This window comes from Nocardioides sp. NPDC101246, from assembly GCF_044767415.1.
Classification (GTDB): Bacteria; Actinomycetota; Actinomycetes; order Propionibacteriales; family Nocardioidaceae; genus Nocardioides.
Genome location: NZ_JBIWNX010000014.1, coordinates 1 through 56445, shown reverse-complemented (window position 1 = coordinate 56445; position 56445 = coordinate 1). Strand labels below are relative to the sequence as shown.

General features: G+C 69.1%; 54 protein-coding genes (1 of these 54 only partly in view). 25 read left to right on the top strand and 29 right to left on the bottom strand.

Features of this window, described 5'->3' with window-relative positions; translation table 11 throughout:
- Positions 1-1166, top strand: the 3' portion of a protein-coding gene (locus tag ACIRON_RS23580) for an alpha/beta hydrolase (protein WP_402996017.1). 472 nt of this gene lie to the left of the window's left edge; only the last 1166 of its 1638 coding nucleotides appear in the window; its start codon lies beyond the left edge, outside the window; it ends in the stop codon at positions 1164-1166.
- A gap of 38 nt (positions 1167-1204) precedes the next feature.
- On the opposite strand, the gene ACIRON_RS23575 is transcribed toward ACIRON_RS23580, so the two are convergent.
- From ACIRON_RS23575 to ACIRON_RS23560, 4 genes are all read right to left on the bottom strand, one after another.
- On the bottom strand, positions 1205-1918 hold the full coding sequence (locus tag ACIRON_RS23575; protein ID WP_402996015.1) for a S1C family serine protease: 714 nt from the start codon (positions 1916-1918) through the stop codon (positions 1205-1207).
- A gap of 358 nt (positions 1919-2276) precedes the next feature.
- Complete coding sequence (locus ACIRON_RS23570) at positions 2277-3236, bottom strand: VWA domain-containing protein (RefSeq protein ID WP_402996013.1); 960 nt, start codon at positions 3234-3236, stop codon at positions 2277-2279.
- Between the two features lie 17 nt (positions 3237-3253).
- Positions 3254-4207, bottom strand: coding sequence for a DUF58 domain-containing protein (locus ACIRON_RS23565; RefSeq protein WP_402996011.1), 954 nt, complete (start codon positions 4205-4207; stop codon positions 3254-3256).
- Positions 4204-5271 carry an AAA family ATPase gene (locus ACIRON_RS23560; RefSeq protein ID WP_402996009.1) on the bottom strand — a complete coding sequence of 356 codons (1068 nt, stop codon included), beginning with the start codon at positions 5269-5271 and terminating at the stop codon, positions 4204-4206. The genes ACIRON_RS23565 and ACIRON_RS23560 overlap by 4 nt, the downstream gene beginning before the upstream one ends.
- A gap of 169 nt (positions 5272-5440) precedes the next feature.
- Here ACIRON_RS23560 and ACIRON_RS23555 point away from each other — a divergent pair, with 169 nt between their 5' ends.
- The 3 genes from ACIRON_RS23555 to ACIRON_RS23545 are packed head-to-tail and all read left to right on the top strand — an operon-like array spanning position 5441 to position 7682.
- On the top strand, positions 5441-6157 hold the full coding sequence (locus ACIRON_RS23555; protein ID WP_402996007.1) for a response regulator transcription factor: 717 nt from the start codon (positions 5441-5443) through the stop codon (positions 6155-6157).
- The gene (locus tag ACIRON_RS23550) at positions 6154-7404 is read left to right on the top strand and encodes a sensor histidine kinase (RefSeq protein ID WP_402996005.1); all 1251 of its coding nucleotides are present in this window, start codon (positions 6154-6156) and stop codon (positions 7402-7404) included. Before ACIRON_RS23555 ends, ACIRON_RS23550 begins: the two co-directional genes overlap by 4 nt.
- A 59-nt stretch (positions 7405-7463) precedes the next feature.
- The gene (locus ACIRON_RS23545) at positions 7464-7682 is read left to right on the top strand and encodes a hypothetical protein (protein WP_402996003.1); all 219 of its coding nucleotides are present in this window, start codon (positions 7464-7466) and stop codon (positions 7680-7682) included.
- A 25-nt stretch (positions 7683-7707) separates the two neighbouring features.
- On the opposite strand, the gene ACIRON_RS23540 is transcribed toward ACIRON_RS23545, so the two are convergent.
- Both ACIRON_RS23540 and ACIRON_RS23535 read right to left on the bottom strand, forming a co-directional pair.
- Positions 7708-8871, bottom strand: a complete 1164-nt coding sequence (locus ACIRON_RS23540) for an acyl-CoA dehydrogenase family protein (protein WP_402996001.1) — start codon at positions 8869-8871, stop codon at positions 7708-7710.
- A gap of 14 nt (positions 8872-8885) precedes the next feature.
- Positions 8886-9737: a 3-hydroxybutyryl-CoA dehydrogenase gene (locus ACIRON_RS23535; RefSeq protein WP_402995999.1), complete on the bottom strand. Its 852-nt coding sequence runs from the start codon at positions 9735-9737 to the stop codon at positions 8886-8888.
- Positions 9738-9808: 71 nt separating this feature from the next.
- Between ACIRON_RS23535 and ACIRON_RS23530 the strand changes: the two genes are divergently transcribed.
- A complete protein-coding gene (locus tag ACIRON_RS23530) occupies positions 9809-10486 on the top strand; it encodes a TetR family transcriptional regulator (protein ID WP_402995997.1) in 678 nt (225 codons plus the stop codon).
- A 31-nt stretch (positions 10487-10517) separates the two neighbouring features.
- Here ACIRON_RS23530 and egtD read toward each other — a convergent pair whose 3' ends face one another.
- The 7 genes from egtD to ACIRON_RS23495 all read right to left on the bottom strand — a co-directional run bounded on the left by egtD (position 10518) and on the right by ACIRON_RS23495 (position 17901).
- Entirely contained in the window at positions 10518-11525 is a 1008-nt protein-coding gene (gene egtD / locus ACIRON_RS23525) for an L-histidine N(alpha)-methyltransferase (RefSeq protein ID WP_402995995.1), read from the bottom strand.
- On the bottom strand, positions 11522-11992 hold the full coding sequence (locus ACIRON_RS23520; protein ID WP_402995993.1) for a hypothetical protein: 471 nt from the start codon (positions 11990-11992) through the stop codon (positions 11522-11524). Before ACIRON_RS23520 ends, egtD begins: the two co-directional genes overlap by 4 nt.
- Positions 11989-13245 (bottom strand): ergothioneine biosynthesis protein EgtB, encoded by a 1257-nt coding sequence (gene egtB / locus ACIRON_RS23515; RefSeq protein ID WP_402995991.1) that lies wholly within the window; start codon positions 13243-13245, stop codon positions 11989-11991. The genes ACIRON_RS23520 and egtB overlap by 4 nt, the downstream gene beginning before the upstream one ends.
- A 148-nt stretch (positions 13246-13393) precedes the next feature.
- Positions 13394-13975: an adenylate kinase gene (locus tag ACIRON_RS23510; protein ID WP_402995989.1), complete on the bottom strand. Its 582-nt coding sequence runs from the start codon at positions 13973-13975 to the stop codon at positions 13394-13396.
- 299 nt (positions 13976-14274) lie between these two features.
- Positions 14275-16026, bottom strand: coding sequence for an acetyl/propionyl/methylcrotonyl-CoA carboxylase subunit alpha (locus tag ACIRON_RS23505; RefSeq protein ID WP_402996259.1), 1752 nt, complete (start codon positions 16024-16026; stop codon positions 14275-14277).
- A gap of 31 nt (positions 16027-16057) precedes the next feature.
- A complete protein-coding gene (locus ACIRON_RS23500; protein ID WP_402995987.1) occupies positions 16058-16270 on the bottom strand; it encodes an acyl-CoA carboxylase subunit epsilon in 213 nt (70 codons plus the stop codon).
- Positions 16267-17901, bottom strand: coding sequence for an acyl-CoA carboxylase subunit beta (locus ACIRON_RS23495; RefSeq protein WP_402995985.1), 1635 nt, complete (start codon positions 17899-17901; stop codon positions 16267-16269). Before ACIRON_RS23495 ends, ACIRON_RS23500 begins: the two co-directional genes overlap by 4 nt.
- Before the next feature lie 86 nt (positions 17902-17987).
- Here ACIRON_RS23495 and ACIRON_RS23490 point away from each other — a divergent pair, with 86 nt between their 5' ends.
- Positions 17988-18659: a TetR/AcrR family transcriptional regulator gene (locus tag ACIRON_RS23490; protein ID WP_091053222.1), complete on the top strand. Its 672-nt coding sequence runs from the start codon at positions 17988-17990 to the stop codon at positions 18657-18659.
- Here the strand turns inward: ACIRON_RS23490 and ACIRON_RS23485 are convergent.
- The 5 genes from ACIRON_RS23485 to ACIRON_RS23465 all read right to left on the bottom strand — a co-directional run bounded on the left by ACIRON_RS23485 (position 18653) and on the right by ACIRON_RS23465 (position 26003).
- Positions 18653-21805, bottom strand: coding sequence for an MMPL family transporter (locus tag ACIRON_RS23485; RefSeq protein ID WP_402995982.1), 3153 nt, complete (start codon positions 21803-21805; stop codon positions 18653-18655). The two genes, ACIRON_RS23490 and ACIRON_RS23485, sit on opposite strands and share 7 nt — an antisense overlap.
- 432 nt (positions 21806-22237) lie before the next feature.
- A complete protein-coding gene (locus ACIRON_RS23480) occupies positions 22238-22888 on the bottom strand; it encodes an HAD-IA family hydrolase (protein ID WP_402995980.1) in 651 nt (216 codons plus the stop codon).
- Between the two features lie 298 nt (positions 22889-23186).
- Positions 23187-24698, bottom strand: coding sequence for an aldehyde dehydrogenase (NADP(+)) (locus ACIRON_RS23475; RefSeq protein WP_402995978.1), 1512 nt, complete (start codon positions 24696-24698; stop codon positions 23187-23189).
- Between the two features lie 16 nt (positions 24699-24714).
- A complete protein-coding gene (locus tag ACIRON_RS23470; RefSeq protein WP_402995976.1) occupies positions 24715-25248 on the bottom strand; it encodes a nuclear transport factor 2 family protein in 534 nt (177 codons plus the stop codon).
- Entirely contained in the window at positions 25245-26003 is a 759-nt protein-coding gene (locus ACIRON_RS23465) for a ribonuclease activity regulator RraA (protein WP_402995974.1), read from the bottom strand. Before ACIRON_RS23465 ends, ACIRON_RS23470 begins: the two co-directional genes overlap by 4 nt.
- 176 nt (positions 26004-26179) lie before the next feature.
- Here ACIRON_RS23465 and ACIRON_RS23460 point away from each other — a divergent pair, with 176 nt between their 5' ends.
- Genes ACIRON_RS23460 through ACIRON_RS23450 form a run of 3 tightly spaced genes read left to right on the top strand, consistent with a single transcriptional unit; the run spans position 26180 to position 28592 of the window.
- Positions 26180-27004 carry a fumarylacetoacetate hydrolase family protein gene (locus tag ACIRON_RS23460; RefSeq protein ID WP_402995972.1) on the top strand — a complete coding sequence of 275 codons (825 nt, stop codon included), beginning with the start codon at positions 26180-26182 and terminating at the stop codon, positions 27002-27004.
- A 12-nt stretch (positions 27005-27016) separates the two neighbouring features.
- Positions 27017-27823 carry an IclR family transcriptional regulator gene (locus tag ACIRON_RS23455; protein WP_402995971.1) on the top strand — a complete coding sequence of 269 codons (807 nt, stop codon included), beginning with the start codon at positions 27017-27019 and terminating at the stop codon, positions 27821-27823.
- The gene (locus tag ACIRON_RS23450; protein ID WP_402995969.1) at positions 27816-28592 is read left to right on the top strand and encodes an IclR family transcriptional regulator; all 777 of its coding nucleotides are present in this window, start codon (positions 27816-27818) and stop codon (positions 28590-28592) included. Before ACIRON_RS23455 ends, ACIRON_RS23450 begins: the two co-directional genes overlap by 8 nt.
- A 77-nt stretch (positions 28593-28669) precedes the next feature.
- Here ACIRON_RS23450 and ACIRON_RS23445 read toward each other — a convergent pair whose 3' ends face one another.
- The 6 genes from ACIRON_RS23445 to ACIRON_RS23420 form a co-directional block, all read right to left on the bottom strand.
- Positions 28670-29887, bottom strand: coding sequence for a mandelate racemase/muconate lactonizing enzyme family protein (locus ACIRON_RS23445; RefSeq protein ID WP_402995967.1), 1218 nt, complete (start codon positions 29885-29887; stop codon positions 28670-28672).
- A gap of 51 nt (positions 29888-29938) precedes the next feature.
- Positions 29939-31291, bottom strand: a complete 1353-nt coding sequence (locus ACIRON_RS23440) for an MFS transporter (RefSeq protein ID WP_402995965.1) — start codon at positions 31289-31291, stop codon at positions 29939-29941.
- 377 nt (positions 31292-31668) lie between these two features.
- Positions 31669-32868 (bottom strand): ABC transporter permease, encoded by a 1200-nt coding sequence (locus ACIRON_RS23435; protein ID WP_402995963.1) that lies wholly within the window; start codon positions 32866-32868, stop codon positions 31669-31671.
- The gene (locus ACIRON_RS23430) at positions 32865-33554 is read right to left on the bottom strand and encodes an ABC transporter ATP-binding protein (RefSeq protein ID WP_402996257.1); all 690 of its coding nucleotides are present in this window, start codon (positions 33552-33554) and stop codon (positions 32865-32867) included. The genes ACIRON_RS23435 and ACIRON_RS23430 overlap by 4 nt, the downstream gene beginning before the upstream one ends.
- A gap of 4 nt (positions 33555-33558) precedes the next feature.
- The gene (locus ACIRON_RS23425; protein ID WP_402995961.1) at positions 33559-34731 is read right to left on the bottom strand and encodes an efflux RND transporter periplasmic adaptor subunit; all 1173 of its coding nucleotides are present in this window, start codon (positions 34729-34731) and stop codon (positions 33559-33561) included.
- Positions 34728-35294 carry a hypothetical protein gene (locus ACIRON_RS23420; RefSeq protein ID WP_402995959.1) on the bottom strand — a complete coding sequence of 189 codons (567 nt, stop codon included), beginning with the start codon at positions 35292-35294 and terminating at the stop codon, positions 34728-34730. Before ACIRON_RS23420 ends, ACIRON_RS23425 begins: the two co-directional genes overlap by 4 nt.
- A 184-nt stretch (positions 35295-35478) precedes the next feature.
- Between ACIRON_RS23420 and ACIRON_RS23415 the strand changes: the two genes are divergently transcribed.
- Together ACIRON_RS23415 and ACIRON_RS23410 are read left to right on the top strand one after the other, a co-directional pair.
- Positions 35479-36135, top strand: a complete 657-nt coding sequence (locus ACIRON_RS23415) for a response regulator transcription factor (RefSeq protein WP_402995957.1) — start codon at positions 35479-35481, stop codon at positions 36133-36135.
- A complete protein-coding gene (locus ACIRON_RS23410) occupies positions 36132-37367 on the top strand; it encodes a sensor histidine kinase (protein ID WP_402995955.1) in 1236 nt (411 codons plus the stop codon). Before ACIRON_RS23415 ends, ACIRON_RS23410 begins: the two co-directional genes overlap by 4 nt.
- A gap of 13 nt (positions 37368-37380) precedes the next feature.
- Here the strand turns inward: ACIRON_RS23410 and ACIRON_RS23405 are convergent, their stop codons facing one another.
- Complete coding sequence (locus tag ACIRON_RS23405) at positions 37381-38316, bottom strand: LysR family transcriptional regulator (RefSeq protein ID WP_402995953.1); 936 nt, start codon at positions 38314-38316, stop codon at positions 37381-37383.
- An 85-nt stretch (positions 38317-38401) separates the two neighbouring features.
- Between ACIRON_RS23405 and ACIRON_RS23400 the strand changes: the two genes are divergently transcribed.
- The 5 genes from ACIRON_RS23400 to ACIRON_RS23380 all read left to right on the top strand — a co-directional run bounded on the left by ACIRON_RS23400 (position 38402) and on the right by ACIRON_RS23380 (position 44323).
- A complete protein-coding gene (locus tag ACIRON_RS23400) occupies positions 38402-39346 on the top strand; it encodes a LysR family transcriptional regulator (protein ID WP_402995952.1) in 945 nt (314 codons plus the stop codon).
- A 236-nt stretch (positions 39347-39582) separates the two neighbouring features.
- Positions 39583-40698, top strand: a complete 1116-nt coding sequence (locus ACIRON_RS23395) for a sugar ABC transporter substrate-binding protein (RefSeq protein ID WP_402995950.1) — start codon at positions 39583-39585, stop codon at positions 40696-40698.
- A gap of 3 nt (positions 40699-40701) precedes the next feature.
- Positions 40702-42291, top strand: coding sequence for a sugar ABC transporter ATP-binding protein (locus ACIRON_RS23390; RefSeq protein ID WP_402995948.1), 1590 nt, complete (start codon positions 40702-40704; stop codon positions 42289-42291).
- The gene (locus ACIRON_RS23385) at positions 42288-43337 is read left to right on the top strand and encodes an ABC transporter permease (RefSeq protein WP_402995946.1); all 1050 of its coding nucleotides are present in this window, start codon (positions 42288-42290) and stop codon (positions 43335-43337) included. The genes ACIRON_RS23390 and ACIRON_RS23385 overlap by 4 nt, the downstream gene beginning before the upstream one ends.
- 2 nt (positions 43338-43339) lie before the next feature.
- Positions 43340-44323 (top strand): fumarylacetoacetate hydrolase family protein, encoded by a 984-nt coding sequence (locus ACIRON_RS23380; RefSeq protein WP_402995944.1) that lies wholly within the window; start codon positions 43340-43342, stop codon positions 44321-44323.
- 130 nt (positions 44324-44453) lie between these two features.
- Here the strand turns inward: ACIRON_RS23380 and ACIRON_RS23375 are convergent, their stop codons facing one another.
- From ACIRON_RS23375 to ACIRON_RS23360, 4 genes are all read right to left on the bottom strand, one after another.
- Positions 44454-46082 carry a CotH kinase family protein gene (locus tag ACIRON_RS23375; protein WP_402995942.1) on the bottom strand — a complete coding sequence of 543 codons (1629 nt, stop codon included), beginning with the start codon at positions 46080-46082 and terminating at the stop codon, positions 44454-44456.
- Positions 46082-46759 carry a DUF4956 domain-containing protein gene (locus ACIRON_RS23370; RefSeq protein ID WP_402995940.1) on the bottom strand — a complete coding sequence of 226 codons (678 nt, stop codon included), beginning with the start codon at positions 46757-46759 and terminating at the stop codon, positions 46082-46084. Before ACIRON_RS23370 ends, ACIRON_RS23375 begins: the two co-directional genes overlap by 1 nt.
- Before the next feature lie 32 nt (positions 46760-46791).
- Positions 46792-47685 (bottom strand): polyphosphate polymerase domain-containing protein, encoded by an 894-nt coding sequence (locus ACIRON_RS23365; protein ID WP_402995938.1) that lies wholly within the window; start codon positions 47683-47685, stop codon positions 46792-46794.
- 190 nt (positions 47686-47875) lie between these two features.
- A complete protein-coding gene (locus ACIRON_RS23360) occupies positions 47876-48412 on the bottom strand; it encodes a cupin domain-containing protein (protein WP_402995936.1) in 537 nt (178 codons plus the stop codon).
- A 282-nt stretch (positions 48413-48694) separates the two neighbouring features.
- Between ACIRON_RS23360 and ACIRON_RS23355 the strand changes: the two genes are divergently transcribed.
- From ACIRON_RS23355 to ACIRON_RS23315, 9 genes are read left to right on the top strand one after another with little or no spacing between them, the layout of a single operon-like run.
- A complete protein-coding gene (locus ACIRON_RS23355; RefSeq protein ID WP_402995934.1) occupies positions 48695-48988 on the top strand; it encodes a putative quinol monooxygenase in 294 nt (97 codons plus the stop codon).
- Positions 48989-49041: 53 nt separating this feature from the next.
- The gene (locus ACIRON_RS23350; protein WP_402995932.1) at positions 49042-49989 is read left to right on the top strand and encodes a VOC family protein; all 948 of its coding nucleotides are present in this window, start codon (positions 49042-49044) and stop codon (positions 49987-49989) included.
- Position 49990: 1 nt separating this feature from the next.
- Complete coding sequence (locus tag ACIRON_RS23345; protein WP_402995930.1) at positions 49991-50782, top strand: SDR family NAD(P)-dependent oxidoreductase; 792 nt, start codon at positions 49991-49993, stop codon at positions 50780-50782.
- Positions 50779-51495 carry an SDR family NAD(P)-dependent oxidoreductase gene (locus ACIRON_RS23340; RefSeq protein WP_402995928.1) on the top strand — a complete coding sequence of 239 codons (717 nt, stop codon included), beginning with the start codon at positions 50779-50781 and terminating at the stop codon, positions 51493-51495. The genes ACIRON_RS23345 and ACIRON_RS23340 overlap by 4 nt, the downstream gene beginning before the upstream one ends.
- A 15-nt stretch (positions 51496-51510) precedes the next feature.
- Positions 51511-52254, top strand: a complete 744-nt coding sequence (locus tag ACIRON_RS23335; protein WP_402995926.1) for an SDR family NAD(P)-dependent oxidoreductase — start codon at positions 51511-51513, stop codon at positions 52252-52254.
- A gap of 55 nt (positions 52255-52309) precedes the next feature.
- Complete coding sequence (locus ACIRON_RS23330) at positions 52310-53290, top strand: ornithine cyclodeaminase family protein (protein WP_402995924.1); 981 nt, start codon at positions 52310-52312, stop codon at positions 53288-53290.
- An 11-nt stretch (positions 53291-53301) separates the two neighbouring features.
- A complete protein-coding gene (locus ACIRON_RS23325; RefSeq protein ID WP_402995922.1) occupies positions 53302-54798 on the top strand; it encodes an NAD-dependent succinate-semialdehyde dehydrogenase in 1497 nt (498 codons plus the stop codon).
- Between the two features lie 33 nt (positions 54799-54831).
- Entirely contained in the window at positions 54832-55851 is a 1020-nt protein-coding gene (locus ACIRON_RS23320; RefSeq protein ID WP_402995920.1) for a dihydrodipicolinate synthase family protein, read from the top strand.
- A gap of 24 nt (positions 55852-55875) precedes the next feature.
- Positions 55876-56271, top strand: a complete 396-nt coding sequence (locus tag ACIRON_RS23315; RefSeq protein ID WP_402995918.1) for a nuclear transport factor 2 family protein — start codon at positions 55876-55878, stop codon at positions 56269-56271.
- Positions 56272-56445 lie beyond the last annotated feature (174 nt).

Here is a 56445-nt window from a genome sequence, read left to right as displayed (position 1 = left end):
GCGGCCTGATCGCCGCGATCCTGATCTACGAGCTGGCCATCGGGGTGGGTGGCAACCGGCTGCTGGGCGCGCTCGACTCGAGCTTCGCCACGATCAACGAGGAGTTCAGCACCGACGTACCCCCGCCCGAGACGCGCGAGCTCACGGCCGGCCCGGCGTCGGCCCAGGAGTGGGAGGACCTGGGCCGCCAGGGACGGGTCTTCATCGCGAGCGCGCCGACCGCCGAAGACATCGGCGAGTTCACCCAGGAGCCCGCCCTGCAGCCGGTGCGCGCCTACATCGGAGCCGGCCACGAAGGCGTCCACATCCGCGAGGAGGCGCAGGCCGCCGTCGCCGAGCTCGACGCGCTCGGTGGCTTCGACCGCGCGGTGATCAACGTGGCGACCGGCACCGGAAGGGGCTGGATCAACGAGAACCAGGCCCAGGCGCTGGAGTTCATGTGGGGTGGCGACACGGCGACGGTCAGCCTGCAGTACTCCTACCTCCCGAGCTGGATGTCCTTCGTCCTGGACCGGCAGCGTGCGCAGGACGCCGGTCTGGCGCTCTTCGACGCGGTCTACGGGCGCTGGCTGGAGATCCCCGAGGCCGACCGTCCGCTGCTGGTGGTGAGCGGGGAGAGCCTGGGCAGCTTCGGTGGCGAGGCCGCCTTCAGCGGGGCCCAGGACCTCGCGACCCGCACCGACGGTGCCCTGTTCGTCGGCCCGACCGCCGACAACCGGCTCTGGAGCCGGTTCACCGAGGAACGTGAGCCGGGCACCCCTGAGGTGCTGCCGGTCCTGGACGGCGGCGAGATCGTACGCTTCGCCGACGAGCCCGACGAGTGGGACCTGCCCGGGGCCTGGGACGGCACCCGGATCGGGTATCTCCAGCATGCCAACGACCCGATCACCTGGTGGTCGCCGTCGTTGGCGGTGGAGCGCCCCGACTGGCTGGAGGAGGAACGCGGCAGTGGCGTCTCCCCGAACGTACGCTGGATCCCCGGGGTGACGATGCTGCAGCTGGGTGTCGACCAGTTCTCCGCCAACTCGGTGCCCCAGGGGCAGGGCCACCAGTTCGGCACCGCTCCGGTGTACGCCTGGGCGGAGATCCTGCCGCCGCCGGGATGGAGCGATCAGCGCACCGACGAGCTGGCCGTGGTGATCGGCAACCGGGTGTGGCTGAGATGACGGACTGCCCGGAAGGCTGAGCCGTCCCGCTGTCGTGCTCAGCCCTGGCTGATCAGGGCCTGGGCAACGGTGCGTACGCGGTCGATGGGGACGGCGAAGCCGATGCCGATGTTCCCGCTGGGTCCGCCGAGGGTGGCGATGGAGGTGTTGATCCCGACGACACGGCCCTCGAGATCGACCAGGGGGCCGCCGGAGTTGCCGGGGTTGATGGCGGCGTCGGTCTGGATCATCTCGGGCCTCGACCCGGAGGAACGGTGTGGTGAGCTGACGATGCCGGAGGTCACGGTGCCGTTGAGACCGAGGGGCGAGCCGACGGCGATCACGGGCTGTCCGATCCGGAGGTTGCCGCTCTGGCCGATGGTGGCGGCGCGTACGGCATTGGGGTTGGTCGCGATCACCGCGATGTCGTTGCGCTCGTCGCTGCCGATGACGCGGCCCGAGGTGGTGCTGCCGTCGGCCAGTACCAGGCTCACCGAGTCGGAGCCCTGTACGACGTGGGCGTTGGTGACCACGTGGCCGACGCCGTCGATGGCGACCCCGGACCCGGTGCCGCGGCCGGCGCGGACCTGCACGACGCTGGGCAGGATGCGCTGGGCGGCGGCCTCGGTGGCGTTGGTCGGCGCCCCTCCCGGGGGTGCGGGGGCCGGGGCGGCCATGGTGCCCGCGGTGGGCTCGCGGTCCGGAGCGAGGAGGGTGATCGCGCCGCTGGTGACCGCGCCCGCGGCGACGGCCGCCGCGAGGGTGAGTGTCACGGTGCGCATACGCCGTGGTCGCACGGCCTGCGCGGCGAGCGGCTCCGGGTCGCCGGCCGGCGGGCGCCGGGGAGGGGCCGCGTCGGGGGACCCAGGTGGGGCGACCAGTCGCACCCTGCCGTAGCGGTCACGCACCACACGTCGTGCCGGAGGGGGCGCCGACAGGGGGGTCGGGCTCGGCGCGGCAGGTGGTGTCGGCGGGGGTGCGACTGGTCGGATCGGGGGTGGTGGTGCGGGCTGGAGGGGGCGGAGGGCCCGGGTGGGTGGCGCCGAGCTGGTCCACTGCTGGGGTCCGGTGGGCCGGCCGAGGCCGGGTCCGGGCGATGCGGTGTCGTTCACGGGAGTGCCTTTCGGGTGCCTAGATGAGCCGGGCGAACCAGCGCAGGGAGAGCGCGGCGGCGACGAAGGCGAGGATCATGGCGCCGATGACGATCCAGACGGTGATCTCGCGGTACCCCAGGTGGTAGCCGACGAGGGTGCCGATGTCGTCGTAGACCTCACGCAGCTCGTCGGCGCTGGAGGCGCGGTAGAACTGGCCGCCGGTGGTGTCGGCGAGCTCGCGCAGCGTGTCCTCGCGGACCTCGACCGACTGCCCGCCGGGCAGGGCGGCACTGGCTCCTTCGGTTCCGTAGGCGATGGTTGAGGTGGGCAGTCCGGCTTCGCGGGCGGCCCCGGCCGCCGTGACCGGGCTCCGGCCGGCGGAGTTGCCACCGTCGGAGAGGAGTACGAGGTGGGCCGGCGCCCCGTCCTCGTCGGTGTCGTCCTCGGCTTCCTCCAGGATCTGCCGCAGGTCGTTGATCGAGGAGTAGACGGCCTCACCGATGGCGGTACCACCGTCGGGCGGGCCGAGCCCCTCGACGCTGCGGGTGACCAGGGCGTGATCGGTGGTCGGGCTGGAGACGACGCGAGCGTTGCTCGAGAAGCTGACCAGGCCGACGTTGTAGCGCGGTGGCAGCTCCTCGATGAAGTCGACGGCGGCTGCCTTGGCGGCTTCGAGACGGTTGGGTGCCATGTCCTCGGCCGACATCGACGCGGAGGTGTCGATGGCGACGAGGATCGTGGCGCGTTCGTACGGCACCTGCGCCCGGACCTGCGGCTGGGTGGTGGCGACCGCCAGCAGGGCCAAGGCACCGACGACCAGCCCGGCGGCCAGGTGGCGGCGCCAGCGTGGACGGTGCGGGACGAGGCGCTCGAGCATCGGCGCGGTGGCGAACCGGAGGGCGTACTTGATCCGGCGGCGCTGCATCACCAGGTAGCCGACGGCGAGCAGCGCGACGGGGATCAGCGCGAGCAGGAACAGGGGCTGGGTGAGTCTCATCGAACGGCTCCTTCCGATCAGTGGGTCGCCGTGGCCGAGCCCGAGCGGGCCGGCCGGGGATGCCGTGCCCGGCGGCGCAGCAGGCGGACGAGCAGGCGCGCCCAGTCGTCCTCGGTCGAGACCCGGAGGTGGTCCGCACCGGCGACCCGGACGGCCTCCGCGTTGTGCTCGCGCAGCGACCTCATCGCCTCGGCGTACGCCGCCCGCAGGCGCGGGTCGGAGGTGTCGGCCTCGTGCTGCCGGCCGGTCTCCGGGTCGAGGATCGTGACGACGCCGACAGCGGGCAGATCGAGCTCGCGAGGGTCCACGATCTCGACGACGATCACGTCGTGACGCGCGGTGAGCCGCCGCAGCGCGGGCTCCCAGTCGAAGGGACGACCCCAGGTCCCGTCGGCCGGCAGCAGGTCGGACACGATCACCCGTAGCCCCGGGATCCGGGCGCGCCGGCCCAGCTCGACCAGCGCTGCGGCGAAGGAGGGGCCGGGGGCCGCCGCCTCGGCGGCACGCGGCGAAGGCGGTTCTGTGGTCAGCAGCCGTCGCGCGACCCGGCGACCGGTTGTGGGTGGGCGCCAACGTACGCCGCCGGAGTCGAGGATCCCGAGACCGACCCGGTTGCCGGGGCCGTCGGCCACGACGCCGATCGCCGAGACGGTCTCCTCGGCGACCTCCACCTTCTCGGCGAGCGCGGTCCCGAAGGCCATGCTGGGGGTGCGGTCGACCAGGATCCAGGTCTCGAGCTCGTGCTCGGCCTGGGTGAGCCAGACGTGCGGGTCGCCCAGGCGGGCCGTGGCGTTCCAGTCGATGCGGCGTACGTCGTGGCCGGGGGAGTAGGGCACCAGCTCCTCGGCGTCGCTGCCCGGCCCGAGCCGCAGCCCGGCCGTCTCGCCCTGGAGCAGCCCGCTCACCCGGCGCTGGACGGTCAGGTCCAGTCGCCGGAACGCGCCCTCGGGCGAGCGTCGTGCTGCGTTCACGAGGCCAGCTCCGCATCAGGTGTCGGCTCGGCGGTCTCGAAGTCGTCGTCGCTCGGCGTCGCCCGCGGCTGGGGGACGACGGCGAGGACGGCGTCCACGACGGCGCGGGGGTCGACCCCGTCCGCCTCGGCGTCGAAGGTGAGCACCAGCCGGTGGGCCAGGATGTCGCCGGCGAGGTCGGCGACATCGCCGGGCAGCACGTAGTCCCGCCCGCGCAGCAGTGCCAGGGCACGACCTGCGGTGATGAGGCCGAGGCTGCCGCGGGCGCTGACGCCGTAGGCCAGGAGGCTCTCGAGGTGGCGGAGCCCGTAGGCATGCGGCGTACGCGTCGCCATCACGAGCTTGACGGCGTACTGCGCGACGGCGTGATGGACGAAGACCTGGTCCGCTCGTGACTGGAGATGCCGCAGCGCCGCGGCGTCGAGGATCTGCTCGGCGCGCGGGGGCTGGGTGCCCATCCGCTGGATAATGGTCATCTCCTCGAGCTCCTCGACGTGGCCGACGTCGACCTTGAGCAGGAACCGGTCGCGCTGGGCCTCGGGCAGGCGGTAGACGCCGTCGCTCTCGATCGGGTTCTGGGTGGCGAGGACGAGGAACGGGTCGGGCAGGCGATGGCTGGTGCCGCCGATGCTGACCTGGCGCTCCGCCATCGCCTCCAGCAGCGCGGACTGCACCTTGGCCGGGGCCCGGTTGATCTCGTCGGCGAGGACGAGGTTGGCGAAGACCGGTCCCAGCTCGGTGTCGAACTGCTCCGCCGACGGGCGCCAGACCCGGGTGCCGACGATGTCGGAGGGCATCAGGTCCGGGGTGAACTGGAGTCGGGCGAACGAGCCGCCGACGGCGTCGGCGAGGGTGCGAACGGCCAGGGTCTTGGCGACCCCCGGCACACCCTCGAGCAGCACATGGCCGCGGGCGAGCAGCCCGACCAGCATCCGCTCGATCATCAGGTCCTGGCCCACGACGACGCGCTTGACCTCGAACAGCACCCGCTCGAGGACGGCACTTGTCCCGAGGTCGGACCGGATCGGCGCTGTGCTCGGCTGCTTCTGCTCTGGCTCCCGCATGGGACCTCCCTGGGATGGATGTTCCGCTGAGGACCGATCACATCGAAGGAGGGCGAAAACCAGCGGAAACGGCACCGAAAGCGATCCGAAAGAGCGCGGCGGAACCGATATGGAGCGATTGCGTCCTACGCATGGGCGCCGGCTCTGCCGCGCGCTACCGTTCTTGAGCGTGAGGGTCTTGATCGTCGAGGACCAGGCCGGCCTGGTCAGCGCCCTGCGGGTCGCGCTGCAGCGGGAGGGGTACGCCGTCGACGGGGCCGGGTCGGTCGCCGCTGCGCTGGAAAAGCTCGGCGTGAACGCCTACGACCTCGTCGTCCTGGACATCAACCTGCCCGACGGCAGCGGCTTCGAGGTCGCCGCGGCCCTGCGTACCGGTGATGTCGAGATCCCCGGCGAGGAGGCACCGCGGATCCTGATGCTCACCGCGCGCAACCGCCTCGACGACCGGGTCCGCGGCCTCGACGTCGGGGCCGACGACTACCTGACCAAGCCGTTCGAGCTGGCCGAGCTGACCGCGCGGCTGCGTGCGTTGCTGCGCCGCCCGAGCAGCGATGGCTCCGCCGTGCTGACGCATGGGCCGATCCGGCTCGACACCGCCCGGCAGCTGGCCCGGCGAGGCGACCGCGAGCTCGGGCTGACCCTCAAGGAGTTCTCCGTCCTGCGCTATCTGATGACCCGGCCCGCCTACATCGTCTCGGCCGAGGAGCTCCTGGAGCACGTGTGGGACGAGAACGCGGACCCGTTCACCCAGACCGTGCGGGTCACCGTCGGCACCCTGCGCCGCAAGCTCACAGTCGGCGAGGAGGCTCCGGCCCTCGAGACCGTCGTCGGCCGCGGCTACCGGCTCCGCGACCTGCCCGAGCTGGACCGGGGCGCGACGGCATGAGTGAGCGCTCCGGTCGACTCGTGCCGCGGTGGCTCCGTACGGTGCGGGTTCGGCTGACCCTGACGTACTCCTCGCTCCTGTTCGGGGTGACGGCACTGCTCCTCGCCGGGGTCTACCTCGCGCTCTCCAGCAGCATCAGTGCTGCACCTCTGGACCCGGTGACGGTCAAGAAGTTCGAGACCGAGGACGGTCACATCGTCTACAAGCCCGGGCAGGAGTTCCAGGCCGCGGACTTCGCCGATGTCCAGGAGGCGGTCAACTACGCCTCGCTCCAGACGCTGCGCAACTACTCGATCATCGCGCTGGTCGTGATGTTCGTGCTCAGCCTGGCCATCGGCTGGTGGGTGGCCGGGCGCGCGCTGCGGCCGGTGGGTGCGATCACGCGCACCGCCCAGGAGATCAACGCCTCCGACCTCACCCGGCGCATCGGTGCGACCGGACCGCACGACGAGCTGCGTACGCTCGCCGACACCATCGACTCCATGCTCGCCCGCCTCGACCGGGCCTTCTCCGACCAGCGCCGGTTCGTCGAGGACGTCTCCCACGAGCTGCGCAACCCGGTCTCCCTCATCCACACCAACGTCGAGGCCGTCCTCGCCAACGACCGCTCCACCGTCCCCGAACGGCGGGAGGCCAGTCTCGTCGTGCTCCAGGCCACCCGCCGGATGCGCCGCCTCCTCGAGGACCTGCTCGCCATCGCCCGCAGCCGCTCGGAGGCGTTCACCGACCGTCAGGTCGACCTGGCCGCAGCGGTCACCGCTGCCGTTCGGGAATACCGGCTGCCCGCGGAGGCACGCGGCCTCGGCGTGGTCGAACGCAGCCATGGCGGACCGATCGTCGTCGGTGACCCGGACGCGCTGCAGCGCGTGATGGCGAACCTTCTGTCCAACGCGGTCAGGCTCGCCCCGCCCGGTTCCACGCTCACCGTCGGCATGGGCAGCCGCGACGGCTGGGCCTGGGCCGCGGTCGCCGATGAGGGACCGGGGATCGACGAGGCGAACCAGGAACGTGTCTTCGACCGGTTCTACCGTGGGAACGGTACGTCCGGCGAGGACGCGGTCACCGACGGATCCGGCCTCGGGCTCTCCATCGCCCGCCAGATCGCCGAGAGCCACGAGGGACGGCTCGTGCTGATCAGCCACGGCTTCGCCGGGAGCACCTTCGTGCTCTGGCTCCCCGACCACGCCATGAACCGTTCGGCCGGGCGCACCGACGCGCCCCCAGAAGGAGACCCGCTGCTCGGCTGAGCGGCGCTGACAGTGCCTCCCGCCGGGTGGCGTACGGACCTACCGCTTCAGGAGTGAGCATGAGAACAGCATCGACGTGGCACGGCGTACAAGCTCTCGCCCCCGTGGTTCTGCTCGGAGCCGTCACCAGCGCCTGCATGAACGTCACGGTCCAGGTGGACCCGGCGCCGGCGCCTCCGGCCACGCCGACGACCTACTACGGCACCGTCGAGGAGACCCGCTGGACCCACGACGACGAACCGACGGACGAGACCTGGGACGACTGCTGGGCGAGCTGAACCGGTGTCGCCCGCCGGTGCGCTGCTACCGCTTCCCGAGGAGCTGGCGGGCCATCACGACGCGCTGGATCTGGTTGGTGCCTTCGTAGATCTGGGTGATCTTGGCGTCGCGCATCATGCGTTCGAGGGGGAAGTCCTGGGTGTAGCCGGCTCCGCCGAGGAGCTGGACGGCGTCGACGGTGATCTCCATGGCGGTGTCGCTGGCGAAGCACTTGGCAGCTGCTCCGAAGAAGGACAGGTCGCCGGCGTCGCGCTCGGACTTGGCCGCGGCGACATAGACGAGCTGGCGGGCAGCCTCGAGCTTCATGGCCATGTCCGCGAGCATGAACTGGATCCCCTGGAAGTCGGCGATGTGCTTGCCGAACTGCTGGCGCTCCTGGACGTAGGCCAGGGCGTGGTCGAGGGCGCCCTGGGCGATGCCGATGGCCTGGGCGGCGATGGTGATGCGGGTGTGGTCCAGGGTGCGCAGGGCGAGCTGGAGTCCGGTGCCGGGATCGCCGATGATCCGGTCGCCGGGCAGGTAGACGGCGTCGAAGCTCAGCTCGCAGGTGGGGGAGCCCTTGATGCCGAGCTTCTTCTCGGGGGCGGAGATGCTGAACCCCTCGTCGCTCTTCTCCACGACGAAGGCGCTGATGTTGGATCCGCGCCGACCGTCGGGGTCGGTGACGGCCAGGACGGTGTAGTAGTCGGAGATGCCGGCGTTGCTGATCCAGGACTTCTGGCCGCTCAGCACCCAGTTGTCGCCGTCGAGGACGGCGCGGGTCTTCATCGAGGCGGTGTCGGACCCGGCCTCGCGCTCGGAGAGGGCGTAGGAGAACGTCGAGGTGCCCGCGGCGAGCGGCGGGAGGTAACGCTGGTTGAGGCTCTCGGAGCCGGCGAGGATGAGCGGGAGGCTGCCCAGCTTGTTGACCGCTGGGATCAGCGAGGAGGAGGCGCACACGCGGGCGATCTCCTCGATGATGATGCAGGTGGCCAGGGCGTCGGCGCCTTCACCGCCGTACGCCTCGGGCACGTGCGCCGCATGGAACCCGGAGGCGACGAGAGCGTCGTAGGCCTCGGTGGGGAATCTGCTGTTGGAGTCGACGTCAGCGGCGTACGGGGCGATCTTGTTGGCTGCGACCGCGCGCACGGCCTCGCGCAGGTCGAGGTGGTGGTCGGCGAGCTCGAGGTAGGGAAAGTCGTCGGTCATGGTGCCTCCTTGGGTCAGTAGTGGTAGAAGCCGCGGCCGGTCTTGCGGCCCAGCAGACCGGCGTCGACCATCCGCGCGAGGAGCGGCGGCGGGGCGTAGAGCGGCTCCTTGAACTCCTCGTAGAGCGACTCGGCCACGGCCTTGGTCGTGTCCAGCCCGATGAGGTCTGCGAGCGCCAGCGGTCCCTGCGGGTGGGCCGCGCCGCGTACGAGGCCCGCGTCGATGTCTTCGGCGGTCGCGAACCCGGACTCCAGCATCCGGATCGCGGAGAGCACGAACGGGATCAGCAGCGCGTTGACCACGAAGCCCGCCCGGTCCTGGGAGTCGATCGGGTGCTTGCCGAGGTCCTTCTCGACGAACCCACGCACGCGGTCGGCGGTCTCCGGCGCGGTCAGCAGGCTGGGCACGAGCTCGACCAGGGAGAGCACGGGGACCGGGTTGAAGAAGTGCAGCCCGATCACCTGCGCCGGCCGCGCGGTGGCGACGGCGAGCTTCATGATCGGGATGGAGGAGGTGTTGGAGGCCAGCACGGCCTCGGGGTCGGTCACGATGGCGTCGAGCCGGGTGAACAGCGCGGTCTTGGCGGCTTCGTCCTCGACGATCGCCTCGATGACCAGGTCGCGGTCGGCGAGTGCGTCGAGGTCGCTGCTGAGGGTGATGCGCTCCAGGACCTCGGCGGCGTCGGTGATCTTGCCGCGCTGCTCGGCCCGCTCGAGGGAGGTACGCAGGCGGTCGAGGCCAGCCTTTGCGGCAGCGGGGTCGGCGTCGATGAGGACGACGTCCTTGCCGGCGCGCGCGGCGACCTCGGCGATGCCGGCACCCATCAGTCCCGCGCCGACGACGCCGATGTGGTTGAACCCAGTCATGTGCAGCCTCCAGTAGTTGGTACGCAGTACCTTATAGACGGAACGTCGTACCATCAAGTACGTTTCAGGGCATGAGCGAGAAGCCTCGATCAGCGACGACGAAGGACCGACTGGTCGCCGCGGCGTTCGAGCTGTTCGAGGAACGTGGCTTCGACGCGACGACCGCCGAGGACATCGCGCGTCGCGCCGGTGTGGGGCGGACGACCTTCTTCCGCGCGTTCGGGTCCAAGGACGACGTGATCTTCCCCGAGCACGACCAGCTGCTCGGTCGCATCGACCAGCGCCTGGCCGCCGCGACCCCGGCGACGCGAGCGCTCGCGCTGAGCGAGGCCACCCGGGTCGTGCTGCGTCACTACCTGGACGAGGGCGAGCTGGCGCGAGCGCGCTACCGCCTGGTCGGCTCGGTGCCCGCCCTGCGTGCCCGTGAGACCGGTGGGATCCAGCAGTACCAGCGGCTGTTCGCGCGTTGGCTTCGGGAGTGGATGTCCCACCTGCCCGACGGACATCTGCGCGCCGACCTCCTGGCGGCCGACCTGGTGACCGCGCACAACTACGTCCTGCGACGCTGGCTCCGGGACCAGACCTCCGACCCCGAGAGCGAGTTCGACCAGGCGATGCGGGTGGCCCTGGAGCGCTACCAGCCCTCAGGGCTCGAGTCCCCGTCGACGGTGGTCGTTCTGCGGACCTCCGCAACGCCAGCCGCCATCCAGGCCCAGCTACAGCCCCTGCTCGACAGCGAAGCGCCGTGAGCTGAGCCGAGAGGCGGCGGAGCGACCGTGCTCAGCGCCTGGCCAGGACCAGTGCGTACGCCTCCTCCGGGTCGGTCCACCAGCGAAGGTCGCCGAAGCCGGCCGCGGCGAGCTCGCGCGCGGCGGTGCTTCGTCGGAACTTGCACGACAGCTCGGTGAGGAGCTCCTCGCCTTCGTCGAACTTGATGACGAGGTCGAGCTCGCGCAGCTCCACGCGGGCGGAGTCCTGCGCGACGAGTCGCATCTCGATCCGCTCCTCGTCGGTGTTCCACCGTGCCAGGTGCCGGAACCCGTCGGTGTCGAAGTCGGCGCCCAGGCTCCGGTTGAGGACGTGCAGCGCGTTCAGGTTGAACTCGGCGGTCACACCGGCGGCGTCGTCGTAGGCGGCGACCAGCTGTCCGGGGTCCTTGACCAGGTCCAGCCCGAGCAGCAGGCCCTCCCCAGGTCGCATGGCGGCGGCGACCGATCCCAGGAACCGCTCACGCCCGGGGCGGTCGTAGTTGCCCAGCGTGCTGCCCAGCAGTGCGATCAACCGGCGTCCCGGGGTCGGCAGCTGGCCGAGGTGCTGGTCGAAGTCGGCGACGACACCGTGCAGGGCGAGCCCCGGCCGCTCCTCGGCGAGCGCGTCCATCGCCTGGGTGAGTGCGCTGGCGCTGACATCGACGGGGACGTACGTCGACAGCCGCCCGGTCCGCGTCAGCGCGTCGAGCAGGAGCCGGGTCTTCTCCGAGGAGCCGGATCCGAGCTCGAGCAGCACCTCGGCGTCGGAGGCCTCGGCGATCGCCTGCGCGTGCTCGGTCAGCAGTGCCCGTTCGGTGCGGGTCGGGTAGTACTCGGGCAGCCGGGTGATCTCCTCGAACAGCTCCGAGCCGCGCTGGTCGTAGAAGTACTTCGGCGGGAGCCACTTCGGCGATGCGCTCAAACCTGTGCGGGCGTCCTCCGCAAGGCTCCGGCGTAGGTTTTCGGCGCTCAACAGGGTGGTGAGCCTGCCCCCGGCTGGTGTGCTCGTGCCGGCCTGGTCGTTGCTGTCGAGGGTCACGCGGGGTTCTCCTTCGAGTTGTGACGAGGTGTGTCGAGCCGCCACCAGGTGGGCCCGCACGGGCTGAGGACCCCGATGGTGCGCGGCGGGATCGAGATGGACGGAGCGCCTGGGAGCGGACGGTTGCTGACGACGTACTCCCAGGAGGCCGGCTCGACCAGATGGCCGCCTTCGTTGCCGGTCAGCAGGGCGAGGTCCTCCCCGTCGCTGAGGAGGACCGAGAAGCCGCCGACCGCCAGCTCGTTGGCGATCTGGACCACGGCAGAGCCGATCGGCAGCCGCTCCTGCTGAGCCTTGTCGAGGATGAGCCTCCACGAGTCGTCGATGCTGCCGCTGACCGCGGCGGTCCAAGGACCGAGTCGCAGCGGAGCGGGGCAGTCGTCGTGTTCACAGGCCCAGTCGACGTGCGTCCGGGGCTGACCGAGGATGCCGCGATGGGCACAGGTGACGGCAGCGGACCAGGTCACGCACGACGCCCGTCGTCGGCGAGCCGGAGCCCGGTGACGGGCCAGCGTGCGCCGGGAGGGAAGAAGTTGCGGTAGGAGGCTCGGGTATGTCCCGGCGGGGTGAGCGCGCAGCCGCCGCGGAGCACCATCTGGCTCGACATGAACTTTCCGTTGTACTCGCCGATCGCGCCGGCAGCGGGGTGGAACCCCGGGTAGGGCAGGTAGGCCGAGGAGGTCCACTCCCAGCAGTCCCCGAAGAGCTGTCGCAGACCGCCGGTCGCGGGGCCGGCGGCGCGCGGGTGGAAGCTGTCCCGGTCGGCGAGGTTGCCGGCCACCTCGTAGGTCCGGGCGGCGTGCTCCCACTCGGCCTCGGTCGGGAGGCGCTTGCCGGCCCAGGTGGCGTACGCGTCGGCCTCGTAGTGGCTCAGGTGGCAGACCGGCAGGCCCGGGTCGAGCGGTGAGGTGCCGTGCAGGGTGTGCTCGAACCACTCCCCGTCGGCCTCGCGCCAGTAGAAGGGGGCTTCCCAGCCCTCGGCGGTGACCCGCGCCCACCCGTCGGAGAGCCACAGCTCGGGGCGCCGGTAGCCACCGTCGGCGATGAACTCCAGCCACTCGCCGTTGGTGATCAACCGGTCCGCGAGCCGGTACGGCTCCAGCCACTGCTGGTGCCGTGGCAGCTCGTTGTCGAAGCAGAACCCACCGCCCTCTGAGCCGATCTCGACCAGACCGCCGTCGATGTCGACCCAGCCCAGCCGGTCGGTCCCGGCACCCGCGACGGGAAGACCGGCGTAGGTCGGCTGCAGCGGGTTGAGCGAAAGTACGTGCTTGATGTCCATCAGCAGCAGCTCCTGGTGCTGCTGCTCGTGGTGGAACCCGAGCTCGATCGTCGGGGCGAGCTTGGCGAAGGTGCCCTCGTCCACACGGTCGAGCAGGTCCCGGACCCGGTCGTCGACGTTGCGCCGGTAGTCGCCGACCTCGTACGCGCCGGGGCGGCTGATCACGCCACGCATCGGCCGTGCGTACCTCGGTCCGACCTGCTCGTAGTAGCTGTTGAAGAGGAACCAGTACTTGTCCTGGAACGGTGTGAAGCCGGGCTCGTTCTCGGCCAGCACGAAGGTCTCGAAGAACCAGGTCACGTGTGCGCGATGCCATTTGGTGGGGGAGACATCCGGCATCGACTGGACCGTCTGGTCCTCGGGGGAGAGAGGTGCTGCGAGTCGTTCGGTGTCTGCCCGGACTTCGTCGAAGCGGGCGATCGCGGTGGTCGTGTCCATCTCACGTCTCCTGTCGGAGGGTCGGGTACGCCAAGTGCTACGAACCACTCTGCCTGGTCGCCCAACCCGCACCACGCGATTCAGCGGTTGCCGCACACCGGTCCCATACCGGGCCCGGTGTGCGGCAACCGCTGTTGGTGTCCGCGGGTCAGCAGATGGCGTCTGCGGATGAGTCGCAGGCGCTGAGAATCCGCTTGGTGACCTCGTCGACCTCGCCGAGGCCGTCGACCTCGAGGATGAGACCCCGCTCGCGATAGGCGCCGATCAGTGGCGCGGTCTGCTCGAGATAGATCTCTTGACGGCGGCGGATGATGTCCTCGGTGTCATCGGCGCGGCCCTCGATCTGGGCACGCTGCAGCAGCCGCGTGACGACCTCGTCCTCGTCGACGACGAGGCTGATGACGCCGTCGAGCTGGTGGCCGGTGGGCTCGATCATCCCGTCGAGCTCCTCGACCTGGGCGAGCGTGCGGGGGTAGCCGTCGAGAAGGAACCCGCCGGCCGCATCGGGCTCGCCGATCCGGTCGCGGACCATGTTGTGGGTGATCTCGTCCGGGACGTACTCGCCGGCGTCCAGATAGCGCTTGGCCTCCAGGCCGAGCGGAGTGGCGAGCGATACGTTGGCGCGGAAGATGTCGCCGGTGGAGATGGCCGGGATCCCGTAGTGCTGGGCGATGTGCTTGGCCTGGGTGCCCTTGCCCGCGCCCGGCGGGCCCATGATGATGATCCGCATCAGACGCCTCCCACCGCCCGGTGATCGCCGGCGGCATGCTGGGCGCAGGACCGGCACGTCTCCGGAGACGTCATGTCGACGGGAAGCTCCCAGAAGGTGAACCAGAGCGCGGTCGGCTCTCCGCAGGCCGTTCGTTGGGAGCCGTTCCTTCGGATGTGGACGGTCCCCCACGGCAGTCGGTGGCGAGAGTGCCGGGGCTGTGTCTGCGGTGCTGTCACGAGCCACTGCATGCCCGCGTTGCCACGTGACTGGGGCCTGGGGAGAGTCGCAGGCGCTGGTGTCATCACGGATCCCTTCGGCTACTTGATCTCGGCGAGCACGGCGCCGTTGGCGACGGTCTCGCCCACGGTGGCGTTGAGGCCGGTGATGGTGCCGCTCTTGTGAGCCTTGAGGGGCTGTTCCATCTTCATGGCTTCGATGACCACGACGACATCGCCCTCGGCGACCTCCTGGCCCTCCTCGACGGCGATCTTGACGATCGTGCCCTGCATCGGTGAGGTGACCGAGTCACCCGAGGCCGCTGCGCCGGCCTTCTTCGCGGCCCGCTTGGGCTTCTTCGCCGCCCCGCCACCGCCGCCGACCGCGAGGCCGCCGAGCCCGGCGGGCAGGGAGACCGAGAGACGTTTGCCGCCAACCTCGACCACCACGGTCTGCCGCTCGACGTCCTCGGCGGGCTCGCCGGCGGCACCGGCGTAGGGGGTGATCTGGTTGTCGAAGTCGGTCTCGATCCAGGTGGTGTAGACCTCGAAGGAGCCGTTCTCGGCGGTGTAGGCGGGGTCGTTGACCACGGCCTGGTGGAACGGGATCGCGGTGGGCATCCCGTCGACCTTGAACTCGTCCAGCGCGCGGCGCGAGCGCTCCAGGGCCTGGGTGCGGTCGCGGCCGGTGATGATCAGCTTCGCGATCAGCGAGTCGAAGGCGCCCGGAATGGTCTCGCCCTTCTCATAGCCCCCGTCCAGACGCACCCCGGGTCCGGCCGGGGGAGCCCACTCGGTCAGGGTGCCCGGGGCGGGCATGAAGTTGTTGCCGCCGTCCTCGGCGTTGATGCGGTACTCGATGGAGTGGCCGCGGACCTCGGGGTCGTCGTAGCCCAGCTCTTCACCGGCCGCGATGCGGAACATCTCCCGGACCAGGTCGAGGCCGGTGACTTCTTCGGAGACGCAGTGTTCGACCTGGAGGCGGGTGTTGACCTCGAGGAAGGAGATGGTGCCATCGGCGGCGACGAGGAATTCACAGGTCCCGGCGCCGACGTAGCCGGCCTCTCGCAAGATCGCCTTGGACGACTCATAGAGACGCTTGGTCTGCTCCTCGCTCAGGAACGGGGCGGGGGCTTCCTCGACCAGTTTCTGGTGGCGGCGCTGCAGCGAGCAGTCGCGGGTGGAGACCACGACCACGTTGCCGTGGGTATCGGCCAGACACTGGGTCTCGACGTGGCGGGGCTTGTCGAGGAACTTCTCCACCAGACACTCGCCGCGACCGAAGGCGCCGACGGCCTCACGGACCGCGGACTCGTACAGGTCGGGGATCTCCTCCAGGGTGCGGGCGACCTTGAGGCCGCGGCCACCGCCACCGAAGACGGCCTTGATCGCGACCGGCAGGCCGTGCTCGGTGGCGAAGGCGGTGATCTCGGAGGCGTCCTTGACCGGGTCCTTGAGACCTGGGGCCAGCGGCGCCCCGGCCTTGAGCGCGATCTGCTTGGCCTTGGCCTTGTCGCCCAGTGCGTCGATGGCCTCGGGGGAGGGACCGATCCAGGTCAGGCCGGCGTCGATCACGGCCTTCGCGAAGTCGGCGTTCTCGGCCAGGAACCCGTAGCCGGGGTGGACCGAGTCCGCCCCCGACTGGGCCGCGACGTCGAGGATCTTCTCGATGGAGAGGTAGGACTCTGCCGGGGTCGCGCCACCCAGGGAGTAGGACTCATCGGCCAGCCGCACGAACAGCGCGTCACGGTCGGGCTCGGCATAGATCGCGACCGACCCGATCCCGGCGTCCTTGCACGCACGGATCACTCGCACGGCGATCTCACCGCGGTTGGCGATCAAGACCTTTGTCAGTTCAGGCACGGTTTTCTGCTTTCTACGACGGTCAGCGCGGAAGGCCGCTGGCGCGCCAGGCGCCGGGGCCGGGGTGGATGGGGGTACGCAGTTGGGGGGTCGCCCACAGGGAGCGGGGCTTCTTCTTCGGCGCCTGGCCTGAACCGAGGGCGGAGAAGACGGCCACGATCGCGGCCACGTCCTCCGGGGTCGCGTTCTGGTCGATGACCCTGAGCAGGGGCTTCTGCTCCTCGGGCGCGGTCACAGCGGGATGTTCCCGTGCTTCTTGGCCGGCAGGGTCTCCCGCTTGGTGCGCAGCAGACGCAGTGCGCGGGTGACTTCGGCGCGGGTTTCGTGGGGTGGGATGACGGCGTCGATGTAGCCGCGTTCGGCGGCGATGTAGGGGTTGGCCAGGGTGGTTTCGTACTCGTCGATGAGCTCGGCGCGTTTGGCTTCGACGTCGCCGCCGTCGGCTTCGACCTGGGCCAGGGTGCGGCGGTGGACGATGTTGGCGGCGCCTTGGGCGCCCATGACCGCGATCTGGGCGGTGGGCCAGGCCAGGTTGATGTCGGCGCCGAGGTGTTTGGAGCCCATCACGTCGTAGGCACCGCCGTAGGCCTTGCGGGTGATGATGGTGACCAGCGGGACGGTGGCCTCGGCGTAGGCGTAGATCAGTTTGGCGCCGCGGCGGATGATGCCGTTGTGTTCTTGGTCGGTGCCGGGCAAGAACCCGGGCACGTCGACGAAGGTGATGACCGGGACGTTGAACGCGTCGCAGGTGCGCACGAACCGGGCGGCCTTCTCGCTCGCGTCGATGTCGAGGCAGCCGGCGTACTGCATGGGCTGGTTGGCCACGATCCCGACCGGGCGGCCCTCGATACGGGCATAGCCGATCAAGATGTTGGGGGCCCACAGGGGCTGGACCTCGAGGAACTCCTCATCATCGACGATGTGGGAGATGACCTCGTGCATGTCGTAGGGCTGGTTCCCGCCGTCGGGGATGAAGGTGTCCAGCTCCCGGTCGAGGTCGGAGATCTCCAGATCCGCACTCTGCCCATCCGGGGCCTCGAACGCCGGGGGCTCTTCCATGTTGTTGGAGGGGAGGTAGGACAGCAGGGCCTTGACGTAGTCGATGGCGTCGGCCTCATCGGCGCCCATGTAGTGGGCCACCCCGGACTTGGAGTTGTGGGCCAGGGCGCCGCCGAGCTCTTCCATGGTGATGTCCTCACCAGTCACGGTCTTGATCACATCAGGCCCGGTGATGAACATGCCCGAGGTCTTGTCGACCATGATGGTGAAGTCGGTGACCGCGGGGGAGTAGACGTGGCCGCCGGCGCAGTTGCCCATGATCAGGCTGATCTGCGGGATCACCCCTGAGGCGTGCACGTTGCGCTTGAAGATCTCCCCATAGAGCCCCAGGCTCACGACGCCTTCTTGGATGCGGGCGCCGGCGCCCTCGTTGATCCCGATCAGCGGGGACCCGGTCTTGATCGCCAGGTCCATGATCTTGGTGATCTTCTCGCCATAGACCTCACCCAGGGAGCCACCGAAGACGGTGAAGTCCTGGGAGAACACACAGACCTGGCGGCCCTCGATGGTGCCGTACCCGGTGACCACACCATCCCCGAAGGGCCGGTTCTTCTCCAGCCCGAACGCAGTGGACCGGTGCCGGGCCAGCTCATCGACCTCCTGGAACGAGCCCTCATCGAGCAGCATCTCGATCCGCTCCCGCGCGGTCTGACGCCCCTTGGCATGCTGCTTCTCCACCGCCTTGGCCGAACCAGCATGGACAGCCTCGTCAAGACGACGCTCCAGCTCGGCCAGCTTCCCGGCAGTCGTGTGCAGATCGATCTCAGCGCCCGGGGAATCGGGTGCGGTGGTGGGCTCGGCGCTCAACGGGACTCCTTGTGAACTTCAGTGTCAATGAGTGAGACTAAGTGTCATGCGGCATGATGTCCAGGGAACGTTCCAAAAGGAGAGTGATGGCAGCAGCGCGTGACGAGATCTCCGACGCGGCATTCCGCCTGTTCGGGATCCAGGGGTACGCAGCCACCTCGGTCGACGACATCGCCTCCGAAGCGGGCGTCAGCCGCAGCACCTTCTTCCGCTCCTTCGGGTCCAAGGAAGCGGTGATCTTCCCCGACCACGACGAGCTCCTCGGTCGGATCGAGGAGCGACTGCGTTCCTCGCCGTCGAACGCCGGCCTGGCCGCGGTCACCGACGCGGTCAAGATCGTGCTGTTCCACTACGTCGCGGAGGGCGAGCGTGCGCGGGAGCGCTACGGGCTCACCTCCACCGTGTCGGCGCTCCGTGAGCGTGAGCTGGTGAGTGGGGCCCGCTACCAGCGTCTCTTCCGTCGATACCTGAGTCACTGGGCCGACGCCTCGCCAGAGGCGGAGCTCCGTGCCGAGATGACCGCAGCCGCAGTCGTCGCCGCACACAACCGCGTACTTCGCCGGTGGCTTCGACGCGAGTGCACGGACCCTCAGCGGGAGATCGAGCAGGCACTGGCCGCGGTCCATCGCACCTTCGCCGACGAGAGCGAGGCATCGATCGGGATGCTCGTCGTTCCGGCAGGTGTTCCCGCCTCTGCCGTGGAGAAGGCGGTCAAGCGAGCGCTGGAAGGCATCGCTGTCCGAAACCTCGATCACTGAGGTCGAGACGGCACCCCGGTGCCCTCGTCGTCCCGGTGACTGGGCGTCTCCGGGACGTCCGGAGCCCCGGCCGGCGCCGGCTCGCCCTCGATCGAGATGTGGGGGAGGACCTTGTCGAGCCATCCGGGCAGCCACCAGGCAGCGCGCCCGAAGATCACCAGCGCTGCCGGCGCAAGGGTGACCACGAGGATGCCCGCGAGCAGCACCGCGACGGAGAGGCCGACGCCGAACTGCTTGATCGTCGGGTCGGGGTCGAGGATGAAGCTGGCGAACACCGACGCCATGATGAGGGCCGCGGCCGTGGTGATCCGGGCGCTGGAGACCAGCCCCGAGTGGACCGCCTGCCGGGGTTCGTCGCCCTCGTGGACGTGCTGTTGGACGTGGCTGACGAGGAACACCTCGTAGTCCATCGAGAGTCCGAACAGGCCCGCGAACATCATCAGGGGTACGTAGCTGGCGATCGGCACCGTCGAGGACGCCGTGTCGATACCGAGCAGGTCGATGCCCCAGCCCCACTGGAACGCGGCGGTCAGGACGCCGAACGCGGCGGCCGCCGAGAGCAGGTTGGTCACCGCCGCCTGGAGCGGGATGAGCAGCGAACGGAAGGCCACCATCAGCAGCAGGAAGCCGAGCAGGATGACGGTCCCGATGACGAGCAGCAGCCTCGCTGAGATGAGGGAGGCCAGGTCGACGTAGGAGGCCGTGTAGCCACCGACGTACGACTTCATGCCAGTGCCCAGGTCCTTCTTCGGCAGCACGGTGTCGCGGACGTGCTCGACGAGGTCGGCGGTGTCGTCGGAGGCTGGGGCGGTGGTCGGCACGGCGGAGAGAAGGACGACGTCGCCCTTCTTGTTGATCTGCGGCGGGGTGAGGGCCGCGACCCCGTCGGTGTCCGAGAGGCCCGTCTGCAGGCTCACCACGCGAAGATCCGTGCCGCGTGCGTCGCCACCCGCCGCCGTCATCATCTGGGTGAGCTCGTCCTGCAGTTGCTCGGCCTCCTTCTGCTCCTGCTCGGCCTGCTGCTGCGCGGCCTTGAGATCGGCGGCCTTCTTCTGGAGCTCTGCCGCCTGCTGCTCCAACGCGTCCCCCTGCTGGCGTAGCGCGGCGGCCTGGGCCTGCAACTCGTCGCCCTGAACCTGCAGCTCGTCACCCTGGGCCTGCAGTGAAGCTGCCCGGCGCTCCAGCTCGGCCTTCTGCCGGGTGAGCGAGTCGGCCTGCCGCTGCAGCGCGTCGGCCTGTTGCTGGAGGCGCTGTGCCTGCGCCTGCAGCCGGCGGGCTTGCCGGGCGAGGCTGCGCGCCTCCTTCTCCAGCGGCGCGAGCTTCTTCTGGACGGCGGCCTGCTGGGCCTCCACCTCGTCGAGGCGAGCCTGCAACCGTTCCACCCGGGCTTCGTCGCCGTCCCTCTCGGCGCGGGCGATGCGGCGTTCCAGGACGCGCTCGCGGGCGCGGAGGCGTACGAGCTCCCGGACGAGCGGCCGCGCCTGCATCGCCAGTCGTCTCGCATCGCGTCGCAGCTGGTCCCGGCGGGCCTCGAGGCGTGCCTGCTCGGCCTCGAGCTTCCGCTGCTCGGTGCGGAGCCGGTCGGCCTGCCGCTCGAGGTCCGCCTGCTGCCCGCGCAGCGCGTCGGCCTGCTGCTCGAGGGAGGCCTGCTCCGCCTGCAGCTCCGCGCCCTGTCGTTCCAGGGACGCCTGCTCGGCTTCGAGCTGTGCCTGCTCCGCCTCGAGCTGTGCCTGCTCGTCCTTGAGCTGTTGCTCCTGCTCGGGCAGCTCCTTCTGCTTCTTCTCGAGGTCGGACTTGAGCGACATCGCCTTGTTGTACTTCTGGGTGTATTCGTCGCTCGGGGCCGCAGGCGGGTCGAGGGACGAGGCGACCTGCAGCGGACCGTTGTAGCCGACGCCCAGGCCCGCGCTGATCAGGTCGTACGCCTGCCGTTCCGTCGTCTCCTTGGAGGTGGCGCCGACGTCCTCCTGGCCGAGCTCGAGGCTGAGCACCGGGATGATGAGCGGCGCCAGCGCCGCGAGCGAGACGCCGGCGACCACCCACGGGTGACGGTGGACGACTCCGGCCCACCTCGCCCACAGGCCCTTGCCGCGCCGACGTCCCGGACGCATGAACCCCGGCAGCGCGGCCCAGCTGATCCGGTGGCCCAGCAACCCCAGGAACGCAGGCAGCAGCGTGATCGCCACCAGGACGGCGGCGACGACGGCCATGGCCGAGGCGTACCCGAGCGCGGAGACCAGCGGGATGCCGGCCACGCCCAGCGCGAGGAGGGCCACCACGACGGTACAGCCGGCGAAGACGATGGCGCTGCCGGAGGTCGCCACCGCGCGCGCGATCGACTCGCGGACCGGCATCCCGTCACGCATCTGGTCCTGGTGACGGGTGATCAGGAAGAGCGCGTAGTCGATGCCCACCCCGAGGCCGATCATGGTGGCCAGGGTCGGCCCGGCGGTCGGGATCGAGAGGAGGTGGCCGACCAGGCCGACGGTGGCCAGGGCGACGCCGAGCCCCACGACGGCGGTGATGATCGGCAGCCCCATCGCCACCAGGCTCCCGAGCACGAGGCTGAGGATGATCATCGCGGCGATGATCCCGACGACCTCGCTGGTCCTGGACTCGTCCGTCGACAGCGTCGAGCCGATCGAGCCGCCGGCCGCGGTGGTGATCCCCGCGTCCTGCGCGGGCTGGGTGGCGTCCAGTACGTTGCCGGCGATCTCCTCCGTCAGGTCGCCGGACCCGACGTCCATCAGCACCGGCGCGAAGGCTGTTCGACCGTCCTTCGACAGCAGCCCGGCGGTCTGTCCTTCGCTGCTCAGCGGGTTGGTGACGGTGTGGACGTGCGGCTGCTTGCCGATCTCCTTCACCGAGTCGTCGACGGCCTGCTTGTTGGCGGAGTCGGTCAGCTTCCCCTTGCTCACGTGGAAGACGATCGGGTTGACGCCGTTCTGCTGGGGCGGGAACCGGTCGGTGAGCAGGTCCTTCGCCTCCTGGCTGCCGGTGCCGGGCAGGGCGAGGTCGTTGCTGGTCTTGGCGCCGAGGGTCGAGACTGCGACGACCACGGTGACCAGCACCAAGACCCAGGCGCCGATGACGAGGAGGCTGTGCCGGGCACAGAAGCCACCGAGCCGGCCGAGGAGACCTGCCACGACCCTGCTCCCTTCTGCGGCCTCGTCGGATGAGCCGCGCCGGGCGCGTGTGCTGCCCAAGCACAGTAGCGGGGTCTCGCGGCAGGGGAGGAGGGCCTCAATGCATGATCCCCGGAATCGGGGACGCAGTCATGCCGAAGGGGTTGCCGTGGAGCACAGCAACGTCTTCTGATCCGTGTTTCGGCAGGTCAGAGTGATGGAGGACGGGCTGGCCTGTAAGCCGGGATCCGTTCCCGTAGAGACGTCTGTCGGTGGTCGTCGACGGCATTGTGTGGTTGACCTGCGAAAATGCGGTTTCGAGAACTGGCTGTCGACGATCTCCGGTGGCTCTCGTCCGGACAGTAACCGGACAGTAGAGGTGTCATCACGATCGACAGGGTCGGCAGTTGGTGGCGATGTCGTCAACCAGGATGGTTCGCCGAGCGAGGGTGCCTAGGAGATGGTGATGGTCAGCTCGAGTGAGTCTGCGCTGATCTGGATGCCCGAGAGGTCGGGCACGGTCCAGTCGGCCCGGTGACCCGCCGCTGTGCGGCCCACGCCGACGACGCGCATCCCGGCGCGGCGAGCCGCGGTGATGCCTGCCGCCGAGTCCTCGAACGCCACGCAGGTCCTTGCGGGCACACCGAGCGTCGCCGCGGCTGCTGTGAATCCTTCCGGGTCGGGCTTGCTGGCTGAGACGTCCTCGGCAGTTACAGCCACCGCGGGCATCGTGAGGCCAGCCGTCGTCATTCGGGCCCAGGCCAACTGCCGCGGCGCGGAAGTAACAAGAGCGTGCGGTAGCCGGGCGATGGATTCGAGAAGCGCACGTGCGCCGGCGATGGCGACGATGCCCTCCACCTCCGCAGTCTCTCGCTCCAGCATGATCTGGTTCTCCGCAAGGTTCTGCCTGTGGGGCCGGTCAGGCAGAAGCAATGCCATACTCTCGTGGCCTTGTCTGCCGTGTACCACCTTCAAAACTTCCGCGGAGGCGAGATCGTGGTCGGTGGCCCACTCGCTCCAGATTCGTTCGACGACCGCGGTGGAGTCGACCAAGGTGCCGTCCATGTCGAGCAGGACTGCCCTCGCCCGGATTCTGATGCTCATGCCTCCAGCTCCGTCCGAGTCGGCCGCGTTCCACGACTTGGGTCCCGGAGGGCGGTCGAGCGGTCGCGTCGGCAGGCGTCGTCCCCGTAGCGGTGGAGATCGGTGGTCGGTCGAGGCATGACAACAGGGTAGGGGTTCGGTCGCGCTGCTCGAGGCGGTGCGCTCGGCGGTCGGAATCGACCGCCGAGCGCACGTGGACGGCAGGTCGCTAGTCGCGGCGCGAGGCCATGCCACTCGCGGACAGCGTGACTGCCAGTACATGCGGCCCCGCACCGGATCGTTCGGACCAGACGCCTCGTCAGGATCCCGGGACGAGCACGCCGTCGATGCGGCGCGGGATGCCCGGGTCGGCGTCGCGCAGCTCGACGGGGAGCACGATGTCGGGTGCCGACTGCCAGGTGACGGGACGCTGGAACCGGCGCGCCGCCGTCGTGCCGACGGAGGTGTGCAGACTTGTGGTCGCGGCGGGCCAGGGGCCGCCGTGGTGCTGCGCCCAGGAGACGAGCACGCCGGTCGGGTAGCCGTTGTAGAGCAGCCGCCCGGCCTTGTCGCGCAGCAGCCGGCTGAGCTCGGTGGTCCACTCGCTCTCGTCGCCCTCGGCGTGGACGGTCGCAGTCAGCGAACCGGGGACGCCGTCGAGGATGGAGGTGAGCTCGTCGGGCCGGTAACGGCAGATCAGCGTGAGCGGCCCGAAGCACTCCTCGACCGCACCGCTCGAGATCGAGGACGGGGAGATCTCGAGGAGGCGTGGCGACACCATGTAGCCGGGACCGGATGCGGCCTGGCCCTCGGCCACCAGGCGCGCGTCGGAGCCGTTCGCCAGGGCGGAGCTGATCTTATCGTACGCCTCGCTGATCCGGCCGTTGAGGAGCGTGGCTGCGGGAGCTGAACCTACGAGCTCACCTGCCAGTTCGACGAGCCGGTCGCCGTGCCGCCCTGTGGGCACGAGGACCAGGCCCGGCTTGGTGCACAGCTGGCCGGCGGAGCCCAGCACCGAGCCGGCCAGTCCTTCGGCGATCTGGTCCGCACGAGCAGCGACTGCGCCGGGGGAGATCACGATCGGGTTGACGCTGGACAGCTCGCCGTAGAACGGGATGGGGTCCGGTCGCCGGGCGATGGCGTCCATGAGCGCTCTGCCGCCGGCGAGGGAGCCGGTGAAACCGACGGCCTTGATCGCGGGGTGAGTGACCAGGTCGATCCCGCCGCCGAGTCCGAAGACCAGGCCGAGAAGTCCGTCGGGGGCGGAGACCGAGGCGGCGGCGGTGGTCATGGCGTCATAGGTCAGCTGCGACAGGGCCGGGTGGGAGCTGTGCGCCTTGACCACGACCGGGCAGCCCGCGGCTAGTGCGGACATGGTGTCGCCGCCGGGGACGGAGAACGCGAGCGGGAAGTTGGAGGCGCCGAAGACCGCAACGGGTCCGAGGGGGACCAGCATCCGCCGTAGATCGGGCCCCGGCCCCATCGGGGTGTCCTGGGCATGGTCGATGGTGGCCTCCAGGAAGCTGCCCTCCTCGACGAGGTCGGCGAACATCCGCGCCTGGTAGACGGTCCGGGTGAGCTCGCCGTTCAGTCTCTGCTCAGCGAGCGCTGTCTCCCGTACGCCGATCTGCACGATGCGCTCGCGGCGCCGCTCCAGCTCGTCGGCGATCGCGCGCAGGAGGGTCGCTCGGAAGCCACGTCCGCGAGCGTCGTATGCCGGTGCGGCGACGGCCGCACGTCGGCAGATCTCGTCGACCTGGCTGCTCGTCGTCTCCTCGGCCACGGTCTCGACCTCGGTGCCCGTGGAGGGGTCGATGCTGATGATGGTCACGTCGGGTGCAGTCCTCTCAGGCGCCGGTGGCGGTGCCGTTGGTGGTCGTGGTCTCGCCGTAGTCCGCATCCGGGTGCGGCCGCTCGACCGGGGGAGTCATCTGGTAGTCGTTGCCGGCGTAGTCGTAGCCCTCGAGGGTCACTTCGTCGCGCCCGTCCGAGGAAGCGGCGTAGAAGGCCCGGATCTCGGTGATCAGACCGGTCTCGGGGTCGAAGCGGTACCACTCGTCGCCGCGCAGATAGCCCCCGAGGCGCGTCTTCCAGTGGGTCCACTCGATGACGGCTTGCAGGGACTCAGGCTCGGCGATGAGTCGCTCGATGCTCCAGGCGGATCCGATGTTCTTCACCAGGTGTCGCCAGTTCTCGGCGATGGTGCGTGCGCCGACCCAGGGGCCGTCCAGGCCTGGCGGGAAGTAGTGCACCGCATCGGGGTGGAACGTCGCCGCCATGGCGTCGACGTCCGCGTCGTTGCAGCCCTGGAAGTAGGTGCGGATGGTCTGCTCCATGCGCTCGCGCTGCACGTCGCGTGGGAGATCGGCGAACCTGGTCATGAGGCCACCTCCGCGCTCCGCCAGGCCTCGTACGCAGCCAGCGTGCTCTCGTCCGGTGGATAGAGTCCCCACAACGAGTCGCCGGCGCGCACCCGCTGGTTCAGGTAGTTCTCCAGCTGCTCCTGCTCGGCGGCCGGCTCGGCCAGCTCCGCTGCCAAAGCCCGAGGCACCACGATGATTCCGTCGCGGTCACCGACGAGGACGTCGCCCGGATACACGGCGACACCCGCGCAGCCGATCGGCACCTGGAGGTCGGCTACGTGGAAGGAGGCGGGTCGGGTGGTCGCGGTCACCGCACGGGCGTACGCCGGGAAGCCGAGCTCGCCGATGGCATGGCCGTCGCGCAGGGCGCCGTCGGTGACGAAACCGGCCGCGCCGCGCTTCATCGCGCGGGTCACGAGCATGTCGCCCGCCGAGGCTGCGGCGATGTCGCTGCGGGAGTCGACGACGATGACCTGGCCTGGGCCGACCTGCTCGATCGCCTCCCACTGGAGCTGGTTGCCGGTCCGATAGGGGTCGTCCATCGGGTCGACGTCCTCACGCGCGGGGATGAAGCGCATCGTGAACGCCTCTCCGACGAAGCCGTCGAAACGGCTCCCCACGGGAGCGACGCCGACGAGGAAGGGCTGGCGGATGCCGCGCTTGTAGAGCTGGGTCGCCAGGGTGGCGGTGCTGGCCTCGCCGAGCCGCGCGAGCACCTCGGGCGAGAGCGCCGTCTGTGGCGCGTGGATGGGATGGGTCTCCGGATCGGACATGGGCTGCTTCCTTCGTAAGAACTTCGGGTGCCGCGGTTCCACGAGCTGAAGTTTCAGCGGAGGGATTGTGATGACGGCGACGTCAGGCTAGCGTCCATTCCAGCAAATTCCTAGAGAATGCGAATGATTCCTACTGAATGAGAATCACTCGATCGGCACGAATGAAGGAGTGACAGGTGCGACTAGCCACCCTGACCACATCTGACGGTTCGACGACGCCCGTCGTCGACATGGGAGACGGATGGCGCGCGACGGCCACAGCGGTCGCCGACGTCGTCGCAGGCGCGGTCCCCTCGCTGGGAGACCCGGTTGACGTCGACCGCGGGCGGTTCGAGCTGCCCTACCGCCCCGGCACGATCCTCGGGGTCGGGCTCAACTACCACGACACGGTCGCCGACATGGGTTGGGATCTTCCCGCTGAGCCCTACCTCTTCCCGAAGCTGTCCTCCAGCGTCACCGGTCCGTTCGACGACGTGGTCGTTGACCTGTCGCTGACCACCCGGGCCGACTGGGAAGGAGAGCTGGGAGTAGTGATCGGCCGGACGGCGCGCAACGTGTCCCGAGCCGACGCCCTCAGCCACGTCTTCGGGTACGTCGCGGCCAACGACATCTCGGCACGGGATCTCCAGGCGGCCGACGGTCAGTGGCTGCGTGGAAAGGGCCTGGACACGTTCTGCCCGCTCGGCCCGTGGGTTCTCACGGCCGACGAGGTCCCGGACCCGCAAGACGTCGGGATCCGCACCCTGGTCGACGGGGAGGTCGTCCAGGACGGCCACACCGGCTCGATGATCTTCGGTGTCGCGGAACTGGTGGCGTGGTGCTCGCGGTTCTTCACGCTCGAGCCCGGCGACATCATCCTGACCGGGACACCGGCTGGCTGCGGCGACTTCCGAGACCCTCCTCGAGCGCTCGCACCGGGTTCCCGGGTGGAGGTCGACCTCGGGCGATTGGGCCGGCAGTCCAATCTCGTGGTCGCTCCCATGAGCGGAGGTCACTCATGAAAGGCTTGGCACATGGCTTCCACGCCCACCGAACCGCCTGCAGGTGCTCTTGACCGGGGTCTCGCCATCTTGTCCTACCTGGCCCGACACCGTGAGGCCTCGGCGGGCGAGGTGGCCGATGCGCTCGGGCTGAGCGTCTCGACGACCTACCGGCTCGCCGAGCGGTTGCGTCAGCAGCAGTGGCTTGCCCAGGACGGTCGTCCAGGGGATCTCCGGCTCGGTCCGGCGGCGGCTCAGCTGGCGGCGGCAGCCGTAGGCTCGAGCCGGCTGAGGGATGTTGCAGTCCCGGCGCTGCGCGAGCTGTTGGCCGCGACCCGGGAGACCGTCAGCCTGGCCGTACCCAGCAAGCTGTCCATGGTCTTCGTCGAGCGCGAACGCGGCCCTCACTCCGTGGGAGTCTCCGCTGAGCTGGGCGCGAGCCGGCCCCTCCACTGCACCTCGGTCGGCAGGGCCTATCTCGCGGCCCTCCCGGACGACCAGATGCACCGCCTGCTGGACGAGCTCGCCATGTCCGCGGACTCACCCGTCACGGTGGACGAGCTCCCCGACCTCCGCCGGATCATCACCGAGACCCGAGAGCGCGGCTGGTCCCAGGACATGCGGGAGTTCGACCCGTCCAGCTGCTGCTGTGGCGCCGTTATCCGGGACCACACCGGGGCCCCCATCGCCGCGATCAGCGTGGCCGGTCTCGCCGACCGCATGCAGGCCGAGCTCGACGAGATGGGCCCCAGGGTGCGGGCGACCGCCGATCTGATCTCGAGCAGGCTGGGATATCTTCCCCGCGAACCCGTGCCCGCCCGGGGTGACCGGGATGGGTGAGGCGGGCTCGGGTGCCGGCACGCTGGATCGTGCCGTCCTGATCCTTCGTCACCTGGCGACCATGCACGAGGCGTCGATCGCCGAGCTCGCCGAGGCGGCCGACACGACCCGGAGCACGGCCTATCGTTTGGTCGCACGGCTCCACACCTGGGGCCTGGTGCAGCCGCACGAGACCGAGCCCGGGCACTGGATCGTCGGAACCGAGGCGCTCCGCCTCGGTCTCTCGGTCCTGCAGCGTTCGCGGGTGGCTCACGCCGCACCGGAGCCACTGCGTTACATGGTCGAGCTGACCGGTGAGACCTGCGGGCTCGCGATCGCGTCCGGCACGTCGATGATCTTCGTGCACCGTGAGCCCGGCCCACGTCCGAGCCCGGCGAGCTTCCGTGTGGGTGGCGTACGTCCGATGCACTGCTCCTCGGTCGGCAAGGCCTACCTCGCCGCTCTCCCGGAACAGGACCTCGCCCGTCTGCTGCCACGGCTCCGGCTCACCCAGGAGACCCCTGCGTCGCTGGTCGGGCGCGCTCATCTCGAGCGGGACCTCGCGCTGACTCGCAGACGCGGCTGGTCCATCGATGCCGGTGAGACCACCACGGCCACCGGTGCATGTGGTGCCGCCGTCCTGGACGAGGCGGGCCGCCCGGTGGCGGCGATCAGCGCGTCCGGTCCGCTTCCGCGTATCCGTCGGCGGGCGGACGAGCTCGGCCCGGTGGTGGCAGCGACCGCTGCGGTCATCTCCCGACGGCTGGGTTTCCAAACCTCTCACCCCTGAGGATCTGAGCGGTCGAGCCAGGGCCGGGGCGACGCGGTGAGCGTCGTCCCGGCCCTGTGGTTGCTCAGGGTCGTGACTCAGGATCGCGAGGTGATCTGAGCCGAGTCGAGCGTCCATGCCCGGGCCTGGTCGCTGAGGCTGAACCCGAGGCCGAGACGGTTGGGGACGATCATCCGGCCGTCTCGGATCTCCAGCTTCTCGTTGAAGAGGGGCTCGAGCCACTCGAAGTGCTCCACCCACGGGTCGATCTCGTACGCCGCCGCGAGGTGGAGGTGGATCTCCATGGCGAAGTGTGGTGCCATCCGGATCTTCGCGGCCTCACCCATGGCCATGATCTTGAGGAACGGCGTGATGCCGCCCACGCGCGGAGCGTCGGGCTGCATGAAGTCGACCGAGCGCGCGTTGATGAGCTCGGCGTGCTCGGCGAGGCTGGTGAGCATCTCCCCGGTGGCGATCGGGGTGGCGAGCTCACGGGCCAGGTCCGCGTGCCCCTCGGAGTCGTAGGCGTCGAGCGGCTCCTCGATCCAGGTCAGGTTGAACTCCTCGAGCGCGCGACCCATCCGGACCGCGGTGCTGCGGTTCCACTGCTGGTTCGCGTCGACCATCATCGGGAACTTGGCGCCGAGCTGCTCACGGATCTTGGCGACCCGCTCCAGGTCGATGTCGGTGTCGGGCTGCCCGACCTTGATCTTGATGCCGCCGATGCCCCGCTCCACCGAGGCGCGGGTGTTCTCGACGACCTGCTCGATGGACATCGACAGGTAGCCGCCGGAGGTGTTGTAGCACTGCACGGAGTCGCGGTGGGCGCCGAGGAGCTTGGCCAGCGGCAGCCCGGCACGCTTGGCCTTGAGGTCCCACAGAGCGATGTCGATCGCAGCGATCGCCTGGGTGGACAGCCCGCTGCGGCCGACGGATGCGCCCGCCCAGACGAGCTTGTTCCAGATGCGGGAGATGTCGTTGGGGTCCTCGCCGATGAGCTCGGGAGCGATCTCCTTGGCGTGGACGTACTGTCCGGGGCCGCCGGCTCGCTTGGAGTAGCTGTAGCCCACGCCCTCGAACCCGCCCTCGGTGCGGATCTCGGCGAAGAGGAACGCGATCTCGGTGAGCGGCTTCTGCCGGCCGGTGAGGACCTTGGCGTCCGAGATGGGGGCGGCCAGCGGCAGGCTGACGAGCGAGAGCTTCACGGAGGAGATGGAGTCGGTGCTCGCCTCGCCGCGCGCGAGCGCGGCGAAGTGTCGCTCGTTGGTCTCGCTGCTCACCGTCGCGCTGGTCCGCTCGATGAAGGTGGAGGTCACGTTGTTGCCTTTCGTTGGTGTTCTGGTGCTACCTGTGGACGCTGGCCGAGGTCAGCGTTTGATCTGGGGGAGGTCGGTGTCCTCCAGCGCGGACCGGTCGACGACCGGCCAGTGCGGAACCCGCTTGATGAGCAGGGAGAAGCCTGCGGCGGCGGCGATGAAGACACCGAGGCCGAGCATCGCCAGCTTGGTGCTTCCGGTCGCCTCGTGGACGAGACCGAAGCCGTACGGGGCGACGAAGCCGCCGAGGTTGGCCACCGAGTTGATCATCGCGATCGCCACGGCCGCGGTCATCGGGTCGGTGCGCTCGCGCAACAGCGGCCAGTAGACCGGCGCGACGGTCTTGAACCCGAGGGTCGCGACGACGATGAACGCGAGGCCGAGCCAGGAGCCGGCCAGCGCGGCGGCGATGGTGCCGACGGCGGCGATCGTCAGTGAGGTGGTGATGAGTGCCTGTCGCTGGGCAGGGTGCCGGTCACCGCGCTTGGAGACGAAGTAGAGGTAGGGGATGGTGCACAGCCACGGGAGGGCCGAGAGCAGCCCGACGAGGTTGGCGTCGTCGACGCCGAGATCACGTACGACGGTGGGCAGCCAGAACGTCGTCGAGTAGATCGACATCTGGACGGCGAAGTAGATCCACATGAAGAGGTGGACGACCGGGTTCTTGAGGAGCGTGCCCATGCTGCGCAGGGTGGAGCGGTGCGCGTCCTCGGACGGACGCTCTGCGGCGATCTGCAGGCTCAGCTCGCGGCGCTCCTCCTCGGTCAGCCACGTCGCCTCGGAGATCTTCGAGTCGAGCAGGAAGAACGCGATGACCCCGACGACCATCGTCGCGCCACCCTCGATGAGGAACAGCCACTGCCATCCGTCGAGGCCGAGGACGCCGTGCATGGAGAGGAGCGGTCCGGAGACCAGGCTGCCGATGGAGTACGCGAAGAGCGCGCCGACCGCCCAGGTGCCGGTGGCCCGGCCCTGGTAGCGGTTGGGCAGCCAGGTCGAGATGTAGTAGAGGACCGCGGGCACGAAGCCGGCTTCCGCGACGCCGAGCAGGAAGCGCAGGACGTAGAAGCTCGTCTCGCCCTGGACGAACATCATGGCCGCCGAGATGGCGCCCCACGTCACACAGATCCGGGTGATCCAGATCTTCGGCCCCACCCGCAGCATGAGGACGTTGCTGGGCACCTCGAAGAGGAAGTACGCGATGAAGAACAACCCCGCCCCGAGCCCGTAGGCGGCGGCGCCGATGCCGAAGTTGGCCTCCAGGTCCTCCTGGACGAAGCCGATGTTTGCCCGGTCGATCTGGTTGAGCATCATCATGACGGCGAAGAGCACGATGATGCGTTTGTAGATCTTGCGGCTGGCAGATGCGACTGCCGGGTGTTCTGCGAGGTCGTGTGTGGACACGATTCAGTTCCTCTCCTTTGACACGGATGTGGTCAGGAGTGACGTCTCTCCGGTCCGATCGACCGCGTACGGCCCGATCGGGACAGGTGGGGAACTTATGTGGCGGTCGTCACGCCCGACAAGGAAGTCCAAGACGAATCCGTCACAACGTGCACCCGGTGCGACGCCGGTCGGTTGTAGCGGGCTGCTGTCGCAACCGCTGCGACACATGATCGCCGCGAATCCCTTGTGACCGATGCAGGGCGCTGTGACAAACCGCTGCACGAGCTCGCCCCGGTCGAGTTCGTCCTCAGCGGCACAGGGCCATTCACCCGCCCAGCCCATCTCGCCAGCACGTTCACTGGTGAGATGGGCGTGGACATCCGTGACGCCGGTCGTCACGGCGTCGCGAGGGCCTCGGTCGGGGAGAGTCGTGCGGCCCGGGCCGCCGGGTAGAGACCCGCGATGCAGCCGACGACCAGGGTCGCCCCGAGCCCGCCTCCCAACGCCCACGGCGGGACCACCGGGGCCCAGCCCTGCATCAGGGCGTACGCCAGGGTGACTGCGCCGCCGATGGCCGCTCCTGCGAGCCCGCCGAGCAGCGAGAGCAGCAGTGACTCGGTCAGGAACTGGGAGCGGATCTGGCCACGGGTCGCGCCCAACGAGCGCCGGAGGCCGATCTCGGCACGCCGCTCCAGCACCGAGATCACCATCGTGTTCGCGACGCCGACGCCGCCGACGATCAGCGCGACCGCGCCGATACCGAGCAGCAGAGCGGTGAAGGCCTGGTCGGCGGCCTGCTGAGCCTCGAGGGCGTCAGAGGGCTGGGCGACGTCGACCTCGCCCGGGGCCTCGGGGTTGGCGGTGGCACCGAGCACTGCCTGGACCGACTCCACCTGATCCGGCGCGGCCCGGGCATAGAGGGTGGTGGGGTGCCCGTCGAAGTCGAGCACCTCCTGGGCGACGGGCCAGCCGATCAACGCCCCGGAGTCGATCTCGGGCACCAACGGCGAGGGTTCCAGGATCCCGACGACGGTGAACCACCGTTCCCCGACGAGGATCTGGGCCTCAGGGCTCGGTGAGCTCACGCCCAGCCGTTCCGCGGCGGCCGAGCCCAGTACCACGGCCGGGTACTGCGCGGTCGAGTCGTTGAGCCAGGTCCCGCGGGCGAGCTCGGTGGAGGTGGTCTCGAGCAGGTCCGTCCGGGCTGCGTACGCCGCGATCCCCTTTGTCTCGGCCGCGGGGATCTTGTCGGACCGGTAGACCTTGGCGTCCGGCACCACCCCGATGGCGGAGACGTCGGTGACCGGGGCGATCCGGCCGACCATCGCCTCTGCTGACAGCGGTAGCACCGCCTGCTCGCCCATCATGGTGGTGCCGTTCTGCGCGCTCAGCAGGTTGGTGCCGAGCGCGTCGAGCTGGGCGTCGAGGTCGGCGCGCGAGGACGAGGAGATGCCGACGACCGCGACCATGGCCGCGATCCCGATCGCGATCCCCAACGAGGAGAGGAAGACCCGCATCGGCCGGGTCCGTAGCCCGGCGGCACCGACCCGCAGCCGGTCGCCGGCACCGAGCCGTCGGGGTGTCAGCGTGCTCATCGGAGACCACCCGCCAGCGACACCAACGCGCTGTCGGAGACGATCCGGCCGTCCCGGATCCCGATCTGTCGGGGAAGGGATCGGGCGATGTCGTTGTCGTGGGTGATGATCACGACGGTCGTGCCATCGCGATGAAGGTCCCGGAGGAGCTTCATCACCCCGGATCCGGACGCCGAGTCCAGGGCACCGGTCGGCTCGTCGGCGAGCAGGAGCGCGGGCCCGCCGGCCACCGCCCGGGCGATCGCCACCCGCTGCCTCTCACCACCGGAGAGCTCGTGCGGCCGGTGGGTCAGCCGGTGGCCGAGCCCGACCCGGGTCAGCGCCCGGGCGGCCAGCTCGCGCCGTTCCGGGCATCGACGGCCGCTGTAGAGCAACCCGTCGGCGACGTTGTCGAGGGCGGTCGTTCCCGGGGCGAGATGGAACTGCTGGAAGACGAAGCCGATCCGGCTCGCCCGCAGCGCGGAGAGCTGGGCATCCTCGAGCGTGTTCACGTCGTGCCCAGCGATCCTCACCTGACCGGAGGTCGGTCGGTCCAGGGTGCCGAGGACGTGCAGCATCGTCGACTTGCCCGATCCGGAGGGGCCGACGATGCCGACCAGCTCGCCGGCGTCGATGCGGACGCCGACACCGTCGAGGGCGCGCACGCCGCCGGCGTACGACTTGTGGACATCGGTCAGCTCGATCATCGGCTCACTCACCTGGCACCCCTACGAGGGTCCCGTCGGCGATGCCTTCGCCGGAGATCTCGACCCGTCCGCCGGAGAAGAGCCCGGTCTCGACCGGGACGTACGCGGTGGTGGTGCCGTCGACGACCTCGACTCCGAAGCCGCCCTCGGCGAGGGCGACGAGGGCAGCGACCGGGACGGTGAGCACGTTCTTGCGCTCGCCTGCGGTGAAGGCGACGTCGACCGCGGCGGCGTCATAGGTCGCCGCGGTCTCGCGGCCCTTCTTCTCGGTCAGCACCGCGACCACCTCGAGCGTGGTGGTGGACTCGCCTTCGGCAGCGGCTCCTCCACCCGACTCCTCGGTCACCTTCGTCGCGGCGTCGGTCACCTTCCCCGCGGCGCGGGTGCCGTCGGGAAGGGTCACCTCCACGGCGGCGCCGACCTCGGCCATCCGCCGGTCGGCCGGGTCGAGGGTGACGGTCACCGAGGGCACGGTGTCGGTCACCGACAGCACCGGGCCGCCGTTCCCTGCCTGGTCGCCCAGGCTCGCGGAGAGACCGCCGATCCTCACCGCGGCGGGCTGGACCACGACGTCGCCCGTCCGGACCGTCCCGGTCTGCTCGACACCAAGGTCCTCCTGCCACTCCGCGACCGCGGCCGCGGTCGCGTCGGTGTAGTCGTCGTCGACGTCGAAGCCGCGATGGCCCAGCGCCCACAGGTTCTTCTCCAGCTGCTTGACATCCCTGCCTTCGGCGCCGGAGGCGAGATCTCGCCACGTGGGGACGGTGCCGTAGAGGAGAGGCACGGGAGTGGCGTCCACCTCGAAGAGCGGCTCGCCGCGGCGTATGACCTCTCCTTCGTCGGGGAGGGCCGTGACGGTGCCTGGCTTGCGGGAGCCGATCGGGACGAGGGCTCCGTAGCCGAGCGTGCCGCCCTCGGTGATCTCGTCCGTGAGGGTGCCGCGGGTGACCTCGGCCGTCGCCTGGGGGACTGCGTCGGGAGTGGTCGAGCTGTCGCCGCGTCCGGCGTAGGTGTAGGCGCCGGCCGCTGTGCCGGCGACGGCCAGCACAGCGAGGCCTACCCCGGCGATCTTGGTGACGCGGCGCCGTCGCGCCGGCGACGCGACGGCCTCCGCGGTCGCAGGATCAGGGCCTCCGACGGGCGCCACGCGGACGGGTGCGTCCTCGATCTCGGTCACGAGACCTGACCCCCCTGCGTCTGGGAGCGGGCGTCCTCGAGGATCTTGTTGCAGACTTCCTCGGCGGCCTCGAACTGCGGATCCTCGGCGATCTCGGGAGTGATCTTCAGCCCCATCTGGCCCGGCTCGGGGTCGGGGAAGTCCTCGACGCCGTTCTCCCGCATGCACGCCGCCATCTCCAGCATCGGCTCGTTCATCCCGGAGCTGCCACCGGCCGCCTGGCCCTGCGGGGCGTACTCCTGGCAGGCCTGCATCGCCTTGTCCACCGTGCTGGGGTCGACCTGCTGGCCTCCGGGACCACCGAACTGGAGCCGCAGGCCCTCGCCCGGCGGCGGGTCCTCGACCTCGAGACCCTGTTCGCGCAGGCACTGGGTGTACTTCAGCATCGTCTCGCGGTCGCCGCCTTCGGCGGCGTCTTCGCCGCCAGCGTCTGCGCTCGCCCCGGAGTCGGCGGTGCTGTCGCCACCGGCCGAGGCGATCGCGTCGGTGTCGTCACCTCCGCAGGCGGTCAGGGTCAGGCCGAGTGTGAGCAGCGCCGCGGCGGCGAGTGTTCGGGTGAGCATGGGTTCTCCTCGAGAGTATGGATGATGGCACCGGCCCGGCCGGGTGGCGTCCGGGCCGGCGACCCCAGCCAACCCGTGAGCGCGTTTCGCGGTGATCTGGCACGGGTTAACGTCGAGGAAATGCCGTACGCGGCAGGCTGACTGGTCCGGAGGGACCGGTCATGATGCGAGAAGGAGTGAGGCGATGCGGGTGCTGGTGGTCGAGGACGAGCCACAGCTGGCGGATTCCGTCGCCGAATGGCTGCGTCAGCAGAGCCACGCCGTCGACGTCGCGCTCGACGGCGGAGAGGCGCTGAAGCGGGTCGGCGTCAACGAGTACGACGTGGTCGTCCTCGACCGCGACCTGCCGGTCGTCCACGGCGACCAGGTCTGCCACCAGATCGTGGGGTCCGACTCCGGCGCACGCGTCCTGATGCTGACCGCCGCTGCCGAGGTCACCCAGAGGGTCTCCGGGTTCGCCCTGGGAGCTGACGACTACCTCACGAAGCCGTTCGCGTTCCCCGAGCTCGCCGCCCGGGTGCTGGCCCTCGGACGGCGCTCGCGCCAGGCGGTGCCGCCGGTGCTGCGCCATGGAGACCTGACCCTGGATCCCAGCCGCCGCGAGGTGTTCCGTAGCGGGCGCTACGTGCCTCTCGCGCGCAAGGAGTTCGGGGTTCTGGCCGAGCTGATGATGGCCGACGGCGCGCCGGTCTCCGCCGAGCAGCTGCTGGAGAAGGTGTGGGACGAGCATGCCGACCCGTTCACCAACGCCGTCCGGGTCACCCTGCACAAGCTGCGCCGCAAGCTGGGTGACCCGTCGCTGGTGGAGACGGTCACCGGCGTGGGGTATCGGCTGCGATGAGGATCCTTCCCCGACGACTGAGCCTGCGAGCGCGGCTCACGCTCATCTACTCGGGTCTCTTCCTGCTCGCCGGTGCGCTGTTGCTGGCGGTGACCTACGGACTCTTCGTCAACCAGCTCGGTTCCGGTGGGTCGGTGATCGTGAAGGGAATCCGACTGAAAGACGCCGATGGCGACGGCGAGGAGGTGCAGCGGCTGCTCGATGCCGACTACGTACAGACGCAGGACGGTGACGTCGTCACGGGCACGCAGGCTCAGGAGTGGATGCTCGCTCAGCGCGAGGCCCTGCAGAGCGCGGCGGCGGAGTCGCTGCTGATCCAGGGTGCGATCGCCCTGGCACTGGTGCTCGTCGTCGCCTGCGTGCTCGCGTGGTTCATCTCCGGCCGGGTGCTGGCCCCACTCCATGTCGTCACCGCCACCGCTCACCGCATCTCGGCAGCCCCGGCTGCTGACATGGGTCTGGGGGAGCGGATCGAGCTGGACGGGCCCGACGACGAGGTCAAGGAGCTGGCCGACGCCTTCGACGCCATGGTCGGCCGTCTGGACCGCTCCTTCGCGGGGCAGCGGCGGTTCGTTGCCAACGCGTCCCACGAGCTGCGTACGCCGCTGACGGTCGGTCGCGCGATGGTGGAGTTGGCGATGCACCGGCCGGGCGCCTCGGCGGATCTGCGTACGCTCGGCGGCGACCTGCTCGCTCTCAACGCCCGCCACGAGGCGCTCATCTCCGGCCTGCTCGACCTCGCCGGCGCCGAGAACGAGCCGATCGACCACCAGCCCGTCGACCTCGCCGACATCGTCGAGCATGTCGCCGACCTTACCGCTCCCGAGGCCACCGCGGCGGGTGTCGAGGTGCGCCTGGACCTGGGCGAGGCACCCACCTCGGGCGATGCCATCCTGCTCGAGCGTCTCGTTGCCAACCTGGTCGAGAACGGTATCCGCCACAACATCTCCGGTGGCTGGGTGGAGGCACGATGCGGACGCAGCGAGGGGCATGCCGAGGTCGTCGTGACCAACACCGGTCCGGAGGTATCGGCGTACGAGGTCGCCAGGCTGTTCCAGCCGTTCCGTCGCCTGGACCACGACCGGATGGTCGTGGACCGTGGCGTCGGCCTGGGGCTCTCCATCGTCGAGGCGATCGCACGAGCGCACCAAGGCTCCGTCTCCGCCCAGCCACGGGAGGGCGGTGGCCTGGTGCTGGTCGTGCGTCTGCAGGCCAGTGAGATCATGGTCTGAAGCGAGCCGCGTCTCAGCCGAGAGAATCCTCCACAGCGATGGCCACGTCGTAGAGCAGCTGGCGCAGCCAGAGCACAGCCGGATCCTTCTCCCGGAGAGGATGCCAATGGGCGGCCTCGGTGATCTTGATCGGTTGCAGGGGCGTACGTGCGGCGATCAGCCCGAACGAGCCGGTGCAGCGGCGGGCGAGGCGAGAAGGAACGAATGCACACATGTCCGTTCCTGACACCGCGAACGGGAGGGTCAGCAAGCTGGTGACTCGGACCAGGACCGTACGATCGCCCAGCCCGCTTCTCTCGAGCTCGACCTCGAGCGGACGCTGCTGGGATCCGGCTGGGAGGAACTCGGCGACCGCGTGCGGCATCTCGCGGAGATCGTCGAGCGTGAGCGAGCCGTCTCGCAGTCTGGGGTGGTCGCGGTTGACCAGGCAGACCAGCTCGTCGGTGAAGACCGGTTGGATCCGCCCGGGGAACCCGAACCCGAGTGGGGCGATGACGAGGTCCCGCCGCATGAGTTGACTGTCGAGCTGGTTGGGCTGCAGATCGAGCGGGTCGAGCTCGACAGTGCAACCGGGAGCGCGTTCGGTCAGATGATGGATCAGCGGTTCTGCGAGCACCGTCATGGCGTACTCGGACATGCTCACGGCAAAGCGTTTGGCGCTGCTGGCGGCGGTGAACTCACGGTGGTTGCCGAGCAGAGCCTCGGCCGTCTCGATCGCGTCCAGCACGACCGGCCGTAGTCGTTCGGCGTGAGGAGTCAGGGAGAAACCGCGGCCGTCTCGGACGAGGAGCTCGTCGCCGAAATGCTTGCGCAGCCTGTTCAGCGCGCCGCTCATCGCCTGCTGGCTCAGCGAGATTCGTTCGCCTGCTCGGGTGAGATTGCGCTCTTCGAGGAGCGCATGGAGGGCGAACAGAAGATTGGCGTCCACCCCGTGAAGCCGCTCCGGCACCTGGCACCCCTATGTGACGATGTTCACCATGATGGCGGCACTATAGCCATCGTAGTTGTGGAACACCGCGGACGAGGAGCGCGCGATGTCTCTTGGCAAGGCCGACCTGAATCTGTTGGTGCCCCTGAAGGTGCTGCTCGAGGAGGGGAACGTGACCCGTGCCGGCAAACGGCTCGGGTTGAGCCAGCCGGCGATGAGCACGTCGCTCGCCCGGCTGCGGCGGCGTTTCGACGACGAGCTGCTGGTGCGCGCGGGCCGGGACTACGAGCTGACCCCGTTCGCCCATGACCTGCTTCCCGAGGTGCAGCGCGCCGTACGACGCCTCGGAGCCGCGCTGGAGCTGGAGGACGACTTCGACCCGGCCACCAGCGAGCGCACGTTCCAGCTGACCATGAGCGACTATGCGATCGCGGTGGTCCATGAGCCGCTCGTGCGGCTGGTGGAGCGAGAGGCTCCTGGTGTGCGTCTGAGCATCGGTCATCTCGGCCCGGACTCGCGCTCCTCCGAGCGCATCCTGGTCGAGAACGATGCGCTGATCGCACCGACGGGCTTCGGCTTTCCCGGGAGGTCGCGGACGCTGTGGACCGACCGGATGGTGCTCATCGTCGACCGAGACAATCCACGCTTGCGCGACGGGCGCCTGACGATCGAGGATCTGGCCCACCTACCGCATGCCGTGGGCAACTTCGGGCCTGGAACGCCGATCGTGGAGGACCGCGTCTTCGGGCAGTTCGACATCCAACGACGGGTTGCGCTGCAGGTCTTCGGGTTCCTGCCGCTGCCGTTCGTGATCGAGGGCACCGACATGGTCGCCGTTGTGCCCGAAGCCCTGGCCCAGACGCGCCTCGGCCAGGACAGTCGGTTGGTCATGGTGGAGACCCCGTTCCCGACGCTGTTGCTGACCGAGGGGTACTGGTTCGCCGAGGACCGGCTCTACGACCCGGCGCATCGCTGGCTGTTCGGGCGTCTGGACGCGCTGCGAGCCGAGCTTCCGCAGCGTGCGTTCATGGAGCTCGGCCCGCAGCGCTGAAGGGTCGTCCCTGCGCCTCGAGGATGACAACACCCCTCGCGGCCGATGGCAGGCATTCGCATGGGCTGTTTCCCTTGCCGCCACTGCTCAGCCAGTCTCCGTAGTGACGCCGGTCACAGGTCTCGGATGGAGACGGCGCCGACGCCGTCCCGAACCAAGGAGCAGTGATGATGCACAAACCCGCAGCACGCAACCGGTCGCGTGCTCGACGCGTAGCAAAGTACGCAGCAGGAGCCGTGGCGCTCGCCGTCTCGAGCGCGCTGCTGGCCTCCTGCGGATCCGACACCGGATCCGCGAGTCCGTCTGCCAAGGCCTCGGCCTCCTCTGAGGTCGACGCCGCACTGGACAAGGCGTACGCCGGTCTGTCCGGCGATCTCGCCGACCTGACATCGGTCACGCCGAAGGAGGGCGTGAACTTCTACGTCATCTCCTGCGGACAGTCGCTGGCTTCCTGCGCATCGCCGACCCAGGCGATGATGGACGCGGCGGAGGCCGCCGGGTGGAGCGCGCACATGGCCGACGGCAAGCTCAGCCCCGACGGCTTCGCGGCCGCGATCCGCCAGGCCGTCGCCGGTGGTGCTGACGTCATCGTCCCGGTCGGTTTCGACTGCCAGACCGCGCAGGCCGCCTTCAAGGAGGCCACCGACGCGGGCATCGTCGTGGTCGGTGGCGGTGGCCCGGACACCTGCGACCCGAAGCTGTGGAAGTCCGAGCGGCTGTGGCTCGACGGCTATTCCGCCCAGCAGCAGTGGGGCGCCTTCGGCCAGTACGGAGCCGACTGGGCGTACGGCCAGACCGGTGGAGACCTCAAGGCCGTCACCATCACGGCCACGACGAATCCCTGGGGACAGTGGATCACCGACGGCTTCAACGACGAGGCCGGCAAGCTCGGCGGCACGATCGTGGCGAACGTCGACGTCACCGACCCCGAGAGCGCCGATGGCTCGTTCGTCCAGAAGGTGACCACCGCACTGCTGGCGCACCCTGAAGCGACCACGCTGCAGGTGCCGATCGGAAGCTATCTGACGGGCGGTCTCTACCAGGCGATCGTCTCCTCCGGGCGCGAGGACCTGACCATCGTGGTCTCCGGCCAGGCCGGCCCCGAGACGACCGACCTGATCAGGTCGGGCTCGCAGAACGGGATCACGCTCGGCGCGGTGACGCAGGCCCAGGCATGGGGCGCGTGGGGATCGATCGACACCGCCGTCCGCGTTCTCGCGGGTGAGGATCCGGTCTTCATCGGAGAGGAGATCCAGGCGGTCGACAGCGACCACAATCTGCCGGAGTCGGGCGCCTACGACGGCAGCCAGGACTGGAAGTCCGCCTTCCTGAAGGCCTGGGGCAAGGCCTGATCGATGCCGACGACCACCTACGAGACGCCCGCCCGGGACACGGAAGCCGGGCCGGACGTCGCCTTACGGCTCGCCGGGCTGTGCAAGAGCTTCGCGGCGGTGCGGGTCCTCGACGACGCCGCCCTCACCGTTCGCCGCGGCACCGTGCATGCCCTGCTCGGTGGCAACGGCTCCGGCAAGAGCACGACCATCAAGATCCTGGCCGGCGTCTATACCGCAGACGCGGGAGAGCTCGAGATCCATGGTGAGCGCCATGACCTCAGCAGCTATGTCCCGGCCACGGCCGAGGACGCCGGGCTGAGATTCGTGCATCAGGATCTGGGCCTGTTCGACGAGCTCTCCGTGGAGGAGAACTTCGCGCTCGACGCCTCCTATCCACGCAACCGGATGGGTGGGATCGACTGGCAGGCACTTCGACGTCGCGTCGCTCGGCTGATCGACAGCTACGGAATCAGGGGAACGCCGCGGACACCCGTGAACCGGCTGACCCCGACTGACCGGACGCTGGTTGCGATCGCCCGGGCGCTGCAGGACGACGAGGACGGAAGACGGATCGTGGTCCTCGACGAGCCCACCGCGTCGCTGGGGCGCAAGGAGTCCGAGGAGCTGCTCGGGCACGTACGCCGCCGAGCCGATCTCGGACAGACCTTCGTGATCGTCAGCCATCGCCTCCAGGAGGTGCTCTCTGTCGCTGATGACCTGACCGTCCTGCGTGACGGAAGGGTCGCAGCCCAGCTGGTTGACGCCGCGCCGACCGAGGACGAGATCGTCGCCGCGATGGCCGGGCGTACGGTGGCCGCGCTCGAGCCGACCGGTTCGATCGAGCGCGTCACCGCGGAGCCTGTCCTCCGTCTCGACGGCGTACGTGTCGGCCCGGTGGTGCAGGCGGACCTGACCGTCCACCGAGGCGAGATCGTGGGCATCGCCGGCCTGGCCGGCTCAGGCCGGACGGCACTGCTGTCGACGGTGTTCGGTGACATCCGCCCCGAAGCCGGACGGATGACCCTCGACGGCGTCCCGTTCGCGCCCCGTGCGGTCGACGAGGCGATGGCGGCCGGGATCGCACTGGTGCCCGCCGACCGGGCCCACGAGGCCGCGTTCGCGGACCTGAGCACGGCGGAGAACCTGTCCGCGAGCGTGACTCGAGAGCTGTGGCGCGGCGGGTTCCTGCGACGCGGTCGCTACCGGCGCACGGCCGTGGACCTGATCGCCAAGTTCGGGATCAAGGTCGACGGGCCGGACGCGCCGTTCAGCTCGATGTCAGGTGGCAACCAGCAGAAGGCGGTCGTCGCTCGCTGGCTGCAGCGCGACCCGCGCGTGATCCTGCTCGATGAACCCACCCAGGGCGTGGACGTCATGTCTCGGGCTGACATCTACGCCATCATCCGCGACACGGCCCGTACCAGCGGGGCCTGCGTCCTGGTCGCCTCCAGCGACCTCGCCGAGCTGCACGCGGTCTGCGATCGGGTCGTCGTCCTCGCCGGCGGTCGGTTCACTCACGAGGTCGCCGCCGCCGACGTCACGGTCGACGATCTCACCGCTCTCGTTCTCAAAGCACCCACTCGATCGGCCACGGAAGGTCCGCAGTCATGACCGACACCTCGCACGCGCCGGAGACGGCACCCCACTCGCCGTCCTCGGCGCCACCCTCGAAGCAGGTGGCGGCAACGCGGTCCGGCACCGCCGTACGTCTGCTGGAGAGCTACGCACTGGTCGCGATCACGGTCGCGGTGGCCGTGTTCTTCGCGATGACGCCGCCGGCGAGTGCCGCGTTCACCTCGATCAACAACATCAACGTCGTCCTGGGCAACAACGCCGTCGTCACGCTGCTGGCGCTGGCCGCGCTCTTCCCCCTGGTGTGCGGGTTCTTCGACTTCTCGCTCGGTGCGACCGCGGTGTTCTGCTCGGTGCTCTGCGCCGGTCTGCAGGCCAGGTCAGGCCTTCCGCTGTGGCTGGCCGTGCTCGTGCCGATGCTCGTCGCGGTGGTGATCGGGTTGGTGAACGGGTTGTTCGTGACGCGGTTCAAGATGAGTCCGTTCGTGACCACGCTCGGGATGGCGACGTTGCTCTCGGGCATCACGATCTGGTTCTCCGCGGGCACCACCTTCGTGCTCGAGGGATCCTCGCCGTTGATCGCCTTCGGGTCGCGCCGGCTGCTGGGTCTGCCCGTGGTGTTCCTCGTCGTGCTCCTGATAGCGGTGGTGGTCTGGTACTTCTTTCAGCACACGCCCTACGGTCGCTCGCTCTACGCCATCGGCTCCAACTCGGCGAGCGCCCGCCTGGTCGGGGTACGCGTCGATCGCAGTGTGTGGGTCGCGTTCGTCGCCTCGGCGGCGATCTCGGGCGCAGCCGGCGTCCTGCTGCTCGCGCGACAGGGCAGCGCTACCGCTGTCGACGGTGGTTCACTGCTCTTTCCTGCCCTTGCTGCGGTCTTCCTCGGCGCTACCGCGATCACGCCCGGCTTCTTCAACGTCGTCGGCACCCTGATCAGCGCGATCTTCGTCTCGATCGCAGTCAGCGGACTCACGCTGATGGGGGCGCAGGGCTGGGCGACCAACGTGTTCAACGGCATGGCTCTCCTCGTCGCCGTCGCCCTCTCCACCTATCTGGGACGTCGCAAGCTGCGCGGACGGTCCTGACCATGAAGGTCGCAGCGTTCCGTCGTGCCGAGGACCCGCCGGACGCGCGCCGGGTCGGTCTGGTCGTCGGCGACGGAGCCAGCTGGTGGATCCATCCGTTCCCCGACGGCACCGAGATGGTGGAGCTGTTGGCCACCGATCCAGAGGTTCGGGACCAGGCTGCTGATGCAGCCGCCCAGGCCGACGGCCTGCGCCCGCCCGAAGTCGTGCTGCTGCCGCCGGTCTACCCGGTCGCCATGCGCGACTTCCTCACCTTCGAGGCGCACGTCGACGGGATGGAGCGTGGCCACGGCAATCATGGGCCGCCCGCGGAGTGGTATCAGGCGCCGGTGTTTCTGTTCATGGCACCGCATGCGGTCGCGGGACCCTACGACGACGTACCGATGCCTCCGGACACCGAGCGCCTCGACTTCGAGCTCGAGATCGCCGCGGTCATCTGCCGGGACGTACGAGACGTGACGCCCGAGGAAGCAGGCGCGGCGATCGGCGGGTACTGCGTGATGAACGACTGGTCGGCTCGTGACGTCCAGGGCCGCGAGATGAGCCTCAAGCTGGGGCCGTCCAAGGGCAAGGACTTCGCGACGACCATCGGACCTTGGGTGGTCACTCCTGACGAGCTCGACGACTGCCGCGACCAGGACGGGTTCCTGGACCTCGTCATGTCGGTCACGGTCAACGGCGCCACCGTCGGACGCGACCGCTCCGGGCACATGGGCTGGTCGTTCGAACAACTGGTCTCGCATGCGTCCCGGGCCTCCTGGGTCAAGGCCGGTGAGGTGCTCGCCTCGGGTACCTGCGCTTCCGGCTCCCTCGCCGAGGCCTGGGGTCGCACCGGCTCACTCGAACCGCCACCGCTTCAGGTCGGCGATGTCGTCGAGATGTCGATCGACCGGCTGGGAACGATCCGCAACCAGGTCAGCCCATCGAACGGCGCGGTGGGGGCGGTCCCAGCTGCCCGCCGCCTCCGGAGAGAGAAGGACCGATGAGCACCAGCCCCAACCCCGATCCCTTCAACGACCCCGACCGCGGGCTCTTCGTCGCGCCACCTGACTGAGGCCGGACCACGAGGGAGGGGCGCGGTATCGGCGCCCCTCCCTCTGCGGACCCTTCGCCGGCTCAGCCGTTGCGAGCCTTCTCGAGGGCACTGGTGCGCTGGTCGACCCAGTCCGACACGGTGTCGATCTCCGTCCGGAGGTCCTCGGCGCTCAGGGAGTCGCTGGTCGGGATCGACTCGGCGAGTCCGGTGACGGTGTCAGAGGCGGTCCCGTCGGCGTAGAGCTTGTCGTACAGGTCCCAGTACGCCTCGGTGTAGGCGGCCTTCAGACCATCAGACGCGAGGAACCGCTCCTTGAGCTGGTTTCCTCCGGCTATGCCACCACCCTCGGGCATCTCCATCCCGTCGGGCATCTCCATGCCTTCGGGCATGCCGCCCTGGCCGTTCGTCGGGCCACCCGCTGCGCGGTTCCCGCCGCCGAACATGCTGCTCTGCTCGTCGGGACCGAGGGTGGCGTCGCCCTGCATGGCCAGGTTGAGGTCCCAGGAGACCACCGAGAGCTTCTCGGAATCGAGGTCGTACCAGAGGTAGTAGTTCTGTCCCGGACCACTCATGTCGTCGCTGTTGACGATCAGGTTCTGCATCGCCAGGTAGTCCGCGAGCGAGTCGACGTCGACCCACTGGTCCAGGTCGGCGGCAAACTCCTCGTCGCTGGCCTCGTCCATCCACTTCAGGAAGTCGATGATCGGCTGCAGGGTGCCGTCGTCGCTGGCGTTGATCTGCTTGAACTGGTCGCTGTAGGACGACTGATCGTCGTCGACATAGGCCAGTTGCGAGGAGGCGTCCGCCTTGTAGAGGTAGCCGGGGGAGTCGAACAGGTTGTTGGCCATGTTCTCGTCCGGATGGGCGAGCAGCAGACGGGTGGTCGTGTCGCTGCCGTTGACCGAGTAGACCGCGTACCCGTAGTCCTGGGTCGGCAGGTCGGCCTCCTTGGTCAGGGAGAGGGCCATGGCCTCATTGATGACCGGGCTGCCGGGGCGTACGGAGATCTCGGTCATGCCCTGGTACGCACGGCCCTCGACGTTCTCGTCGAAGCTGAGCAGCAGCGGCAGCGAGGTCGGGTCCTCGGCGGATGCCTGGGAGATCCCGCCCATCGCGCCGCCCATTCCACCTTCGGGCATCTCCATCCCCTCGGGGAGCTCCATGCCCTCCGGGGGCTGCATCCCCTCGGGGAACTCCATGCCCTCGGGGAACTCCATGCCATCGGGCATCTCCATGCCCTCCGGAGGCTGCATCCCGCCCTGACCAGGACCACCCTGGCCGCCTCCACCCGTGCCGCGGAGGCCCATCAGGGTCGAGTTGCCCTTCAGGCGCACGGCGACGTCGTTGATGACGGTGCCGTCGATGGTCACCGTGGCCGTGACCCACTTCTTCTCGCCGTCCTTCTGGTAGCTCTCGACCATGTCGTCGTACTCGACGTCGGTGATGTCGATCGAGAGCTCGTGGTCGACGGAGGTGTCGAAGAGGTCGACGGTGCCGGCGAGGTCCTCGGTGATCTCGGCGGAGGTGATCTCGACATCGCCGGTGATGTAGGGCTTGATGCCCACGTCCTTGAGCGTGACCACCAGCGCGAGGGAGAAGACACCCAGGAGGGCGACGAGCTTCCAGTGCTGGCGCCAGGACCGCGGCAGGCGGTGCCGCAGCCGCCTGCGCGGCACCGGCTGCGGGCCGGTGGACCCGGGCTCAGACATCACAGATCGGTCTGGTCGTAGCCCGTCAGCACGGTGACGCGCTGACCGCTGTTGACCGCGGAGAGAGCCTGCAGCAGCTCACGCGAGCTGCTGCCCTTCTTCAGCTGAGCGGTGTAGTAGAGCTCGATCAGCGCCCCGGAGCGTACGGACTCGGTAGAGACCAGCTCGAAGTCGGAGCAGTGCTGGATCATCAGGTCCTCGACGTTCGAGGTGTACTCCGGCTCGGGTGGCACCTGGACCTTGACCACCTGACGCTGCACGTCGAGCTTGAACCAGTTGAACTTGTTCATCAGGACGAGCACGAGGCAGATCATCACCGTCGCCGCGATCGCGAGCAGGTAGAACCGGGTGCCGGTCGTCATCCCGATCGCCATCACCAAGAAGATGAAGCCGACGTCACGGGTCTCCTTCACGGCGTTGCGGAACCGGATCACCGACAGCGCACCCACCAGCGCGAACGCCCGGGCGATGTTGGAGCCGACGACGAGCATGATGAGCGAGACGACCATGCCCGCGAGCACCAGCGTCTGGACGTACGACTGGCTGTAGGAGACGTTCTTGTGGGTGGCCCGGTAGACGTAGCCGATGATCGCCGACAGCACGAACGACAGCGTCAGCGACGCCACGATGTCGAAGACGGTGAACGTGGAGCTGAGATCTTGGAAATCGAGATTCATGGAAGCTTCCTATGAAGGGATCAGTGAGGTGATCAGTGAGTGGTGATGAGGTCGGTGGACGGGGTGGGGACGTTCTCGGCCGCGCCGTACCGTGAGCTCGGGGCGAGCGAGAAGGCTTCGACGGACTGGCAGTACTTCGAGATCCGGACCACGGACATGTCGAGCCGTGCGGTCAGGTCGGTCGCCCAATAGGGCACCCGCTCATTGGCCTTGAGCTCCACGATCGCCAGCTTCGGCGGGATCAGGAACCGGTTCTCCGCGCCGGATGCGAAATGGAAGTCACGGTCGCGGCCGTGCACGCGGTGGTCGATCGTGACACGCAGACCGAGGTCGGCCTCGCGACCCACGAAAGCCTCACGCTGGTAGCCGGTGGTGACGATGGGACGCAGGTCGAGATTGCCGACCAGCGAAGTGACCTCGTTGACGAAGCCTCGGGAGGCACCACCGACGTCGAGATCGAGCTCCTCACGCTCGTCGAGCCAGCGTCGCGCCTGCTGGTAGGGCAGCGAGAGGCGGCGCTTCTGGGTCACCCGGTTCACGCGCTGCTTGATCTCTACGTGGACTGGGGTCTCGTCGGTACAGCTCGCCGGCTGCCCGTAGAGCCGCATCCGGAGCTTGCGGCGGAACCGGAGCCCCTCGATCTTCTCCCAGTAGAAGCGCAGGTCCGGGGTGTCGTAGTAGACCGACGTCACCGGGTAGCCGCCCAGCGGTGAATAGGGATCGGCCTCCATCCGGGCTTCGAGCTCCTCACGCAGCTCGGCGACCTTCAGCTCGTCGATCAGATACTTGATCTCGTAGCGGTTGAAAGCGTGCAACCGGCTCGCGGTCTCCGCGTAGCCGGTCGGTCGCGTCGGAGCGTCCTCGGCTTCCGTGACGGCTTTCGTGGTGTCGGGGTTGACGCTTCGGCGTCGACTCAACCAACTCATTCAGTTTGTCCTCCCGGGATGGTCACGTTTGCGACTTCGGGAGTTCATCGATCGTTCATATCTTCGGGCTGTGCCGAACCTGTGATGAGCCTGTCAAAGTCCGCGGCGGCACCATCGCTGTCGACATGACGGAGCCCGAGCGACTCTGCGTGGTGCAGAGCGCTCGGGCTCATCGGGTGACGCTCTGAGGTCAGTCGCGCGGTCCGCCGTGCATCAGGCCGTCAAGACCGCCGATCGTGTCCGCAAGACTCGGTTCGAACTCGCCGTCGACCAGTACGAAGGCGACAAGCGCCGGCTCGCTGCCGCGATTGGCCCAGGCATGATTGGTGCCGCGCTGCACGACGATGTCGCCGGCGCGCGCGGTCACCTCCGAGTCGTCCAGAACCAGGACGACCTCTCCGGTCAGCACGATGCCGTAGTCGATCGACGCAGTGCGGTGCCAGGGCGACTGCAGGCCGTGCTCGTCGAGATGGCCAGGCAGAAATTCGTTGACGCGTACCTTGGTGCCGCGCAGGGGTGGCGGGACGGCAAGCGTGCGCTCGGTCGGCTCTTCGGGCTCGACAGCTCGGATCACGGTCGGAGCGCCCTCGGTGTTCCAGATCTCGTGGAAGTAGACGCCGTCGTCGGGGAGCTCCTGGCTGACCGGCGCCGGTCCGTCAGAGAGGACCACGGAGACTCCCTGTGCGTCATGGCCGGTGACGATGCGGCGGGGGACTGCGCCGGTCATGCCGGTGTCCTGGTCGGCTTGCAGCCGTGAGTGAGCAGAGTCATGGCCGTAAGTCAGCCGCACGTCTGCCCGAGAGACAAGCGCTGGGGCATCAGGATCCCCGATTGCTGGCATCGGGCAACAGCGAACCGAGCCAGTCGCTCCAGGACCTGTCGCAGACCTCCGTTGAGACGATGGTTGCTATCGCAATGAATGCTTTCCCCGGAGCGTCCGGCCCTGCCTACGGTGAGACGAACGTCACCGCTGTGGTGGTGACGCGGAAACCGTCTTTGGAGGAAGACCATGGCCTACGTCGTCAACGCCACCTGGATTGCCGAGCCCGGCAAGGAAGGTGTGGTCCTCGACGCGATCGAGAAGCTGATTCCGCCCTCGCGGGCGGAGTCGGGCAACCGTTTCTACCAGGCGTACCAGGACCCGGCTGAGCCGCTGGTGTTCCGGTTGTTCGAGATCTACGACGACGAGGAGGCGTACGCCGCCCACGGCGCGTCCGCGCACTTCAAGGAGTTCGGGCTCGAGCAGGCGATCCCCGTGCTCGCCAGCCGCGAACGGGCCTTCTACGAGACGGTCGGCGACTGAGTAGTGCGCCTCTTGCTGCGACGAGACCAGACCAACAACAAGGAGAGACGGCCATGAGCCACCTCAACGAGCACGGCATCACGCACCTTCGCCATGTGGATCTTGCCGTGGTCGACTACGACGCACAGCGAGATTTCTACAAGAACACCTGGGGGCTGACAGAGGTCGGGACGGACGGGGACCTGTCCTACCTCGCTGCCGAGGGTTCCCCGGAGCATCACGTCATCCGGCTCCGCAAGGCCGAGGACAAGCGGCTGGACCTCATCTCCTATGGCTCGGAGAGTCCTGAGAAGGTGGACGCTCTGGCCGAGCACCTGGGTCGCCAGGACGTACGGCTGGTGAGCGAGCCTGGTCCGCTGCAGACCGCTGGCGGCGGTTACGGCTTCCGGTTCTTCGACATCGACGGCCGCACGATCGAGGTCTCCGCCGACGTGGAGGCTAGAAGGCACCGCCCGATCGAGGAGGGCGAGGCCATCCCGGTGCGCATCTCGCACGCCGTGATGAACAGCAACGACCCCAACCGCACCCGGGACTTCTACGCGAACGTACTGGGGTTCAAGCTCTCCGACTCGCTGTGGAGCGAGCACATGGGGGAGATGATGCACTTCATGCGGTGCAACGACTGGCACCACAGCTTCGCCATCGCTCGCGGCCCGCACACGTCGGTGCACCACGTCTCCTTCGAGATGCGGGGCCTGGACGAGTACATGCGCGGCACCGGCCGCGTGATGCGTGCCGGGTTCAAGAAGGTGTGGGGGCCCGGCCGGCACAGCGCGGGCAACAACACCTTCACCTACTTCCTGGACCCGAACGGCAACACCGTCGAGTACACCACCGAGCTCGAGCTCATCGAGACGGATGATCGGCATCCCACGATCTACGACATCGCCGACCCGATGACCCAGGATCAGTGGGGTACTTCCGACCCGATGAGCGAGCTCATCGCCCGCGACTCGTTCAACGACCCGGACCGCGGCGTCTTCGTCGCTCCGCCGGTGTGACATGGCGGACGTGAGCGGAAAGATCATCGTCGTCACGGGTGCGGCGCGCGGACAGGGAGCCGAGGAGGTCCGGGCGCTGGAAGCAGCCGGCGCGACGGTCGTCGCGACGGATGTGCTCCCCTTCGAAGGTCTCGAGCGAGATGGCCAGAGATGGGACGCCTCCGGCGGGCTGGTCATCGAACGGCACCTCGACGTGACCGCAAGCGACGGCTGGACGGAGCTTGCGGACTGGTTGCGCGCTGAGTACGGCCGAGTCGACGGCTTGGTGAACAACGCCGGGGTCGCGGCGCGCGAGCGCCTCCCGAACGTGTCGCTGGAGCTGTGGCACCGCACGCTCGACATCAACGTCACCGGGCCGCTCCTCGGGATCCAGGCGCTCGCGCCGCTGATGCCGCCTGGGTCCTCGATCGTGAACATCTGCTCGGTGGCCGCGGTCGCGGGTCACGCGGCTGCGGCCTACACGGCGTCGAAGTGGGCGCTGCGCGGGCTCACCCGTTCTGCCTCTCTCGAGCTCGGCTCGACGCGAGGCATCCGGGTCAACGCGGTGATGCCGGGCCTCGTCGACACGCCCTTGATGGAGTCCGCGCCGCCGGCCTTCCACGAAGCTGCCCTTGCGGAGATCCCGCTCGGGCGGGTCGGTGTGCCGGCGGACATCGCGCCGACCATCGTCTTCCTGCTCTCCGACGACTCGAGCTACTACAACGGCGCTGAGATCGTCGTGGACGGCGGTCTGGTCGCCCACGTCAGCCACAAGCGGATCGCCGACGCGACGCGGTCGGGGGCGCAGAAGTGAGCACGACTCGTCTCGCCGTCGTGACCGGTGGTGCCGGCGGCATCGGCCGGGTCATCGTCGACCGGTTGGTGGCGGACGGTGTCCGGGTCGCCGTGGTGGATCTGGTCCAGGCCGACGGCCTGTCCAACGGCGCATCGGCGTTCGTGGCCGACGTCTCAGACGCCTCCTCGGTCGCGGCCATGGCCGCGCAGGTTCGGGAGCGGCTCGGCGAGCCGGCCATCCTGGTCCACGCGGCGGCGCTGCAGTTCGTACGCCCCTTCGAGGAGGTCGATCACACGGCCTGGTCGGCGATGATGCGCGTGAACGTCGACGGTCTGTTCCACCTTGCTCAGGAGTTCCTGCCGTCGATGCGCAGAACGGGGTGGGGTCGCGTGGTCGCCGTCACCTCCTCGAGCCTCTTCGCCCCCAACGCCGGGATGGTCCCGTACGTCACCAGCAAGGGTGCGCTGCTCGGCCTCGTGCGGTCACTGGCCAAGGAGGTGGGACCTGACGGGGTCACGGTGAACGCCGTGGCTCCCGGCCTCACCCGGACCGAGCGGTCGGCCGCGGACCTCCCAGAGGAGCTCTTCCACGCCGTGCGCGAACGGCAGTCGGTGAAGCGTACCGGCGAGCCACAGGACACCGCCGCAGCCGTGGCGTTCCTGGCGTCGCAGGAGGCCGGCTTCATCACCGGCCAGACGCTGCTGGTCGACGGGGGCGAGAGCCATGTCTGAGATTCGGAGCTACGGATGAGGATCGATCTGACCGGCAAGGTCGTGCTGATCACCGGTACGGCCGGCGGGCAGGGCGCCGTCGCGGCACAGCTCTTCGCCGAAGCCGGCGCGACAGTCGTCGGGTGCGATGTGAAACCCGCGCCCGACGTGGACCGAGTCGACCTCACGGACGAGGAGGCAGTCCGCAGCTGGGTCGAGGCAGCCGCGCTGCGGCACGGACGCATCGATGTGCTGTACGCCAACGCCGGAGCCACCCGGTTCGGACCGCTGGAGCAGATCACCAGCGACGACTGGGACTTCAACCTTCGACACGAGCTCGACGTGGTGTTCTTCCCCGTCAAGCACGCCTGGCCGCATCTGCGTGCGTCCTCGGGTTCCGTCGTGCTGGTGGGCTCGACCGCCGGGATGACCGGATCGGTCACGAACAGGCGTGTCGCGCACACGGTGACCAAGGGCGGCGTCATCGCTCTCACCAAGCAGCTGGCTGCCGAAGGAGCAGCGCACGGCGTGCGGGCGAACTGCGTCAGTCCCGGCATGATCGACACGCCCGCGACCCGCGGCGACCTGCTCGCCGCCGACCACCCGATGCGACGGATCGCGGCCGCCATCCCGCTCGGTCGGGTAGGCGACGCAGAGGAGGTGGCGCGCTGTGCGCTGTTCCTGGCCAGCGACGCGGCGTCCTACGTGACGGGCGCCAACCTCGTGGTCGACGGCGGCTGGTCGGCGGTGCTGCCCGGAGTCTTGGACCCCGCCCCCTGAGCCATCTTGCCTTCGACATCAATCTGCAATACCAACTGACGAGAGGAGGACCGCGATGACGCTGGTCCTTGATGATCCGACGGTGTGCGCCGTCTTCGAGTGGGCACCCGCGGTGTCCGCGCTGAAAGAGGCGTATGCCGGAGCGCCCGACTCTGATCGGTTCCCATCGCGCCGGGTGGCGCGCGGCGACCATGGATGGCTGCGCAGTCTGAGCGGCGTGCCGAACGGGGAGGCGCTGATGGGGCTCAAGGTGATCGCTGCGTCGCCGGTCAACCGGCGAGTCTCCTACCTGATCCCGCTCTTCGACCAGCGCAGTGCCGAGCTGGTGGCACTGCTCGACGGCCACTCGATCACCGGCTTCCGGACCGCGGCGACGACTGCGATGGCAGCGGACCTGCTGGCGACACCCGGCCGGCTGACGGTGGCGGTGATCGGCTCAGGCTTCGAAGCACGGAATCATCTGCGCGCGCTGGCTGCGGTGCGCGATCTCGCAGACATCCGGGTGTTCAGCCCTCGAGAGGAGAGCCGGAAGAGCTTCGCCGAGGATCTGGCCGACCTCGGCGTGCCGATCCAACCGGTCGATTCGGCCAAGGAGGCCGTGGCTGGCGCCGGTGTCGTGCTGTGCGCGGCACGCTCTCGTGACGAGTCGCCCACCCTGCTCGGTGCCTGGCTGGAGCCGGGCATGACGGTGCTCTCGATCGGCTCGACGCTGCCAGAGCAGCGGGAGGTCGATGAGGCCGTCATCGAGCGTGCCGATCTCCTGGTCGCCGACATGGTCGAGGAGGTCCTCGACGAGACCGGTGACCTGCTCGCCGCCCGCAAGGCCGGCATCGACGCAGCCGCCATGACGATCAGCCTGGCCGACCTGGTCGGCGGACGTAGCCCGGGCCGCGAGAGCGCCGACCAGATCCTGGTCTACAAGTCGGTCGGATCGGCGATCCAGGACCTCGCCGTCGCCGAGATGTGCGCGCGTGCGGCCGAAGCCGGCGGCCTCGGCGCGCGTCTGCCGCTCCAGATCACGCCCATCGAGAAATGAGGGATGACCCCATGACCACTACCGCAAACGACTTCGACGTCCTCGACGACCCCACCCTGCTGCGCACCGCGGCGTACGTCGACGGCGCGTGGATCACCGACGGCGAGTCGGGCAGCTTCGCCGTCGACAACCCGGCCACGGGCCGTGCCATCGCCGAGGTCCCGGCGCTCAGCGCCGACCAGGTCGCCGAGGCCCTCGACGCCGCCGAGCGAGCGCAGGCCGGGTGGCGTGCGCTCTCGGCCAAGGAGCGCTCGAAGGTCCTGCGCCGCTGGTTCGACCTCACCGAGACCCACGCCGACGACCTCGCCCACATCATCGTGCTGGAGCAGGGCAAACCGCTGGCCGAGGCCCGGGCCGAGGTGGCGTACGCGGCATCGTTCATCGAGTGGTTCGCCGAGGAGGCCAAGCGAGTCAGGGGCGAGATCTTCGACTCGCCGAAGGCCTCCGGCCGCGTCGTGGTGCTGCAGGAGCCGGTCGGCGTCTGCGTCGCCGTCACGCCGTGGAACTTCCCGGCCGCGATGATCACCCGCAAGGCCGCGCCGGCGCTGGCCGCCGGTTGCACCATGGTCGTCAAGCCCGCCAGCCAGACGCCGCTGACCGCGCTGGCTCTCGCCGAGCTCGCCGAGCGAGCCGGCGTCCCAGCAGGGGTGCTGAGCGTCGTGACCGGCAAGGCACGGGAGGTCGGGCCGGTGCTCACCGGTAGCCCGATCGTTCGCAAGATCAGCTTCACCGGATCCACCGAGGTCGGCCGCCAACTGCTCCAGGAGTCCGCACTCACCGTGAAGAACGCCTCGATGGAGCTGGGCGGCAACGCGCCGATCCTGGTCTTCGACGACGCCGACATCCCGACCGCCGTGGACGGTGTCCTGGCCGCCAAGTTCCGCAACTCCGGTGAGTCGTGCATCGGCGCCAACCGCGTCTACGTGCAGAACGGCATCTACGACGAGTTCGCCAAGGCCGTCGCCGAGCGCACCGCGTCGCTGGTTGTCGGCTCCGGGCTCGAGGACGGCGTGCAGATCGGCCCGCTCATCGACGAGGCCGCGGTCGAGAAGGTGGCCGAGCACATCGCCGACGCCACCGGCGGCGGCGCCACCGTGCTCGCCGGTGGTGGAGTGCACGACCGCGGTGGCCGTTTCTTCGCACCGACGGTCCTGGCAGAGGTGGCGCCCACCATGCTGATCACGCGCGAGGAGACCTTCGGGCCGGTGCTACCCCTGGTGCGGTTCGAGGACGAGGCCGACGTCGTGCGTTGGGCGAACGACACCGAGTTCGGCCTGGCCGCCTACCTCTTCACCAAGGACGCCGAGCGCACATGGCGGGTAGCCGCCGCTCTCGAAGCCGGCATGGTCGGCATCAACACCGGACTGATCTCCAACGAGATCGCCCCCTTCGGCGGCATCAAGCAGTCCGGGCTCGGACGGGAGGGGTCCGTGCACGGGATCGAGGAGTACCTCGAGATGAAGTACCTCGCCTGGGAGGGTGCCGGCACGACGCAGCCCGACGCCTGACTCGCACACACTACGAACCAAGGAGACTCAGACATGGCTGACTATCAGCGCAGCGAGGCCCGCGAGTGGGCCCGCGAACGACTCGTCGGTGCGGTCAACTGCACCATCCCGTCCTTCACCAGCGACCTGCGGGGCATCAACGAGAAGGCGATCCGTCATGACGTACGCCTCGCGAAGGAGCACGGCTTCCTCGGCACCCTCGGTGTCTCGGAGGTCAACATCACGCTGCCGGAGTACCTCGACTTCCTGCGCATCGTGAAGGACGAGGCACGAGACGACCTGGTCGTGGTCCACCACGGCAGCTGGAGCAACCTCGAGCAGAACCTCGAGGCCGTACGCGGCGCGGAGGAGGCCGGCGCCGAGCTGGTGCTGCTGTCGTACCCGCCGAACTTCTACCCCGAGTCCGAGCAGGACGTCTACGACTACACCAAGGCGGTCTGCGACGCGACCGACCTGGCCGTCATTCTGTTCCCGATGTTCCTGTGGGGGTTCAGCTCGCGCATCCATCCCTCCGACATCCCGGTGCGGCTGATCCGTCGGCTGCTCGACGACTGCCCGAACATCGCGGTCATCAAGGCCGAGGGCGGCTTCCCCAGCATCATGGGCATCGTCGAGTGCCACCGCCTCTTCGGCGACGAGGTCGTCATCTCCTGCCCGATCGAGGGCGAGCTGATGCCACTGGCGCAGCTGATGCCGATCCAGCTATCCGCGACCAGCGACCACGAGTACTACGGACCGATGATCCCGAAGATCATGGACCTGCTGCGCAAGGGCGACTTCGAGGCCGTGACCGACCTCTACTGGCAGCTCCATCCGGCCCGCAAGATCAAGAGCGGCCTGGCGGCGACGCTCAACGGCGGGGCGTTCATCAACCGGCAGGCCTGGAAGTTCCAGGGATGGCTCCAGGGCTACAACGGCGGCCCACTGCGGCAGCCGACCCAGCGTATCCACGATGCTCAGATGAACGCACTGCGCAAGGGGCTCGTGGACGTCGGTCTCGAGCCCAGCATGGACCCCTTCCGCGAATTCTTCATCGGCCGCAACCCCGTCTGACCCAACCCACACAACAGGAGAGTCATGCACACTCCCGAGCAGAACATCGAGACCGTCCAGAAGTTCCTCGGCACCGCCTTCGCCGAGGGGCGCCCCGAGGAGGCGGTCGCGACGTACGTCGGCGACACCTACATCCAGCACAGTCCGCAGGTGCCCGACGGCAAGGAGGGTTTCATCGCGATGGCGACCGAGGTGAACAAGGCCGCCGGCGCCGTCTACCCGGAGACGAAGCTCGTCGTGGCGACCGAGGAGTTCGTGGTCACCCTGACCCATTTCGTCACCGCCGATGGCTCCAACCCGGGACGGGCGTTCGCGGATATCATGCGGCTGGACGAGAACGGCAAGATCGTGGAGCACTGGGACGTGTCCCAGGATGTGCCGCCCGCCTCGGAGTTCGCACACGGGAATGGGATGTTCTGACCGATCCGACGTGTGGCTTCCCGCCGGACGAGGAGGCCTCCATCGCGAGGGGGGGGGGGGGCGGGGGGGCCCCCCCCCCCCGCCCCCGGCCCCCCCCCCCCCGGGGGGGGCCCCCCCCAAAAAAAAAACCCGGGGGTGGGGGCCCACACCCGCCCCCACACAACCCCCCCAGCC

Bases quoted from the DNA above. Each gene is read 5' to 3' on its own strand.
- ACIRON_RS23335 (WP_402995926.1), top strand. From the start codon at position 51,511: ATGAGGATCGATCTGACCGGCAAGGTCGTGCTGATCACCGGTACGGCC.
- ACIRON_RS23480 (WP_402995980.1), bottom strand. From the start codon at position 22,888: ATGAGCATCAGAATCCGGGCGAGGGCAGTCCTGCTCGACATGGACGGC.
- ACIRON_RS23540 (WP_402996001.1), bottom strand. From the start codon at position 8,871: ATGACCGACGACTTTCCCTACCTCGAGCTCGCCGACCACCACCTCGAC.
- ACIRON_RS23535 (WP_402995999.1), bottom strand. From the start codon at position 9,737: ATGACTGGGTTCAACCACATCGGCGTCGTCGGCGCGGGACTGATGGGT.
- ACIRON_RS23455 (WP_402995971.1), top strand. From the start codon at position 27,017: ATGGCTTCCACGCCCACCGAACCGCCTGCAGGTGCTCTTGACCGGGGT.
- ACIRON_RS23400 (WP_402995952.1), top strand. From the start codon at position 38,402: ATGTCTCTTGGCAAGGCCGACCTGAATCTGTTGGTGCCCCTGAAGGTG.
- ACIRON_RS23365 (WP_402995938.1), bottom strand. From the start codon at position 47,685: ATGAGTTGGTTGAGTCGACGCCGAAGCGTCAACCCCGACACCACGAAA.
- ACIRON_RS23545 (WP_402996003.1), top strand. From the start codon at position 7,464: ATGAGAACAGCATCGACGTGGCACGGCGTACAAGCTCTCGCCCCCGTG.
- ACIRON_RS23380 (WP_402995944.1), top strand. From the start codon at position 43,340: ATGAAGGTCGCAGCGTTCCGTCGTGCCGAGGACCCGCCGGACGCGCGC.
- ACIRON_RS23560 (WP_402996009.1), bottom strand. From the start codon at position 5,271: ATGCGGGAGCCAGAGCAGAAGCAGCCGAGCACAGCGCCGATCCGGTCC.
- ACIRON_RS23435 (WP_402995963.1), bottom strand. From the start codon at position 32,868: ATGAGCACGCTGACACCCCGACGGCTCGGTGCCGGCGACCGGCTGCGG.
- ACIRON_RS23490 (WP_091053222.1), top strand. From the start codon at position 17,988: ATGGCAGCAGCGCGTGACGAGATCTCCGACGCGGCATTCCGCCTGTTC.
- ACIRON_RS23315 (WP_402995918.1), top strand. From the start codon at position 55,876: ATGCACACTCCCGAGCAGAACATCGAGACCGTCCAGAAGTTCCTCGGC.
- ACIRON_RS23510 (WP_402995989.1), bottom strand. From the start codon at position 13,975: ATGCGGATCATCATCATGGGCCCGCCGGGCGCGGGCAAGGGCACCCAG.
- ACIRON_RS23345 (WP_402995930.1), top strand. From the start codon at position 49,991: ATGGCGGACGTGAGCGGAAAGATCATCGTCGTCACGGGTGCGGCGCGC.
- ACIRON_RS23465 (WP_402995974.1), bottom strand. From the start codon at position 26,003: ATGTCCGATCCGGAGACCCATCCCATCCACGCGCCACAGACGGCGCTC.
- ACIRON_RS23530 (WP_402995997.1), top strand. From the start codon at position 9,809: ATGAGCGAGAAGCCTCGATCAGCGACGACGAAGGACCGACTGGTCGCC.
- ACIRON_RS23570 (WP_402996013.1), bottom strand. From the start codon at position 3,236: ATGAGACTCACCCAGCCCCTGTTCCTGCTCGCGCTGATCCCCGTCGCG.
- ACIRON_RS23470 (WP_402995976.1), bottom strand. From the start codon at position 25,248: ATGACCAGGTTCGCCGATCTCCCACGCGACGTGCAGCGCGAGCGCATG.
- ACIRON_RS23390 (WP_402995948.1), top strand. From the start codon at position 40,702: ATGCCGACGACCACCTACGAGACGCCCGCCCGGGACACGGAAGCCGGG.
- ACIRON_RS23550 (WP_402996005.1), top strand. From the start codon at position 6,154: ATGAGTGAGCGCTCCGGTCGACTCGTGCCGCGGTGGCTCCGTACGGTG.
- ACIRON_RS23415 (WP_402995957.1), top strand. From the start codon at position 35,479: ATGCGGGTGCTGGTGGTCGAGGACGAGCCACAGCTGGCGGATTCCGTC.
- ACIRON_RS23330 (WP_402995924.1), top strand. From the start codon at position 52,310: ATGACGCTGGTCCTTGATGATCCGACGGTGTGCGCCGTCTTCGAGTGG.
- ACIRON_RS23410 (WP_402995955.1), top strand. From the start codon at position 36,132: ATGAGGATCCTTCCCCGACGACTGAGCCTGCGAGCGCGGCTCACGCTC.
- ACIRON_RS23320 (WP_402995920.1), top strand. From the start codon at position 54,832: ATGGCTGACTATCAGCGCAGCGAGGCCCGCGAGTGGGCCCGCGAACGA.
- ACIRON_RS23355 (WP_402995934.1), top strand. From the start codon at position 48,695: ATGGCCTACGTCGTCAACGCCACCTGGATTGCCGAGCCCGGCAAGGAA.
- ACIRON_RS23450 (WP_402995969.1), top strand. From the start codon at position 27,816: ATGGGTGAGGCGGGCTCGGGTGCCGGCACGCTGGATCGTGCCGTCCTG.
- ACIRON_RS23420 (WP_402995959.1), bottom strand. From the start codon at position 35,294: ATGCTCACCCGAACACTCGCCGCCGCGGCGCTGCTCACACTCGGCCTG.
- ACIRON_RS23350 (WP_402995932.1), top strand. From the start codon at position 49,042: ATGAGCCACCTCAACGAGCACGGCATCACGCACCTTCGCCATGTGGAT.
- ACIRON_RS23325 (WP_402995922.1), top strand. From the start codon at position 53,302: ATGACCACTACCGCAAACGACTTCGACGTCCTCGACGACCCCACCCTG.
- ACIRON_RS23370 (WP_402995940.1), bottom strand. From the start codon at position 46,759: ATGAATCTCGATTTCCAAGATCTCAGCTCCACGTTCACCGTCTTCGAC.
- egtB (WP_402995991.1), bottom strand. From the start codon at position 13,245: ATGGACACGACCACCGCGATCGCCCGCTTCGACGAAGTCCGGGCAGAC.
- ACIRON_RS23430 (WP_402996257.1), bottom strand. From the start codon at position 33,554: ATGATCGAGCTGACCGATGTCCACAAGTCGTACGCCGGCGGCGTGCGC.
- ACIRON_RS23360 (WP_402995936.1), bottom strand. From the start codon at position 48,412: ATGACCGGCGCAGTCCCCCGCCGCATCGTCACCGGCCATGACGCACAG.
- ACIRON_RS23385 (WP_402995946.1), top strand. From the start codon at position 42,288: ATGACCGACACCTCGCACGCGCCGGAGACGGCACCCCACTCGCCGTCC.
- ACIRON_RS23375 (WP_402995942.1), bottom strand. From the start codon at position 46,082: ATGTCTGAGCCCGGGTCCACCGGCCCGCAGCCGGTGCCGCGCAGGCGG.